The organism is Pseudomonas sp. D(2018) (genome assembly GCF_005502555.1).
Classification (GTDB): Bacteria; Pseudomonadota; Gammaproteobacteria; order Pseudomonadales; family Pseudomonadaceae; genus Metapseudomonas; species Metapseudomonas resinovorans.
On the sequence record NZ_SCOK01000027.1, the window covers coordinates 1 to 56,603 of the forward strand.

Below are 56,603 nucleotides of genomic sequence, written 5' to 3' on the forward strand. Positions count from 1 at the left end.
TCCGCCACTGCTTTTGCCCTGCCCCAGGGTTTCGTTGTCGCTGAAGGGGGTTCCGACCGCACCAGCATCCACCGCGTAGCCGAAGGTGGTGCTGACCGCACCGGCGCTAACCGCATCGCTGAAAACGGTTCCGACCGCTCCCAATCCCTGCGGGTAGCTGAAGGCGGCTCCGATCGCACCAAGGCCTTCGATGTCGCTGAAGGTGGTTCCGACCGCACCAAGACCTTCGATGTCGCCGAAGGCGGTTCTGACCGCACCAAGGCCTTCGATGTCGCCGAAGGTGGTTCCGACCGCACCAAGGCTTTCGATGTCGCTGAAGGCGGCGCTGACCGCACTGGTGCCAACCGCATCAGTTGATCCCGGAGCTGTTCAGAGGCAGGCAATCACGATGTATGCAAATCCTCGAAAGGCAGAAGGCGCCACATGTGGCGCCTTCTTTCTTTATCGGGAGGGCAAAAACTAATGTCTGGATTACGTGTTGCAAGCAGCTGCATGGCCTGTAGGCTCTTGCACCGATGGTCAATGTCTCGCAACAGCTAACGCAGGACGTTCGAGTGGCAGAGCCGAGGTTTGCTTGGCGATGGCAATCGTCACCACAAGTCCGCCCTCAACACGCAATACACGCCTCGAACGCCGACCGCAGTTCAACCGCATCCACCGCCCCGCGCGCTCCGATGACGATCAGTTGAGTATGCGGCGCCCCGCCCTCCCAGCTGTCTTCCGGTTTGATCTCACTGCGGCTGCCAACCAGATGCAGAATGCAGCGCTTACCGGGCGCCTCCGCGATATGGCAAACGCCCTTGGCGCGGTAGATTTCGCTTGGCAATGCGGCCAGGGTCTTGCGCAGCGCCTTGAGAGACAACGGCCGCTCAGTGGAAAAGCTCCAGGTATCGAAGATTGCCGCGTGATCCTGCTCCGTGGTCGCCGCCAGCACCGGAGCCGTCGCGGTTGCGGCGGGCCGGAAACTCCAGCCTTCCTTGAAGCGCCCCACACCCAGTACCAGTTCCAGCGGTACCTCGCCGTACTGACTTTCCAGCACTCGGGCATTAGGGTAAAGCCAGCGGGATTTGAGCGCGTCAATCTGCTCGCGACTGACCCGATCCACCTTGTTCACCACGATGATGTCCGCCACATCCAGCTGCTCCATCGCCAGTTGGGCCATGGCGCCGTCCAGCTGCCCGAACTGCTCGGCATCGACCACCGTCAGGATGCTGTCGATGGCCAGCGCTTCGCGGAACTGCGGGTAACGCAGCGTATTGGCGATCTTGCTCGGATTGGATACCCCGCTCGCCTCGATGACGATGTACTCCGGCCGATTGGCGCGGTCGTCCAGCAGGCGCCCGAGCTGCTCGATCAGATCGCTTTCCACGGTGCAGCAGATACAACCGTTGGCCAGGCTGACCATGGTCTGGGTCTGGCTGACGATCAGTTGGCTATCGATATTGATGGCGCCGAAGTCGTTGACCATCACTGCCATGCGCAGACCGTGATCACTGGTGAGGATGCGGTTCAGCAAGGTGGTCTTTCCGGCGCCGAGAAAGCCGGAAACTATGGTCACGGGGATGGGATTGCGTTTACTCATCGTCCTGCCTCTTGGCCGTCGGCCGGGATGCTCCCGGCCTTGCGCATCAGAAGTTCGGCAACTCGCCACGCCAGGTGGCGGCGTAGCTGGTTTCGTCGAACTCGCCATGTCGGTCCCAGGTCACTTCGCCTTCCAGCAGGGTCAGCTGCACCTGGGTGTTGTGGATGTTCCCCTTGGGCGCCACCTCGAACAGGTTGCGATCGAGCACGATGAGGTCGGCGGACTTGCTCACCTCGATGGAACCGGCCTTGTTTTCGATCCCCATGCACCAGGCACCATTGAGTGTCATCACGCGGATGGCCTGCTCCAGGCTGATGGGGCTGCCATAGAACTGTCCCTCTTCCTCGCCATAGGGATTCTCGCGAGTGACCATGGCCTCGAAACCGATCCAGGGATTGATGCTGGAAACGGGCCAGTCGGTACCCATCACGGCCACCCCGCCGTGCTCCAGCACACCCTTGAAGTTGTAGGCGCGCTGCATACGGTCTTCGCCAAACACGGCACGGGCGTTGGCGAAGGACGACGGGAACCAGCCCACCGGCGAGAACTCCGCCGTTACCTGCAATTCGGCGAAGCGCGGCAGGTTGGCGTCCAGCAGCGTGGTGCTGTGGGCGCACTGGTGGCGCACGCCACTGTCACCGTTACGCCGACGTGCCTCGGCCACGGCATCGAGGAACAGGTCGGAGGCGCCGTCGCCGGTGCAATGGGCGATCACGCGGATGCCCTTGCGATCCATGTCCACCACCATGTCGGTGATGTGCTCCGGCGTCAGGTTGAGGTGACCGCGCCAGCTGCTTTCGCCCGGCCAGGCGCTGGACAGGTAGGACGAGCGCGACTCGTGAGTGCCGTCGAAGTGGAACTTCACCGCATTGGCATTGAGCCGCGCACTCCTATAGAAGTGCCGCTCGCCGGCCAACAGCTCCCAACGGCGCTTCACCGGGAAGATATCGTCCTGCCAACTGATGGCGGCTTCCACGCGGACTGAAAGCTCGCCGACCTGGTCGATGGACTTCAGCGCATTGAGGCGGTGTTCGCAGACGTGCACGTACTTGGTGCCAACCACGCCATGACCGCTCTGGAACCAGACGCCTTCGCGGTACGCACGCTTGAGCGCGTGCTGTGGAGTCGGCGGCATGGCGGCATGAATCAGCGCGTAAGCGCCGTCCACCAGGATGCCGGTGGGCTCACCCGTCACGCTGTCGCGCTCGATGTAGCCATGACGCGGGTCCAGGGTATTGGCGTCGATACCGGCCAGCTCCAATGCCTTGGAGTTGACCATCATGCAGCCCCAGGAACGGTCGAGGATGGCCACCGGACGATCCGGCAGGACGCTGTCCAGCCATTCGCGATCCGGCACCAGGCCGACCTGCTTGAAGGTGTAGCGGACAAAATACTGGCCATAGACCCAGCCATCGCCAGGATGGGCAGCGGCGTAGTCGAGAATGGCCTGTTTGACCTGCTCCGGTGTCGGGTCCTCGACACCCACTTCCAGATATCCCGCGTAGCCAGGCGCCAGCTTCAGGTCCGGATGGGTATGCATGTCGTAGATGCCGGGCATGGCGAAGCGGCCCTTCAGGTCCAGGACCTGGGTATGGGCGCCAATCAGGCCATCCATCTCGGCACTGGAGCCGACCGCGACGAACCGCCCGCCGCGAATGGCCACCGCTTCGGCCCAGGAGTTGGACGCGTCCACGGTGTAGATGCGGCCGTTGAGCAGCACGAGGTCGGCGGCGCCGGAAGGCCCCGGCAGGTTCGACGAGCGGAAGTCGGTGTGTTTTTCCATGGCAGTGAAGTCCGAATCGGGAATCTTGTTATGGGCTTGGGGCCGGGGTACCTGGCGGCACCCCGGCCGCCGGTCAGCCAACGATCAGGTGGCCCAGCAGCGCCAGGATCGGCAGCGAAACCAGAACCCGCAGCACGTAGATCATCAGCAGGTCACGCAGCTTCAGGCCGATGTCGGCACGAATCAGCAGAATGGCCGCTTCGGTGAAGAAGATGATCTGGTTGACCGCCACGCCCACCATCACGAAGCGGGTGACCTCGCTCTGGATGCTGGCACCCAGGATCGACGGCATGATGCTGTCGACCATGCCGGCCAGCAGCGCAGGGGCGGCCTTCTCGGCTTCTGGCAACTGCAGCAGCTCCATGTAGGGCACCAGCGGAATCGCCATGTACTTGAACAGCGGAGTGAACTCCACCAGGGCGAGGCCCAGGCAGCCGATCACCATCATCGCCGGGTAGACGGAGATGGCGATGTCCATGCTCACGTGAACGCCATGGCGCACCTGGGCGAAGATCGACGGCGCGGTGTCGGCACGTTCGATGGCGCGGCGCAGGCCCAGGGCGAACAGGCCTTCGCCTTCGCGACGATCGGTCTTCAGCTGCTTGCCCACGACGGGGTGGTAGGCATTCGGCTTGCCACGCAGCGGCGGCAACTTGGGCACGATCAGGGCACAGAGCAGGCCGGTGATGGCCACTGCGATGTACCAGGGCACGAAGACGTGCTCCATGCCGATCAGTTTCAGCAGCAGGTAGGAATAGGCAATCGACACAATGGAGAAGTTGGTGGCGATCACACAGGCCTCGCGGCTGCTGTAGTAGCCCTGGCGATACTGCTGGGTGGTGAGGATGATGCCCACGCTGGAGGCCGCCAGCCAGGAAGCCATGCAGTCCACCGCGGCGCGGCCGGGCAGGCCGAACAGCTTCTCGAAGCCTCGGCTGACCAGGCTGCCGACGAACTCCATCAGGCCATAGTCGGTGAGCAACGGCAGCAGGATGGCCGAGAGGAAATAGATGGCCAACACGACCGGGCCGACGTCATAGAGCATCACGCCGCCGGTGTTGCGGTGCCAGATCCATTCCGGCCCGATCTTCCAATAGGTCATCACCATCAGCACGGCGCCGATGACGCGCACGGCGGTCCAGCCCAGCCCCGGGTTGAACAGCTGGATGAAGCGGTTGGGGTTCTTCTTCAGTGCGCTGAAGGTGACCAGCAGGGTGAGCAGGCTGGGGATGGTGGCGACGCCGACGGTGACCGGCACCATCATCGGTTTGACCACGTCGTTGATGTAGTCGATCACGTAGGCAATGAGGATGTTGCTCTTGCCGTTGATCTCGAACGGCACCAGGAACAGCATCACGCCGATCAGCGAAGGGATCAGGAAACGCAGCAGCTGTGCGGTGCTGTACTGGCTCAAGGGGCCTCCGGACTGGGGAAGTACCGATCCGGCATCGGGTTGTTCTTGCATGGTCACACCTTCTTGTATTTGTAGTGGATGTTGCACCGGTCGCTGGTGGCCCCGGCTCGCACGGCAGATTCAAGCGTTCGGAACGGGCATCAGGCCCTGAAAGTTGCGTCCAGGCGGTCCAGTCGACGCAACTCGGCCTGCCAGACCAGGTCGACGCTTTCCAGGTGGTAGCGTTCGTTGTCGAACTGGCGGGCCGTGAAATCACAATCCTCATGGGACGGAATGCGCAGCGGGCGGCCGGTCTTCATGGCCTCCAGCTGAATCTCGCAGGCCTTGTTCAGGTAGAACATCAGGAAGTAGGCCTCGGCCACGCTGCGGCCGACGGTCAGCAGTCCATGGTTGCGCAGGATGGCGGCCTTCTTGTCGCCCAAGGCGGCGACGATGCGCTGGCGCACTTCCAGGTCCAGCGGAATACCTTCGTAGTCGTAGTAGGCAACCCGCTCGTAGAAGGCCATGTTGGTCTGGTTCAGCGGCAACAGCCCTTCTTCCAGGGCAGCCACGGCCATACCGGCCAAGGTGTGCGTATGCATCACGCAGACGGCATCGTGGCGGTGCATGTGAATGGCGCTGTGGATGGTGAAACCGGCGGGATTGACTTCCGGGGCGCGGTCGTCGAGCTTGCGGCCGTTGACGTCGATGGCCACCAGGTTGGAGGCGGTGACCTCATCCGGGCGCAGGCCGTACTGGTTGATCAGGAAAGCGGGCTCATCCGTCGGCAGCCTGACCGAGATATGGGTGAAGACCTGGTCGCTCCAACCATTGACCTCCAGCAGCCGGTAAGCGGCAGCGAGGTCGGTACGGAGCATCTGTTCATTGCTGCTTGTTTTCATGGAGCATTCCAGCCGGTCAAGAATCGACATCGCTGGGCAGCTCGGCGCGTCCGTGAGCCTACGCACCGGGGGGATGCGCCTACCCTTCAATGGTCCCTCGGGGCGGAGATTAGAGCGCTTGCCCAGGTGCGAATATCGATATATCTTGCTGACAATCATTCCAAAATGTAATGAACTCCGATGCGCCGCCAGCTCCCAAGCATGATCTCCCTCAGCTGCTTCGCCGCTTTCGCCCGACACATGAGCGTCACCCGCGCAGCGGAGGAGCTGAACCTGACGCAAAGTGCCGTCAGCCGACAGATCAAGAACCTGGAGGACATGCTTGGGTGCACGCTGGTCGAGAAGGTCAGGCAGCGCCTGCTGCTGACCGACCAGGGCCGTGAGTACGTGCAAGAAGTCAGCCTGCTGCTTGACCAGCTGGAAGCCGCCACCATGCGCGTACGCAGCAGCCACTCAGGGCGGCTGCGGGTCGGCGCCGAACCCTCCTTCACCACCCGTTGGTTGCTGCCCAAGCTCAAGGAGTACGCCCGCGAGCATCCCGAAGTCGAACTGGAAATCATGAACGACCTGCGCCGTCTCTATGACCGGCACGAAGGTTATGACGTCGGGATTCTCTACGGCGACGGCGACTGGCCGGAGTTCGATGCGCGCTTCCTGATGGCCGGCGAAATGGTGGCTGTCTGCACGCCGGACCTGCTGGAGCGCTTCGGTCCGATCGTCGAGCGGCGCGACATCCTGCGCTATCCCTTGCTCCACCACAGCTCCCTCACCAGCCTGACCAAGTCCTCGACCCAGCTCTGGCTGCACAGTGCCGGCCTTTCCTCCAAGGAGATCGAGGCCCTGCCCGGCCAACGCCTGGAACACTTCCAGTTCGTCCTCGACGCCGCCCTCCACGGGCTGGGCGTTACCGTGCTGCCGCGTTTCTTTGTGGCGAAGGAAGTGGAAGACGGTCGCCTGGTCATTGCCTGCCAGGAGCCCCTGGTATCCGGGAAGTACTACGTCGTGGTGCCGAAGCAAAGCCGCGATGCCAAGATTGAGCGCTTCGCTGAATGGCTGTTGCAGTGGAGTGAAGAGCCAGCGAACACCGACGGCTGAATGCTGGCCTTGTGGGGTTCGATTTCAATCGCCCCCCACAAGGCGTCGCAGGAGACGGTCTCTAGACCGAATCGCGGCGCAGCGGCTGGCACATGCAATGCACGCCGCCACCGCCTTTGGCGATCATGCTGATGTCCGGGTCATAGACCTTGAGGCCCAGGGCCAGGCACTTCTCCTTCAGCGTCTTGCTGGTGGACGGCAACAGCACCCTGCCCTCGCCCAGCGCCACCACATTGCAGCCCAGCTCCATCGCATCCTTGAAGGGAATATCGACGATCTCGATGCCCTTGGCCTTCAGCCAGTCAACCAGCTCCGGCTCCACGGCATCCACGCACACGGCGGCCAGACGCTCGGCCAGCATCACGCAGAGGGCGTCCATGTGTACGAAGAAGGGGTCCATGCCGTAGAGCTTCACTTCCCAGCCTTCAGCCTCCAGCCAGCCCTTCATCTGCTGCACCGCCGGCTCCTGGGAGCGCTCGCCGGTATAGCCACAGAGAATCACGCCCGGCTGCAGCATCATGAAGTCGCCGCCTTCGAAAGACCCGGCGGTAACCATGTCGTAGATCGGGATGCCGTTGTCCTTGTAGAACTGGATCACCGGCGCGTACTCGCCACGACGCCACCACTGGGCCATCTGGGTGACGATGGGACCGAAGGGCGTCATCACGCTGGAGTCTCGGGCGAACACCTGATACTTCAGGCTCGGGTCCGTCGGCAGCATGTGCACCGTCACGCCCGCCTCTCGATACGCGTCCACCATCTCCGCGTGCTGGGCACGCGCCACGGATGCGTCGAAGCGATAGCCAAGGCGCAGGCTCTTGCGCGAGATGGAGCTGGTTTCCAGCCAGTGGTAGTGATCCACCGGGCCGAGCAGGACGTCACGCAGGACGCCGTACTCGGAATCAGCCCCCCAGTTTTCCAGGCGAGGGGTGTCGCCACCGTCGCGGCGGTGTTTCAGGGTGAATGCGCTCATCAGGTTCTCCAGGTCAGGATTGAGCCATGCGCAGCATGGCGTGCAGCAGGACGTTGGCGCCGGCTTCCAGGTCGGCAGGTGCGGCGTTTTCCGCCTCGTTGTGGCTGATGCCCCCTTCGCAGGGGACGAAGATCATGCTGGTGGGGGCCACTCGCGACAGGTACACCGAATCATGGCCGGCGCCGCTGCACATCCGCAGATGCGAATAGCCGAGCGCATCCACCGCGCCTTGCACGGCCGCCACGCAGTCACCATTGAACGTCACTGCCGGGGAATGCCATTCCTCGCGAATGTCGGCCTGCAAACGATGGCGACTGGCCTCCTCGGCTACGATGCGGCGAAAGTCGGCGTCCAGTTGCTCCAGTACGGCCTGGTCGGGGTGGCGCAGGTCCACCGCCAGCACCAGGCGCTCCGGCACCGTATTGCGCGAGCCGGGCTCGGCGCGGATGTCGCCAAAGGTCACGCGAGCCCAGGGCCCATGTTCCTCGGCCAGTTGGTAAAGGCGCGGCAGGATGGCGCCAAGTCCCATGAATGGATCGCGACGCACCGTCATCGGCGTGGGGCCGGCATGCACCGGCTGCCCCTCCAGGGTCAGGTCGTACCAACGGATACCTTGCACCCCGGTGACCACGCCCACCTGTAGACCCTCGGTTTCGAGGATCGGCCCCTGCTCGATATGCACTTCGAAGGAGGCCGCCAGTGGGCGAGCCCGCGCGGGGTGCTCGCCCAGGTAGCCGATGCGAGCCAGCTCGCTGGCGATACTCGCGCCCTGCTTGTCAGTGCGGCCGTGGCCATAGGCAAGGTCGAAGGCACCCGCCCAGACACCCGAGCCGATCATGGCCGGCGAAAAGCGCGCGCCTTCTTCGTTGGTCCACACCGCCACCTCCAGCGGGGCACGCGTGCGAATGCCGGCGTCGTTCAGGGTCTGGATCACCTCCAGCCCCGCCAGCACGCCATAAACGCCATCGAAGCGGCCACCGGTAGGCTGGGTATCCAGATGCGAGCCGGTGAGCACCGGCGGCAGGCCGTCTTCAAGGCCGGCGCGGCGGGCGAAGACGTTGCCCATCTGGTCCACGCTGATCTCGCAACCTGCTTCGCGGCACCAGCCCACGAAAAGGTCGCGACCGGCCTTGTCCAGGTCGGTCAGGGCCTGGCGGTTGCAACCGCCCTGCTCGGTGGCACCTATCCGCGCCATGTCCATGAGGCGCCCCCAGAGGCGCTCGCCGCTGATGCGCAATGAATGGATGTGTGTGTTGGCCATGCAGCTGTCTCCCGGTTGGCCACCGGCGCGCGGCCGGTGGTGACGATGGGGGACAGCCTAGGTTCGGCCATCGGGCGGAACCATACCCAGATTAGGGTAAGTGCCCGGTCATGCCGCGCCCGGCGTGGCGATGGCAGCCAGCAACAGCGAGAACAGTTCGCCCTGGGAGCTGATGCCGAGCTTGGCATGGATATTCTTGCGATGGACCCGCACCGTATCCGCGCTGATGGCCAGTTCATGCGCCACCGATTTCGACGAGTGCCCCCGCAGGATCAGCCGCGCGACTTCAGCCTCCCGATCAGTCAGGCAGTCACCACCGAAACGGTTGAAGGCGCGTTCCAACTGCGCGTGCAGGGCCTGCCCCGCGCCATCGCCGCTGACCGCTTCCGCAGCCCAGTGCCTGCGGGCAGCAGCGGCCACCAGAGGCTCGATAGAGGCCAACACGGCAAGCTCCTCGGGCGCGAAGGCGCCGTGCGAAGCGATTCGCCCCATCGACAGGGCAATGCCACCTGCGCGCCCCAGGCCGATGAGAATGTTCACTTCATCCGCCAGCCCGTGGGAGGCGTAGAAGTTGCGGTAGTACTCGGACTCCTGGAACTGGTCGGGGGCGATATCCGCCAGCCGCACCAACCCCTGACGACGCCCCTCGACACACGCCAGATGCACCGGGTCCAGCAGGTAAGGGCCGGCCAGATAGCGATGAACCTCCTCGCGCCGCGCGGGCAGCACTCGCCCTTCCTCCAGCATGAGCGGGGGCTGGCCCGGGGCATGGGCGACGATGAAGGCCGTGTCGATGGGCACGGCAGCGAAGAGTGCCTGCAGCAGGCGCGCGGGAAATTCCGGCTGGCCGATGGTATCGATCAGGCTGGCTTCCAGTCGTAGCCACTGGGCAAGGTCGAAGACGGAGGAGCTCAAGGCATCGCGACTCGGGAAAGGAAAACGCTGCATTCTCCACCAGCCCCGGACCGCAGGTCACCCCTGTCCGGTATCGCGTTGACATGGATGTTATCGCTAACATAGAGTCCGCCACACCCAACTTCGACTCAGCCGGTGCCCGATGTCCAACCCGAAACCTCGCGTGGCGCTCTTTCACACCTGCCTGGTGGACCTCTACCGCCCCAGTGTCGGCTTCGCTGCCGTCCGCCTGCTGGAACAGGCCGGCTGCCAGGTGGAAGTGCCCGCGAACCAGACCTGTTGCGGGCAGCCGGCATTCAACAGCGGCGCCACAGGACTCGCACGTGATCTCGCGCGGAAGCTGATCGAGGCGTTCGACGGCTATGACTACGTGGTGGGCCCCTCCGGCTCCTGCGTCAGTCTTCTCAAGCTGCACTACCCGCAGCTGCTCGAGGACGACGCAGCCTGGCATGGACGTGCGCTCGACCTGGCCGGCCGCAGCCATGAGCTGTTGAGCTTCCTAGACGACGTCATGAACTTCCGTCCCACCGCCCGCCTGCCTGGCATTGCCACTTATCACGACAGCTGCTCCGGCCTGCGTGAGCTGGGCATCAAACACCAACCACGGCGCCTGTTGGCCGGGGTCGACGCGCTGGAACAGGTGGAAATGGACGAAGCGGAAACCTGCTGCGGCTTCGGCGGCACCTTTTGTGTGAAGTACCCCGACATTTCCGCGCGCATGGCCAGCCAGAAGGTCGCGAACATCCATGCCAGCGGCGCCGACATCGTGCTCGGCGGCGACCTCGGTTGCCTGCTCAACATCAGCGGCCGCCTGACCCGGCTGGGCAGTTCGGTACGGGTATTCCACGCCGCCGAAGTGCTGGCGGGCATGGCCGACGACCTCGCCATCGGCGAAGGGAGAAGCGACTGATGGAATTGCGTTCCGCGCGCTTCAAGTCTGCGGCCCGTGTCGCGCTATTCGATCCCGAACTGCAAGAGGCGATGGCCGACAACCGCCATTTCGCCGCCCACGTTCGCCGCCAGGTAGGTGCCACCGGCAGCTTCCAGGCCCTGCGCGATGAGGCACGCGCCATCAAGGATCACACCCTGGCGCACCTCGACCATTACCTGGAGCGCTACGAAGCCGCTGCCGCCCGACGCGGCGTCCAGGTCCATTGGGCCGCCACCCCGGAGGAAGCCCAGGCGCAAGTCCTCGCCATCTGCCGCCAGGCCGGAGCGCGCCAGGTCATCAAAGGCAAGACCATGATCGGCGAAGAAATGGGCATCAACGCCGCCCTGGCCCGCGCCGGCATCCAGCGCTTCGAAACCGACCTGGGCGAGTACATCCTTCAGTTGGCCGACGAACCGCCCAGCCACATCAACGGCCCGGCGATCCACAAGACGCTCCGGCAGGTACAGGCGCTGTTCCATGAGCATCACCAGGAGCTGGGCCGCGACGAGTACCTGCTCGACCCGGCAGACCTGCTGGCGGAAGCCCGTCGGCTGCTGCGCCAGCGGTTCATCGATGCGGACGTAGGCATCACCGGCGCCAACTTCCTCGTTGCCGAAGACGGCACGCACGTGCTGGTGACCAATGAGGGCAACGGCGACCTCACCAGCTTGCTGCCACGGGTGCGCATTGTCCTGGCGAGCATCGAGAAGGTGTTGCCGACGCTGGCCGACGCGGGCACCCATCTACAACTACTGGCCCTCAGCGCCACCGGCCAGCCGCTGACCAGCTACACCTCGATCTACGGCGGCCCAGCCGATGACGGTCCCGAGGAATGCCATGTGGTGTTGCTGGACAATGGCCGCAGCGAGATGCTCGCCGGCGCATTCCGCCCCATGCTGCGCTGCATCCGCTGCGCCGCGTGCATGGACAACTGCCCGGTGTACAACTGGGTCGGCGGACATGCCTATGGCTGGATCTATCCCGGCCCCATGGGATCGGTCTGGACGCCGAACCTGGCCGGTCTCGAGGACACCCGCGACCTGCCCAACGCCTGCACCCTGAATGGCCGCTGCAAAGAAGTCTGCCCGATGCAGATTCCTCTGCCCGACATGCTCCGCGAGCTGCGCCATCAGCAGTGGCAACGGCACCTGACGCCAACCGGCAGTCGCTGGGGCCTGCGCCTGTGGGGCGCCCTGGCGCGCCACCCTGCCCTTTACCGGTTCGCCAGCGCGATGCTCGCGCAAATCCTGCGCCGGGTTGCCGGCAGCCGAGGACGCTTGCGTCGCCTGCCCCTTGCCGGTGCCTGGACAGTCGAACGCGACATGCCGGCGCCACAGGGCGCGACCTTCCAGCAACTCTGGGGAAAACAACAGAAGAGGGATGCACCATGAGCAACTCACGCGCAGCGATCCTCGACAAGGTTCGCCTGGCAGTCGGGCGTCAGCCGGGTGATGCGCCGGCGCCCAGGCCATTCTCCAGCGCAATTGCCCTCGCCGCTGCCGGCGACCTGGAGCAACGCCTGCGCGAACGGCTCGCCGCCACCGGCGTGACCTTGGAATGCCTGCCAGGCATGCAGGCGCTGCCCGACGCCCTCGCCGGCTATCTGGCGCGGCGGCGGCTGGAAGGACCGGTCGCCCTCGCCCCATCCCTGGCCAGCCTGGATTGGCGCGACCTGCCGGCGGACGTCGGCAGCGCCCTGCCCCATCACACTGTCGCCGTGGGCAAGGCCTTCGCCGGCATCGCCGCAACGGGCAGCCTGGTGATGCTCGCCGATGCGGACAACCCGCCCCGGCTCAACTTCCTGCCGGAGCATCACCTGGTGGTGCTGTCACGCAGCCGGCTGCTGGCTCGCCTGGAGCAACTCTGGCCGTTGTTGACGGGGCGCGACACCCAGGCAGTGCATCTGGTGACCGGTCCGTCCAGCACGGCGGACATCGGCGGCCAGTTGCTCTACGGCGCCCATGGGCCGCGCGCGGTGCACGTGTTGTTAACGCCTTAGCGCCGTCGACTCCCGCGCCACCAGTTCGCTGCCCACGTCCACCAGTGCGTCCCAGGATTGCTCGCCGCGAATGCGCTGGCAGAGCAACTCCACGGTGGCGTTGGCCACACGCTCGGCGGGGATTCGCACGGTCGTCAGCGAGGGCATCGCCACCCGCGCAATGGGCAGGTCACCGAAGCCACAAATGGCCAGTTCGTCCGGAACCCGGACGCCCAGGCGTTGGCAGGTGAAGAGCGCACCAATGGCTGGCATGTCGTTGGTAAAAAAAGCGCTGTCGCAGTTGATCTCGCCGCGAGCGATGCGCTGGATCACCTCCACGCCGTCATCGATGTGCGGCACAGGCGAAGTATTGAAACGCTGCGGTTCGATGCCCAAACCGTCGAGAACGGCCTGGCGGAAACCGGCGAAGCGCAGGTTTTCGCGCTCATCGTCGTACCCGAAAAAGGCCGGTCTGTGGTAACCGCATTCCACCAGGTGGCGCCCCGCCGCAGCGCCGGCGGCCCAGTTGGAGAAGCCCACCACTTGCCCCACCGGCTGGCGTGGCATTTCGCCCTCGGGCAGGTCCCAAAGTTCGATCACCGGAACATCGGTGGACTGGAGCAGCTCCAGGGTTTCCGGCGCGTGATAGCCATAGGCGAGGATCAGGCCATCCAATTGCCGGCCGAGGAACGCCCGCAGCAGCTTGCCTTCTTCTTCCTGGGAGAATCGGGTTTCACCGATCAACAGGTGATAGCCGGCGCGGGCCAGGCCCTGCTGGAGGATCTCGATGGTGGTGGCGAGGATGGGGTTGGTGATGGTGGTGATCAGCGCCCCGACGATGCCGCTGCGGCGTGTCACCAGCTGGCTGGCGGCGAGGTTGGGCACGTAGCCCAGCTCGCGCACCGCCTGCTCGACCTTCAGCCGGGTCTGCTCAGAGACCACGTCGGGCTTGGAGAGGGCCCGCGACACCGTCATGCCGGAAACCCCGGCGAGCCGGGCTACGTCCTGCAGCGTGGGTTTGCTCTTGGTCGACATCCTGGCCTCTGGCGCCATTTCAGGGGAGGCGCATTATCCCCATTGGCGCCCAGTGGAGCACGCACTTGTAGGGGCGATTTCAATCGCCAAGCGGACCGCAGGTTCGCCCTGCTGCCTCGATGGGGGCAGCTACGCTGCCCTTGGCGAATGAATTCGCCCCCACAGAAAAACGGAAGCCACTCCGTTACCGCAGGAACTCCGCGTGCTCCCACACTTCGATCACCGTCGGGCGGTCGGCTTTGGCGGCGGTCTTCAGCAACTCGGCCAGGTGGTCCAGGCTTTCCGCCTTTTCGGCATTGCAGCCAAAGGCACGGGCCAGGCCCTGGAAGTCCGGGGTGTAGATGTCGACGCCGATGGTGGGGATATCGCGGTTCTTCATGTAGCGCTTGATCTCGCCGTAGCCGCTGTTGTTCCACAGCAGCACGATGATCGGTGCACCGGCTTCCACAGCCGAGGCCAGTTCCGGCAGGGTGAACTGGATACCTCCGTCGCCGATCAGCGCGATCACCGGGCGCTCGGGGGCGGCCAGCTTGGCGCCAACGGCCGCCGGCAGGCCGTAGCCCAAGGTGCCGTAGCCAGTCGCGGAGTTGAACCAGCTACGCGGGCGGGTGGCCTCGAACAGGTGGTTGCCGGAATACACCGGCTGGGTCGAATCGCCCGCCACAATCAGGTCCGGCAGGGTCTGCTGCAGAGTCTCCAGCACCTTGCGCTGACCATTCCAGCTTTCCGGCCACTGGGCGTCCAGTTGCTCGCGTACAGCGGCGGCGCGCTTCGAGCCCGCGCTGTCGGCATTGAAGGCAGCACCCGCGCCGAGGGCGTCGGCCAGGGCAGCAATGGCCTTGCGGGAATCACTGAGGATGGCGATGTCGGCCGGGTAGTTGCGATTCAATTGCTCGGCGTCGATGTCGATGCGAATCAACTGGCTCTCGATACGGAAGTTGCCGTCGAACACCACGTCGTAGTCGGTTTCGCCCAACTCGGTACCGATGGCCAGCACCACGTCCGATTCCAGCACCATCTGGCGCACCGGCACCCAGGCCTGGTTGCAGCCCAGCGCCAGCGGGTGGCCCTTGGGCAGCACGCCCTTGGCATTGATGGTGTACGCGGTAGGTGCATCCAGCGCTTCGACCAGACGCTGGGCTTCAGCGCCCGCATCAGCGCAGCCGCCACCCAGCAGGACCAACGGGCGCTTGGCACCCTTGAGCATTTCGGCCGCGCGGGCGATGGCGTCCAGGCAAGGGCCGGGGCGGCTCGGCAGTGCGCCCAGCTTGCGGCGTACGTGGTCGGCCGGGGCGGTGATCACGTCGATCGGGATTTCGATGTGCACCGGGCGCGGACGGGCGCCATTGAACACGGCGAAGGCGCGGGTCAGTACGTCCGGCAGTTCGTCCGGGCGCATCAGGGTGTGGCTGAAGGCGGCGACACCGGACACCAGGTTGCGCTGCGACGGCAGCTCATGCAGGCGGCCACCGCCCATGCCCAGTTGTTCGGTGTTGTTGACGCTGGAGATCACCAGCATGGGAATGGAGTCCGCATACGCCTGGCCCATGGCGGTGGTGATGTTGGTCATGCCCGGGCCGGTGATGATGAAGCACACACCCGGCTTGCCGGAGACACGGGCATAGCCGTCAGCCATGAAGCCGGCGCCCTGTTCGTGGCGGGGCGTCACATGACGGATAGCGGTATTGGGCAGGCCGCGATACAGCTCCACCGTGTGCACACCAGGGATACCGAACACGGTATCCACACCAAAGCCTTCCAGCAGCTCAACCAGCAGCTCTCCGCAGGTCAACATGGGCAGTCCTCCAAAGGATCGGTCAACGAATGTGGCGCACTCTAACACCAGATTGTTAGCGTTAACATCGCTTTTGTCGGAATTGCCTGACGAGGTCGATCTGAATGCCTGGACACAAGAACTGTGAGGGCGAATTCATTCGCGCGGGGAGCGCAGCTCCCCCTGAAAATTTGAAGGGCGAGCCTGCGGTTCGCTTGGCGATTGAAATCGCCCCCCGCAAAGACAGACGCTATCCCAGGAACAGCTTGCAGGCCGGGTTATCGCTCTCGTCGCGGTAGGGGTAGCCGATTTCGTCCAGTGCTTCGTGGATCAGGTGGGAGTCATCCTCCGGCACTTCCAGCCCGGCCAGCACGCGTCCATTGGCAGCGCCGTGGTTACGGTAGTGGAACAGGGTGATGTTCCAGCGCCCGCCCAGCTTGTCGAGGAAGTTGAACAAAGCACCGGGACGCTCGGGAAACTCGAAACTGAACAGCCGCTCTTCGCCGATGTACGCAGCGCGGCCTCCCACCATATGACGGACGTGCAGCTTGGCCAGCTCGTTATCGGTCAGGTCCAGCACCGGAAAACCCTGCTCCTGCAGGTTCTCCACCAAAGCCTGGCGCGGATCGGTCAGCGGATGGGTTTGCACACCGACGAAGATGTGCGCCTCGTCCCCCGAGTTGTAGCGGTAGTTGAACTCGGTGATCTGCCGACGGCCCAGGGCCTCGCAGAACGCCTTGAACGCACCAGGGCGCTCCGGCAGGGTCACGGCGATGATGGCCTCGCGCTTTTCCCCCAGCTCGGCACGCTCGGCCACATGGCGCAGACGGTCGAAGTTGATATTGGCGCCCGAGTCGATGGCCACCAGGGTGTGGTCGCTCACGCCATCGCGCTCCACGTACTTCTTGATCCCCGCCACCGCCAGTGCACCGGCTGGCTCGGTGACAGAGCGGGTGTCGTCGTAGATGTCCTTGATCGCCGCACAGATCTCGTCGGCGCTCACCGTCAGTACCTCATCGACGAAATGCCGGCAGACCTCGAAGTTATGTGCGCCGATCTGCGCCACCGCCACGCCATCGGCGAACAGCCCCACCTGACTGAGCACCACCCGCTCACCGGCGGCCATGGCAGCTTGCAGGCAGTTGGAATCCTCCGGTTCGACACCGATCACCTTCACCTCGGGGCGCAGGTATTTCACGTAGGCGGCGATGCCCGCGATCAGGCTGCCGCCGCCTACCGGCACGAAGATCGCATCCAGGCGGCCGGCGTGCTGGCGCAGGATTTCCATCGCCACAGTGCCCTGGCCAGCGATCACGTCCGGGTCGTCATAGGGCGGAACGAAGGTCAAGCCGCGCTCCTCCGCCAGTTTCAGTGCATGAGCCAGGGCATCGGGGAAGGCATCACCATGCAGCACCACCTTGCCGCCACGCGAACGCACGCCCTGCACCTTCAGTTCGGGCGTGGTGCGCGGCATCACGATGGTCGCTTGCACGCCCAGCTCACGCGCTGCCAGCGCCAGCCCCTGCGCATGGTTGCCAGCCGAAGCGGCGATCACCCCGCGCGCACGCTCTTCGGCGCTCAGCTGCACCACGCGGTTGTAGGCGCCACGAATCTTGAACGAGTACACCGGCTGCAGGTCTTCGCGCTTGAGCAGCACCTGGTTGCCCAGGCGCTCACTGAGCTGGCGTGCCGGCTGCAGGGGCGTTTCGATGGCCACGTCGTACACGGGCGCGGCGAGGATCTTGCGCACGTAGTGTTTGAGCAGGCCTTCGCGCTCATCCAGTGGGCGCTCGGTGAGCGGGGTGCCGGGTTGGGTGGTGAAGGTGGTCATGCTGGGCTCCTGGTTTCGATTTCAGCGCCCAGGAGACAGAAGGAAAAAACCCGCCTCGAGGGCGGGTTTTTGTTTGGTCGTCGGCTAACCCGCCACTGCTGGAATGGCGGTAATAATCGCGGGGCCTGACAACCAAGGGAATTGAGTCATGGCGGGCAATCTAGAAGCCCGGGTGCCTTCAGGTCAAGCAGCAATTTCAATCAGTCAAAGCAGTAGCATTCCCTTGCAGCAGCTCAGGAGACATTGTCACGCACCACGCGCAGCTCGGCCGCGTCCTGATTCATTCGCTGGATCACATTGAACAGCTGCTCTTTCAGCGCGGCGTCGCCGATTCGGTCGGCTGCGCGCATCACGGCCACGGCGGCGGCCTCGTTGTTCAGGGCCACGGCGTCGAGGGTCTTGCGGAAGTTTCTAACGATACGGGTCACACCAAAGGCCTCTGTAAAAGCTGCGAGCACCCTATTAGATGAATATTTCCTTATGATTTCAGTGGCTTGAATCAATACAACCGTGCGTCGAATTTGACGTTGACCCGGCCATTCACCAAGCTACCGCGCTCGAATCACTCACCAGGAACACCACGACGTGATGACCCCCCTCTTCCGCCGGGGTCGGCTGGCGCTCTGCGTCGCCGCCCTGCTCTCCCTGCTCGCCGGTTGCGACAAGGAGCCCGCCAAGCCCGAACCGCCAAAGGTCGACACCTATTCCAAGGCCCGTTGGGAAGACCTCCCTGCCAGCAGCGATGCCGATGTGATTGCCGGCTTCAACGCCTGGCGCTCGGCCTGCGCGCGACTGGCCAAGGACCCGGTCTGGTCCGCTACGTGCGCCAGCGCCACCCAGGTGCCGGAAGACCCTGCGGCCGTACGCGCCTATCTGCAGTCCCAACTGGACGTCTACAGCCTGCGCAACGCCCGCAACAGCCCCGAAGGCCTGATCACCGGCTACTACGAGCCGGTGTATGCCGGCAGCCTGGAACAGACCGAGCAAACGCCGATTCCGGTCTACGGGATTCCCGAAGACATGATCGTGGTCGCCCTGGACAGCCTCTACCCCGAGCTCAAGGGCAAGCGCCTGCGCGGCCGCCTGGAAGGTCGCGTCCTCAAGCCCTATGACGACGCCGCCACCATCCGCACCCAGGGCGTCAAGGCCCCGGTGCTGGCCTGGCTGACCGACCCGATGGACCTGCAATTCCTGCAGATCCAGGGCTCCGGCCGCATCCAGCTGGAAAGCGGTCGCCAACTGCGTATCGGCTATGCCGACCAGAACGGCCACCCTTATCGCCCGGTGGGGCGCTGGCTGGTGGAGCAAGGGCAACTGAAGAAAGAAGACGTCAGCATGGGCGCAATCCGCGACTGGGCGAAGGCGAACCCGCAACGGGTGCCGGAACTGCTGGCGAGCAACCCCAGCTTCGTTTTCTTCGGCCTCAACCCGGACAGCAACGAAGGCCCGCGCGGTTCCCTCAACGTGCCGCTCACCGCCGGTTACAGCGTCGCCATCGACCGCAAGGTGATCCCCCTGGGCAGCCTGCTCTGGCTCTCCACCACCCGCCCCGACGGCAGCCCGGTGATCCGCCCGGTGGCCGCCCAGGACACCGGCGGCGCCATCGCCGGCGAAGTCCGCGCGGACCTGTTCTGGGGTACCGGCGCCGAAGCGGGCGAACTGGCCGGCAACATGAAGCAGCAGGGCCAGATCTGGCTGCTTTGGCCCAAGGGCGTCGCCCTGCCCAATGCCGCCCCCGCCGCGCAACCGGGCGCCTGAACACGCACCGCCCCGGCACGCCCAGGCTGGGGCATTCTGCGGCGCCTGCGCTCAAACCAACGAGATCGATCTCCTGGCCGCCGAGGCCACTGCCTGAATCCCGGCTGATTCGGTATAAGAAGGCCTTGCGCAAGGGAAGGCGCCAACCGAATCGGCCAGCACGGGGGCAGCCATGAGCGACGACATCGAATCCACCCAGGAGGTCTACAAGGCCCTGCTGGAGTCCACCCGGGCGATCCCCTGGAAGATCGACTGGCAGACCATGACCTTCGCCTACATCGGCCCACAGATCGAAGAACTGCTGGGCTGGAGCCAGTCCAGCTGGGTGACGGTCAATGACTGGGCCGAGCGCATGCACCCGGACGACCGCGACGCGGTCGTCGCCTTCTGCGTTTCCCAGTCCCAGGCCGGTACCGACCACGAGGCGGACTATCGCGCCCTCACCGCCAGCGGCGACTACGTGTGGATTCGCGACGTAGTGCACGTGATGCGCAACAGCAAGGGCGACGTGGAAGCCCTGATCGGCTTCATGTTCGACATCAGCGAACGGAAGAAGGCCGAGCAGCAACTGATCGACCTGCAGAAGCAGCTCGAAGAGTATTCCTACAAGGATGGCCTCACCGGTGTCGCCAACCGCCGTATGTTCGACTCGATGCTCGACATGGAATGGGCCAACGCCCAACGCACGGGTGAGCCGCTGTCGCTGATCCTGCTCGATATCGACTACTTCAAGCAGTACAACGATCACTACGGCCATATCCAGGGCGACGACTGCCTGAGGAGCGTCGGCCGCGCCCTGATGAATGCTGCCATTCGCCCCCGCGACTTCGTCGCCCGTTTCGGCGGCGAGGAATTCGTGCTGATCCTCCCGGCTACCGACGAGCCCGCCGCCCGCCAGGTGGCCGAGCGCTGCCGCAAGCTGATCCGCGAACAGTGCATCCCCCACGAGAAATCCGGCGTTGCTTCCCTGCTCACCATCAGCCTTGGCGTCGGCACGGTGGTTCCCCGTCACGACGACCAGCCCCTTCCCTTCATCCAGGCCGTGGACCGGTTGCTCTACCAGGCCAAGCAACGCGGTCGCAACCGCCTTGAATCGGCCCGGTGGCGTGCTGAGGACGCCACCGCCCAGTCAGCGGAGCAAGCCGAACCAGGTTGACCCTTCCGATGCTCGCCTGAAGCAGTCAGGCCCAGGAGGGGTGGAAGTGCGCTCTACGTGCCGATCCGCCCCAAGCTGTTCCAGAACTGATTCACCTCACCCGACCGACAAGCACGTATGTGAGTTAGCCACGTGCGCCCCATTCGCCTTGTCTTGAATTGGAGACAAGCACCTCTGTAGCCCCGTAACCCGCGAGACAGGGCCTGCGCCACAGAAAAACCTTACCCGCTCCTCCGCTGCGCGTGTCTCAGCGTCGAGACAATCTTCCGCTGCACTGCCTCCTCCCTTTGTGCCAAGCCCTTGTTCTAACGTGCTTTTCTGGATGTGGCACGAACCTCTCATTGCATGGGTAACACCGCACGAAACGGCGGAACGCAAGGGGGAAGCGCCATGAACGAACGATCATCTCCAGGCCACACACTGCTTTCGTGTACCTGCGCGATGGCACTGCTTTCCCTGGTCACGCTGGCCTACGGGGGGGAAGGTGAGATCACCATCAGCCGAGACGTTCAGCCACGCGTTGCAACCCGCGCGCCGCTTATGGTCGACCCGAACCCACGCACCAGCAGTCCCGGCGCCATCACCTACGAAGCCACAGACGAGCTGAGCGACAGCGACTTCGCTGCCATCACCACAGGCACCGCCATGTCCGGCCTCCTGAGTAGTGGCGCACACAGCAGCAACCCGTCCTCGGTCGACCGGTTGCCGCAGCAGCACCTGCCCGGCATGGGCGCGACCCATCGCGCGGGAGGTCAGGGCTCCGTGGGCTCCCAGGTCAACCGCAGCGTCCAGCAAGGCCTGCGTCCCCTGCAGAGCCTGGGAGGTCGCTGATATGCGCAGGTGCATGCTGCTGGCGCTTTTCTGCAGCGGGTCCGTGTTTGCCGCCCCGCCCCAGCCCCTGGTGCAGACGGACGCCCACCTGCAAGACAGCTTCAGCGGGGTCAGCGGCAACGCCAGCGTCAATCAGGCGGCCGGCGCCCAGCATCAGCAGGCAAACGTTCGCATTGTCGGCGTCGGGCAATCCTCCGGTTCCTCAATCCGCGTCGAACAACTCCGCAGTGCCCAGCCAGCCGCAGCGACCGGCGTGGACGCCCATGCCCGCATCGCCGGGAGCGCGTTCGCCGAGTCTTCAGGAATCAGCGGCCTCAACCAGAGTGCCGGCTTCGCCAACCAGAACATCAACGCTCTCCGGGTGACGGTCGGTGCCGCCCCGGAGAGCCTGGACGACACCGTGCTTTCGCAGAGCACGGCGCCAACCGCAGCACTGGCCATTGCGTCTCCGGCCAGTGGTGAGCGCGTCGTCGAAACCAGTGACCAGGCCTTCGCAGGGAGCCGCGGCGTGGTGCAGTTGAACCAGAGTGCCGGCGTTGGCAACCGAACCGCCAACAGCTTGAGCATACGGGTCGTGGACCGACCCTGATGTACCAACACTTCACAGCTATCCGTAAGGAGCACGACCATGAAAGTTTCAATGATCCTGAATCCCCTGGCTTTCGCGATGGCAACGGTGCTGGCGACCGGTGCCTATGCAGCTGGCGGCCCGCCCGGTCCGGGTGCCCAGGCCAGCGGCTCCAACGCGAGCGTTGCTGACACCCAGCTCAACTACAGCAACCAGGTCGAGAACAACGAAACCAAGAACTCCGCGAACATCGATGGCTCCCTTAACGGGGCCACAGGCAACGTGGGCGCCAACGTCGTCGCGGGGGACAACAACCAGCAGGCCAACGCTGCCGCCATCGCGACCGCTGATGCCTCCTTCGTCTTCGGCCACGCGCAAGGGGAAGCCAACGCAAACATCAACGTGACCCAGAAGGCTCACGACAATGATCTGACCAACTATGGCAACCCCAACTCGGCCAGCATCACCGGCTCGGGCAACGGCGCCCAGGGCAACGTCGGCATGAACGTCGCGTCCGGCAACTTCAACCAGCAGAAGAACGACATGGCGATTGCCTCGTCCGAACAGGCCACGACTGCCACTGCATCGGTCACCGTCCTGCAGGAGTCCAACGGCAACACCACGGCCAACAACGTCGGTGATGTCTACGAAGTGGACGCCGGGCTCAACAGCGTGTCCAGCGGGATGGGATGGAACCCCGGCCCGATCAGCAAGCCGCAGACTCCGGTCGTCAATACCGCGTCCATCAGTGGCTCGCTGAACAATGCGTCCGGCAACGTGGGCGTCAACGTGGCCGCGGGAGGCGGCAACCAGCAGAGCAACACCCTGGCGATCGCCGCCGGGTGCAACGCCTGCACCGCGCAGTAAGCAGCGGTTGGAACAGGGCGGGGCCGGCGTAGCCGAGCCCCGTCAACCTGACGAGGTCGCTGCCATGAGAACTGTGCTCTGCCTGCTTGGCTTGACGATGCTGTTGTCCGCGCTCAGCCACGCGAATGCCGCGGATATGGCCGTCGTCGCGCTTCCGGGCGGCAACCTGGCCTTCAAACACGTGGTCAGCATCCGTGAGCGCCGGTTCAAGAACCTGGTCGAGCAGAAAACCGACTTCTCGTGTGGCGCGGCCGCGATGGCCACCATCCTGAACAAGGCCTATGGCTGGAATCTCCAGGAAGAGGAAGTCATCAAGGGCATGCTCGCCACCGCCAACCAGGACGTGGTTCGCACCCAGGGCTTCTCGATGCTGGACATGAAGCACTACGCGGAAACCCTCGGCCTTCGCGCCCGAGGCTATCGCATCGAAGCGCCGAAGCTGGAAAGCCTGAAAGTGCCCAGCATCGTGCTGATCGACGTTCGCGGCTACAAGCATTTCGTTGTGCTGCAACGCACCTTCAAGGGTCACGTCTATCTCGGCGACCCAGTACTCGGCCACAAGAAAATGTCACTGGACGAGTTCGCCAAGGGCTGGAACGGCATCGTATTCGCGCTCATTGGCCCCGGATACGACCGCAACAATGCCCTGCTCTACCCACCCGAGCCGCTGACGGCCAAGCACCGGATCAACTCGTTCAGCCCGGTCAAGGATGCCGAACTGATGGAGTTCGGCTTCATCCAGAGCGACTTCTTCTGACTCCAGCGATCCAGCGCAAGCAGGAAGGCAGTAATGAACACGAAGACATGGTGGATGGCGACCCTCCTGGCGTTAAGCATCCAGGCCGGTGCCAGTGACCTGTTCAAACCCGAGGAACTGAGCGATGCCGAGCTATCACAACTCCGGGGACGCTACGTCCTTCCGGACCGGATCATCAGCTTTGGCGTCGTCATGACCTCCACTTGGGAGAACGCTGCCGGGCAGGTCATAGGTGCCCAGGTGGGCATGTCCCTGTCGAGTGGCCAGGTGCAACCGGCGCTCTATTCGACGCCCATCCAACGTGCCGGCAACGGCTCATCCATCACACCCGGCAGTGGGCAGGTGATCGGCGGCAGTGGGCTCGACAGCGTACGCGGTGTCGTCCAGAGCGTCCGCGCCGCTGGCGATGGCAACAATGGCGAGAACGGCCTCGATATCCGTATTTCCCAGGGCGGGGAGGCGCAATCGGCGCCCGCCACACAATCCTGGGGAGCGGAACAGACCGTGAGCAATGCAGCCGGGATGGTGCGCATCTCCTCCGGCGATGGAGGCCTGGGTATCGCCATTCAGGCCAGCAATGGTCAAGGCACCAGCAGCCAGCGCATCGGGGCGGGAGGCGTTGCCCAACAAAGCGCCATCGGTGGCGACCTGAACCACGTGCGCAACCTCGCCAGCCTGGAGGTTCACCTGCGAGATGTGCCACGGGTAGGCAACCTGCGCCAATCCTTCGACCAGCTCCGGGGCCTGTGCCCCACTCGTTGACCCGTAAACCCGAGGACCAGGCATATGAGTCGTTGCCCAACTTCCGCCCTGCTGCCACTGATCGCTGCGCTTGCCATGCCAGCACTGGGTGCCACCCCCGACCCTCAGGTACAGGCCTTACTGGATGAGCTACGCACCCTCAAGGAACGCTATCAGGTCCAACAAAATGCACTCATGGTGATGGAGCAACGCGTACGACAGATCGAGGAACGGGGCCAGTCCGGCAGCAAGTCGCCCCAGTTGGCCCAAGCGGCAGGCACTGACGGAAGCGGTTATGGCACCCAGCTGAAGGAAGACGCGCAACCACCGGCCAGTGTGGAAAACCTCTACCAGGAAGCCAGCGGCTTCTTCGGTAACGGAACCCTCAGCATCGAGCCGGGCATCACCTACAGCCACTACGACTCCCGCCAATTATTCCTCAATGGCTTCCTGGCGCTGGATGCCATATTCCTGGGCAACCTGGGCGTCGACCAGATAAACGCCGACACCTTCACCTTCGATCTCACCGGACGCTACAACTGGGCCGAGCGCTGGCAGCTCGACCTGAACGTGCCCTGGATTTACCGCGAGACCACCTATCAGTCCGCTGGCGCGGGTGGTTCCACCTCCGAAATCAGCGAGGCAACGGTAACGAGCAACCCGCGTCTCGGGGACGTCAGCGCCGGCCTTTCCTACAAGTTCCTCGACGAAGGTCCCGGTCAGCCGGATGCGGTCGTCAGCCTGCGGGTCAAGGCGCCGACTGGCGTCGAACCTTATGGCATCAAGCTTGATCCGGTACCGGGGAACAACAACCTCAACGTTCCCGAAGACCTGCCCACTGGCAACGGCGTCTGGTCCATCACGCCGGGCATTGCCCTGGTCAAGACACTCGACCCCGCCGTCGTCTTCGGCAACCTGTCCTACACCTACAACAGGGAGGAAAGCTTCAGCGACATCAGCGCGGAGCGCGGCGTGAAAGTGCCCGGCAAGGTTCAACTGGGTAACTGGTTCCAGTTCGGGATGGGCGTCGCATTCGCCCTCAATGAACGCGCCAGCATGTCGATGTCGTTCTCGGAGCTGATCAGCCAGAGCAGCAAGATCAAGGTCGAGGGTGAAGGCTGGCAGACCGTCACCGGCAGCGACGCCAATGCGGCCTACTTCAATATCGGCATGACTTTCGCCGCCAATGACGACCTGACCATAGTGCCCAACCTGTCGATTGGACTGACACCCGATGCGCCGGACTTCTCCTTCAGTGTCAAGTTTCCCTACTACTTCTGATGGGGTCAGGCGCTCTGTGGGTCATCGCCCAGCAGCCGATGCTTGTGCAACAGGCGATAGAAAGTGGGACGCGACACGCCCAGAGCCTGGGCAGTCTTGGTCATGTGCCGCGAGCAGCGCGCGAGGGCAGCGTCGATGGCCAGGCGCTCCGCCTGGAACAGGCATTGGTCGAGCGTCATCGGCGGTTTGATTTCACCTGTGTCTGCAGCCAGCCCCAGATCGGCAGGCTCGATCAGTCGCCCTTCCGCCAGAACCTGACCGCGCCTGACGCGGTTGGCCAACTCACGCACATTGCCCTTCCACGGATAGCGCAGCATCGCCGCGATCGCGTCATCACTGAACGATCGCGGGCGACGGCCAACCTCACTGGCATACACCCGGGAAAAATATTCGGCCAGCAGCGGAACGTCCGACGCGCGCTCGCGCAGCGGAGTCGTCTGCACTTGAAGCACATTCAGCCGGTAGTAGAGATCCTCGCGGAAGCGCCCCTCAGCCACCGCCCGTTCCAGGTCGATGTGAGTGGCCGCCAGCACTCGCACGTCCACCTTGATCGACGTATGGCTGCCCACGCGCTCAAAGGTCATTTCCTGCATGAATCGCAGCAGGTTCGTCTGCATCTCCAGCGGAAGGTCACCGATTTCATCGAGGAACAGGGTGCCTCCATCGGCTGCTTCGATTCGTCCGACCTTGCGTTGATGGGCGCCGGTAAAAGCACCCTTCTCGTGCCCGAACAACTCCGACTGGATGAGATTCGTCGAAATGGCACCGCAGTTGATGGCAATGAATGGGCCTTTGGCGCGCTTGGACAGCCGATGGAGCGTACGCGCCACCAGCTCCTTGCCGGTTCCGCTCTCGCCCTGGATGAGCACCGGAGACGAAGTGGGCGCCAGTTTGGCCAGCAGGCCACGAAGGGATACCAGCTGCGGACTCTGCCCCACCATGAAATCGCTTTCGCAGAGTTCGGACACCGCCGCACCGTGGCGCCGGACCCGGGACATCCCCAACGCGCGCCCCAGCGCGAACTCCAACCGCGCCAGGTCGAACGGCAGGGTATGGAAGTCGAAGAACCATTGGCCGATCAGCTCACTGATCCCCTTGCCATCCATCAACTCCTGGCCGAGAACGGCGATCCATTCACTGCCGCTGCGCTGAATCAAGTCCTTGATGGGTTCGGGACTCGCCACGTCCCGGGGCGTCAGGATGATCAGGCCGACATCACATCGATAGCGACCTGCCCGGTTCAGATCGGCAGAGCGAACTACCCACCCCGTAGCCTCAAGCCTGGGAATCAGTTCGTCACACACCCCGTTCGGATCGATGATCAACAGTGTTCGTGCACCAAGTGCCAGTGAATTCCGCATGGGTAGTCCTTCACGCCGGATCTGGCGTGCTGCTCGTAGCTTGTTGTTCGTATTGGAATCGCAGCATTACCGGAGCCCTCGCGGGCCTAGGGGGCCTCGGGGGCGGTAGAGGATCGACAAAGCCCCGCCCCCACGGGGTCAGGCCAGCCGTTCATCGCGCTTGCGGCTGGATCGCGAGCACACTGCCGCGCAACCGGGCAAGCACCGACTCGGTGGTGCTACCGAGCAACTTGCCCAGCCCTTTGCGGTGTACTCGCCCCATGACGACGACGTCAGCATTCTCCGAGTCGGCAAACTCGACGATGCCCAATATCGGATGCCCCATGACGAAGTGGCGATGCTCTGCGGGTATGCCATGGCGCTCGGCCAGGTCGACGAATGCCTGATGCTGGGCTTTGCGCAGCTCTTCCACCAGTTCGATCCAGTTCGACCCTGCCTCCGCAAAGTTAGGGCCGTACGGCGAAATCGCGTCATACACGAAGAGCGCCTTGAGCTCACTGCCGCATTGCAGGGCCAGACGCGAGGCAGCACCAATGATCCGATCGTTCAACCCTGAGTACTGGGCCTCCGGCTCGGTGGGATCTACAGCCGCGACAACCAGCTTCGGCCTGGGGTGTCCGGCCTCGTTGACCAGGTGCAGCGGCACGGGGCAATCGCGAAGCAGATGCCAGTCCAGCGGCGTGGTGAACACCCGCCTCAGCGCGGACTCGTGATGGATATCCTTGACCAGGATTTCCGGTTTGATCTCTTCCACCTGGCGCAAGATTTCGCTGAGCGGGTCGTCAGTCCAGCTCACCGAGCAGGTGGCCCGGACACCTTTTTCGCGCAAGGTTGCCACTTCCCCTTCCCAACGCTGGTGCTGCCCGTTGACCAGGCTATCGCGTACCCGCTCCCGCAGCTCCTTGTCCATCGACGTAATGGCAAGGGGTTCGACCAGTATCCCGATGTGGAGTGGAATGTCGCCCGCCCTGGCCAGCGCGACGGCCCTGTGGAAGGCAGCGGAATGTGGCTGCACAGTGTGGCCGATCAGCAGAACGCGTCCGGATTCGCTCATGGAGCACCTCCAGTTGGACATCAGTCATCTTCTTGGTTTTCCCCGCTAGCCAGAGGCAAGCCTACAGGGGTCGACGCTAGCCTGATGCCGGACTCAACCACGCGAATTGATGTGCATCAAATTTGTCCGCGCGCCCCGACCAGAGGCTGACGGCGTGATACAGACGGTATGAAGCGGGGCGATAAGAAGTATTAAATATCGATAAATCAAAGACTTAAAATCCCAAGAAAAAACGTCGAAAACAATTCGCCATAAAACAGACGAACAGGCATCCGCAAGGCACTTCAACCACCTAAACTATGTGTTTGAAATATCAAACGGGTGCATTCCATGACACATGACTCGCTGAGCAGCACCCCGAAATCGGACGCGCGGTTGCATATCAACTGCCACGACTGCTCGCTGAGCCGTATTTGCCTGCCCGTCAGCCTGCTCGAGGCAGAAATCTGCGAGCTTGAAGGCATCATCAAGCGAAACCGGCCGATTCATAAGCACGATTACCTGATCCGCGCGGGTGAGCCCGTTCAATACGTCTATGCACTGCGCTCAGGCGCTATCAAGACCTACCTGCTCTCCGCCGACGGCGTGGAACAGATCATTGGATTCCACCTGCCGGGGGAACTGATCGGTTTGGACGCCATAGGCAGCGTCAATTACCCCAGCTATTCGGTCGCGCTGGAAACTTCGGCGGTCTGCACCATTCCCTTGCATCAGCTCGAAGAATTGGCGGGGACGATGCCCGGGCTGCGAAAGCAACTGCTGGGCATCATGAGTCGGGAAATCCATGTAGAGCATGAACGTCACAGCCACTCGAGGGACAGCGCAGAGCGGCGCTTCGCCGCGTTCCTGCTGAACCTCTCCGCTCGCTACAGCCAGCGCGGCCTGTCGGCATCGAACTTCGTCCTGCCGATGAAGCGCTGCGATATCGGCAACTTCCTGGGTATGACGACAGAAACGGTCAGCCGGCTGTTCACCCGCTTTCGCGATCAGAGCCTGATCGGTAACCAGGGTCGGGAAGTGCTGGCGATGCGAGGGCACGCCATGCTGCGACGCGAATTGGCTGAAGGCTTCTTGCAGGTGCCCCGTCAGCGTTTCCTGAAGGGCTTCGGTCCAGCCGACCGGACTCGCGGCGTAGGCCAGAAATGACGGAGATACGTCGTAAGCCGCAATGAGGTGCAGGCGGGCGCCACATTGCGTGGCGAACTGCTCTGCCACCGAGACAATCCGCTCGTTCAACCGGTCGTTTTCCGCATCCTTGCGCGACAGGTCCACCGCCGCCGCCACCTTTTTCGGCAACGGATTGTCCGCCGTGGTGACCAGGTGCAAGGGGATCGGGCAACTGCGCAACAACTGCCAATCCAGCGGCGTAATGAACGCGCGCTTGAATCCGGATTCGTGCCGGGTGGCCTTGATGACCAGGTCCGCAGAGGAGGACGACAGGATTCGCAGAATCTCCTGCTCCGGCTCATCCGCCCAGAAGGCCTCCACTGAAACCTGGATACCCCTGGCGCGCAAATGCTGCTCGAGTTCGCCTAGAAGTTCGCGCTGGCGCTGCAGGTAGCCCTGCCTGACCTGTTCGCGGACCTTCTCGTCCAGCAGCCAGAGACTGCCCGCAGTGCCGCCGCAGACCACTACATCCAGAATGGCCCCGGTCGCCTCTGCCAGTGCGGCCGCACGGGCTACTGCGGGCGTTGCGATACTGGCCGAGTCACTGATCAGTAACAGACGTTGCGGGTTCATGTTCACCTCCGATCTGCGGGCCACGTGGCATTACCACGCGTTCCCGGATTGCCCCTGGTCGCTGCCAGGGTGGGTTGTTTGACGCACGACCCGGCTGCCCAGGCGCCGAAGCAAGGCCGTGACACCCTCAACAGAGCCAGTCGCCTAGCCGTGGCACCTGTGGCTGGCAATGGCGAAGCTGCTGCAAGTAATGGTCGTAGCGGAAAACCGGGCCATGCATGCAGACATAGGTCGTGCCGAAATGGCAGTGCCCGCACAGGCCGACGCCGCATGACATACGCCGCGCGATGGACAACCAGATGCTTTCCGGCGCCACTCCCCTGGCCACGCACAAGCCCGCTGCGGCCTGCATGACCGGTTCGGGGCCGCAACAAAACACGGCATTCGGCCGCTTCTCGGCAAGCAGCCGAGCGATTTGCTGCAACGCCTGACCTTCGGGCCGGACGTCCGCGATGTCAGGTACAACCAGCTCCGCCACGTTGAACGCCTGCTTCCAACGCGCACAGGCCGTATCGAACTCCAACGACGCGCAGCCATTGCTGATACGCAGCAGCCGCAGATTCGCCGGGAGATGCCAGCTGCACGTTTCCTTGATGTAGGAAGCCAGGGAAACCAGCCCATAGCCCACGGCAATGATCAGGATGGAATTACGGCCTATCAGCAAAGGCCAGCCCACGCCGTATGGCCCACGGTAGCCCAGCACCGTTCCTACGGGCTGCGCCACGAGCGCAGCGGTCAGTCGCCCCTTGGAGCGAATGAGCGCACTGAAGCTTCCCAGGCTATCCGGCAGGTCCAGGTAACTGAACGGCCCTTCCCCTACGGCCGGCAGACTCAGCATGAAGAACTGTCCAGGGATGGTTGCGAGGTCCTCATCCTGGGGGTGCTCGATCACGAAGCGCAGGACATACGCCTTGTCGCCATCCTTCTGGCGCCTCGTCAGTTTCAGCCTCCTGGGCGTGAGGCAGATCATGGTCTGGCAACCCGGCGCAACGCCTCCTTCGCTCCGATGCCCTTACGTGGCGCGCGTTCGCAACGACCACAACCGACGCAGCCATAGCTGCCATAACGCTTTCTGAAAGCATTGCCAAACTTATGAAGCCAGAAATGGTGCGTGCGCTGTCCGGCGCTGCTGCTGGGGTTATGGCCCTGGGCCTCCAGTTGGAAGTCTGCGGACAGGCAGGAATCCCAGCTCCGCTCGCCAATCGACGATTGACCATCGCCAACGGACTGCAAATCCACCGTGAAGCATGCACAGGTGGGGCACAGGCTCGCGCAGTCTTCCGTACCCAGAAAGTCCAGTGCAATGGCCTCCCAGGTGTCCGCCGCCACCAACCCGGCGTTGATGGCCGCGATACCGCTGGCGATATCGTCGACGCTGCCCTGTGCTGCGGACACCTGTGCGGTATTGCGTGCCCGCTCGTCTTGCCACGGCATCTCTGCCGGCTCCAGGTCCAGCCCCTCCAGGGCGTTTGCTCCCGCTGTCGAGGTCACCAGCAACAGATAGCCGCGTCGCTCCAACGGCAGCAGCACCAGGTCCGCCATGCTCTGGCGAACGCTCGGACCGCTCGACAAGGTTGAGCAGAAGCCGGCGTTGCAACTGTGGTGGCAGTCGAGTCCTACCAGCAGCAGAGCTCGCCGACGGGCCTGGTAGTGGGGATCATCGGCAAATACCAGGTCCAGATAGGCAATCGCCTGAAGATCGCAACTGTGCACGCCGAACAGGACCTGGGGCGCTGGCTCGGGCAGGGCTGAATAGAAGTTGCCGCCCTCGAATCGGAACAGCAGCTCACGCTCGGCGAAGAGAAAGCGCCGCGGCGTATCGACGGGGGGATCGAGTGGAGCGTTGAAAGGTTGAACGTCGGCTGCATCCACCTGTTGCCAACGCCACGTTTCCCCCTCGTCCGGGCGCACCTCGAAAAGCCTGCGACCGTTCGCCAAGTGTGACCGCAGTTTCTCGGGATGTTCCAACCTGTAGACCCCCATGGTGTTCCTCGCTCGACGCTTGTCGATGATTGTCAAATCCACGCTATGCCCTGCACAGGCTGGCGCGATTGATCAACATCAAGGAATCCCCATCGCTCCGACCGGGTAGAGGAATCACCCGGCGCAGCCTTTGCCCCGTCGCGCAACCGGACCGGGGGTCAAGGGTAGAAATCAACTACTTGACGAAGATCAAAAATCCTCGCGGGCAAGCTCACAGAATCATTGAAGAGCAGTTCCGAGAAACCGAATGAGGAGCAAACCACCATGGCCGACACCGAACGCAGCCGTCCTGAAGAGATCAAGTCCCCGCCTGCCACGACCCCGGCTGTACCGGAGCAATGGCATCCCTTTGAATCCCTTCGCCAGCAGATAGACCACCTGTTCGAGGATTTCGGCCGGTCTCCCCTGCACTTCCCGCTCGGGCGCAGCACGTCGGACGTCGATTCGTTCTGGGGGCGTACCTCCCCCGGACGCGGCATACCGGCAATCGACATTGCCGAGAAGGAAAACTCATTCGAAGTCACCGCCGAGCTGCCAGGGATGGAAGAGAAGGACATCCAGATCCGACTCTCCAATGGCAACCTCGTCATCAGTGGTGAGAAGAAGGCCGAAAAAGAGGAAAAGCAAAAGGACTACCACCTGTCCGAACGGCATTACGGTGCATTCCAGCGCGCGTTCAGTCTGCCCAAGGGCGTCGACATTGAACGCATCGAAGCCAGCTTTACCAAGGGCGTGCTGACGGTTTCACTGCCCAAACGCCCGGATACCATCAAGCCCGAGAAGCTGATCCCGGTGAAGTCCGCCTGAAGTCCCTCACATCAGCGCCGGTGGCTGACCGGCGCCGACGGGTGAAAGGCCTCGTTACCGCCTGTTTGAAGGTGAACCGATGAGTCGAGACAACCCGCTACTGTTCGCACTCCATGAGGCGCGCCCCTTTGCGGAACGGGTCGCCCGGCACCTGGGTATTCCCTTGGGAACAGTGGCGGAGCGGACCTACGAGGATGGCGAATACAAGTGCCATCCCCTGGAACCGGTCGCCGGGAAGCAAGTCGTGGTGTTTGCCGGCCTTTATGCGGAACCCGGCCTCAGCGTGCACGACAAGCTGTGTCGGCTCCTGTTCCTCTGTTCCGCCATCAAGGATGCCGGCGCGAGTCATCTGCTGGTGGTCTCACCCTACCTCTGCTACAGCCGCAAGGAGCGGCGAATCCAGGCGCAGGACCAGGTGATCACCCGCTACATCGCGACGCTGCTGGAAGCCTCGCGGGTCGACAGCCTGATCACCATGGAAGCGCACAATCAGGCCGCCCTGGACAATGCCTTCCGGATTCCCACCGTCAACCTGGACAACGCCCGGCTGTTCGCGGATGGCTTCATCGGCTGGGACGACGGCGGGCCAGTGGTAGTCGCCTCTCCAGACCTCGGCGGAATCAAACGTGCCGAGTTGTTCCGGCAAGCGCTCGAGGTGCGCCTGGGCCGTGCAATCGGCCATGCCTGCGTCGAAAAATATCGGCGCGATGAAACGCTGAGCGGCGGCATGCTCGTGGGCGAAGTCGAGGGCTGCACCGTGATCCTCCTGGACGACCTCATCAGCACCGGCTCCACCCTCCTGCGCGCAGCCCAGGCCTGCCATGCCGGAGGTGCACGCCGAATCTTCGCGATGGCCACCCACGGCCTCTTCACCGAGGGCACGGGGATGCTGGAGTCACCCCTGCTGCAGGGCGTCGCGATCAGCGACAGCGTCCCCCTGCCGGGCGTGGAACGGGCCCTGAAAGCCGGTCGCCTGGTCGTTGTGGAGACCGCCGAGAGCATCGCGGCGACCCTTGTAGCCCGCTACGGCTTGATCCACGACGCCGACTGACGCCAGGGGCTGATCCGTGACCGATCGCATCTGCCTGTATGACGCAGAAGAAATCGACCTCGTGCTGGCAGCCATGGCACGGCAGATCGTCGCCTGCTACTCCGGCACGCCCTTTGCCATGGTCGGCATCCTGCGCCGGGGAGACCCGCTCGCGGGCTTGCTCCAGGCGCACTTCCGCGCCCTGACCGACGCCCCGGAACCACCGCTCTACCCGCTCAAGGTAAAGCGCTATGCCGACGACCTCACACTGCTCCACCCGGAAACCTCGCTCACCGGCAATGACGAGCTTGCGGCCCTGAACCTGGCAGAACTGCCCTTGCTGGTAGTTGACGATGTGCTCTACGAGGGCCACTCACTGCTGCGCACCTGCGCCTATCTGGCGCAACAGGGCGCACGCCGAGTGCATACCGCCGTCCTGGTGGACCGCTGCACCAGCACCCAGCCAGTCCGTGCCGATATCGTGGGCATTCGCCTGCAGGCCGCACCTGGAGACATCGTCGAGTGCCACGTCCCGCCCTATGAAGCGGATTTGCGGATCGAACTCATCCGTCACGGTCAAACCGCCAAACACTAATGCCACACCGAACCTTCGCTGCACCCGGCACATCCGTTCGGGTGGATCACGCTTCACCGCCCCACCATCCGCGCTCGACCCAAACTCCGGACGGTCAAATGCACGACCTTAGCGGCGCACCGCACGATGCGAAAACGATGCATTTTAAGAATGCTCATCGTTCGTGAGTTTGACTGTCACGGTATGACGTGCCGGATTGCGCCTTGGCACCGTGACGGTCCTTTTTGCGCAGAACGCAGCGGCATTCAATATGGGTAAAAGCTGCCCTGTGTTAGCTCCGACGCTATCGCCCTCCCATCCGCCTACAACGCGCTCGGACATTTAGCACAACCCGCGCATACGTCCTCGCCTTGTCCTCATTTCCCGCAACACAGAAAGTGATGCCCCACAAAATCTGGCGTTACTCACGGCCGTTCGCCCTCATGCGTACGCGTGCGGCCATCGATGATCGAGAAATGGATTCAGGACACCCGACCCATGCGCTACATCAGGAAACTCATTCTTCCAACGCTACTGTTGATACTCCTTCACCCCTCCACCAGCTTCGCACTGCTTTGCTCTGGAAACGGTGGAACTTTTGTGTTGCCCAGGGGACTGGCCATCGGCGCCGACCTGGAGGATGGAACCATCGCCTGGGAATCCGAAACGTTCAGCCGATCAGTGACTTGTAAGACGGACGGAACCGATCCTGGGATCATCACAGATCAGATCCCCATTTCCATCTACGTGAATCCGAAGAACCACGTAATCGATGGCGGCATTGAAGTGGGGATGCGTTTCAACGGAAAGATATACACGCGCGCGGGAGAGAAAATCCCTACCGGCATTCAGACAGAAAAGGTGTGCGGAATCGACGGAATTCCGGGCATGTGTGAGCGGCGTGCCAATTTCACCCTCGATTACAGCATTGTCGTGATCAAGCGCGGCGTCTTTCCACCGTCGGGCCAAGCCACCCAAGTGGCGGCATACACTGTATTCACCGTAGACCGTGAAAAATCCCTGTCAGCCAGACAGATGTTCAACCCTACTGTCTACAACTTGCAACTTTTACGCTCTTCCGCCTGTACTCCCACACTCAACATCGTTCCCGATCACATCACCTTCCCCATGGTCCACGCACGGGATGCACAACGGGGCAAGGTCGCCAGCGCCGTCGACTTCAACCTTGAAATATCCAGGACGTGCTCCCGCGACCTGTTTACCTCTGAAGCCAAGTTCACACCGGTCACCGCCACCGATGCTGCCGGCATGCTCGTTCCCGACGACAACCCCTCGGTCGGTATCTCCCTGGTAAGGGCCGATAACAGAACCAAAGCGCCCTTCAACAAGTGGTTCAACCTGCACAGCGCCTCCTATCGCGAAGTCGTCAGGGTTCCCTTCCGGGCCGACCTGATCTGGCGGGAAGACCAACCCAAGGTCGGGCCATTCAATGCTGCCGTTGTCGTCGAGCTGATCCACTACTGACTCGTCGAAACGGCGATCAACGAAAACAACCGGAAGCCAGGGCCTACGCCCTGGCTTCCGCTTTCGGGGCCAGGACACCACTACAGTCGCAGTTGAAAAGCCAGCAGTCGTCCGGCCGAATAGTGGCCATTTCACGGCTATGCTTAGGCCATAGTCGAGCCCCATCGATGCGGCCCAGGCCGCTCCGGTCATATCCAGTCTCGACTATCACCCAGCTGTATCCATTTGCAGATGCAGCGCCTGAGTGGACGTTTGCGCGACGCCGTTACAGGGACTTTGCCTGGAGATCGTGAAATGGATTCTTTCGAAGGAGAAAGCGCTGCCAACCAGGCCCTATCCAGCCATTCCGACAAGCCACGCTCGACCAGGTGGCACCGCATGTACTTCTTCCTCGCGGGTTTCGACGTACTGGTCGTCGTGCTCAGCGTGCTGCTGAACCACCTGATCGTCGACACCTATCACCGCTCCATCAAGGCGAACCAGTCCTGGGTCCAGCAACTGTCGGCCTACTCGACACTGGGCAGCCTGGCATCGGAAGTGAACGCCCCTGGCAACAACGTGTTCGACACCCACGATGTCGAAGCCGAGTCGCGCAATATGACGGCGGCCTTGCTGGCCTTCAACGAACACCTTTCCACCGTCAAGCAGCAACTGCAGGAGCGAATCGCCCATCAGGCAGAGCACAGCGCCGAGATCCAGGTCTTCACCCTGGCATTGAAGGACGAGGTGGCCGAAGTCGACACTGCGATGGGCGAGATGGTTAAGGAGGCCTCGCTGATCTTCTCCTTTTTCCGGGAAGGCCAATCGGACGACGCCGGCAAGCGCATGGCGACGATGGACAGGCGATACGCCAAGCTGCTCGACGCGCTGGCCGCGGTGCGGGAGCGCGTTGGCCTGATCCAGAGCAAGCTGCTGGAAGAGGAACTGGCGTCAGTCGAAGAACTGCGACGGATCGAGTACTCCATCATGCTGTTCGTGCTGCTGATGGTCAGCGCGGCGGTGTTCTATGGCCGCCGGATCAAGCGCGAAATGGAAGCGCACGCAGCTGAGCGCGAGGGCTACCTGGCCAGGTTGCGCGAAAGCGAAAAGCAGTTCCGCCAACAGGCATCGCTGCTGGACAAAGCGCAGGACGCCATCGTCGTGCACGACATGGATCACCGCATCCTGTACTGGAACAAGAGCGCCGAGCGGCTCTACGGGCTGTTCAAGGAAGAGGCGCTGGGCAAGTCGGCACAGGACCTGATCTACCAGGGGCACGCGGCTGTCGATGTGGCCACCCACTGCCTGATAGAGACCGGGGACTGGTCGGGTGAAGTGACGCTGCGACGCCGGGATGGCAGCACGATCACCTTCGAAAGCCACCGAACCCTGGTACGCGACGATAACGGCCGGCCGCAATCCGTTCTATCCATCAACACGGACATCACCCACCGCAAAGCCGCCGAACAGGAGGTCCGACGCCTGGCCTTCTACGATCAACTGACCGGCCTGGCGAACCGCCGGCTACTCCTGGACCGCTTGCAGCATGTATTGGCCGGCGGTGCCCGCAATCTGCACACGAGCGCCGTGATTTTGATCGACCTGGACAATTTCAAGGCGCTGAACGACACCCTGGGGCATGACCGTGGCGATATGTTGCTGCAGGAAGTGGCCCACCGCCTTTGCGGTTGCATCCGCGAAAGTGACACCGTAGCCCGCTTGGGCGGGGATGAGTTCGTCGTCCTGCTCGAAGGGCTCAACGAAAATCCGCCAGATGCCGCTATCCAGGCCAGGGCCGTCTGCGAAAAAATCCTCAACGCGCTCAACATCACCTACCAGATGGATGGCTACGAGCACCACAGCACGCCCAGCTTGGGCATCGCGCTGTTCCAGGGGCAGCTGAATTCGGTTGACGACGTCATGAAGCGCGCCGACCTCGCGATGTATCGCGCCAAGGCGGCGGGGCGCAACACGCTGCGTTTCTTCGACCCCGAGATGCAGGCAGTCGCCACCGCACGCGCCCGGCTGGAAGCGGATTTGCGCCAGGGTCTGCAGGGCAAGGAGCTGCTGCTGCATTTCCAACCGCAGGTGAACATCGAGGGCCGCATCATCGGCGCAGAGGCGCTCATGAGATGGCAACACCCCGAGCGCGGTCTCGTGTTGCCTGCCATGTTCATTCCGCTGGCCGAAGAGACAGGGCTGATCCTGCCGCTGGGCCACTGGGCGCTGCAAACCGCCTGCGCCCAGCTGGTGGCCTGGGCCAGGCATCCGGAAACCGCCCGGCTGGTGGTGGCGGTGAACGTCAGTGCCCGTCAGTTCCACCATCCCGACTTCGTCGAAGAAGTACTGACCGTATTGCGGTACACCGGGGCCGATCCGAAGAAACTGAAGCTGGAGCTGACCGAAGGCCTGCTGGTGGAGGACATGGAAAGTACCGTCGCCAAGATGATCGAACTGAAGGAGATCGGCATCGGCCTTTCGCTGGATGATTTCGGCACCGGCTACTCGTCACTCTCCTACCTGAAGAGCCTGCCGCTGGACCAGCTCAAGATCGACCAGTCATTCATCAGGGATGTGCTGGTCGATCCCAACGATGCGGCCATCGCCTGCGCGATCATCAGCCTGAGCCAGATTCTCGGGCTCTCGGTGATCGCAGAGGGCGTGGAGACCGAAGCGCAACGCGCTTTCCTGGCCACCCATGGCTGCCAGACCTACCAAGGCAACCTGTTCTCCCGCCCGCTGCCGGCTGAACAGTTCAGGCAGTACGTTCACGAACGGATACTGGCCGAGCACTGAATGTCGCTTCGTTGATGGGTATCGCTTCGCTCCACGCCATCCTACAAACCGCGGTTTTTCCCTTGTAGGGGCGAATTCATTCGCCAAGGGCAACGCAGTTGCCCCCCCGGCCACCAGGGCAGCCCTGCGGCCTGCCTGGCGATTGATATCGCCCCTACAACGCCCCCCGAACACTGCAACGACTTGATGCGCATCAACTCGGCCCGCCACGACGCGATCAGACTCGAACAGTGAGCGTTCGCAGGCGCTTGCTTCCGCGATTCCAGCAGGAGGGGCCGTCATGGAGAAGCAGCATCAGTGGAACATCTGGTACTTCATCGTCACCTTCAGCGCGCTGATGTTGCTGCAGAGCTGGTGGACGGAACAGCGTGCCGTCGAAACCCTCCCCTACAGCGAATTCCTGATCCTTTTGCAGCAGAACAAGCTCGCTGAACTGCAGATCACCGATCAACGCATCTCCGGCACGTTGAAAGAACCGATCAATGGTCGAGCCCACTTCGTCACCAATCGGGTGGAACCTGCCCTTGCCGACGAGTTGGCCTATGCCGACGTACGCTTCACGGGCATACGCGAAAACACACTGATCAGCACCCTGCTCGGCTGGTTCCTGCCGCTCGTGCTTATCTTCGCTCTCTGGAGCTTTCTTTTTCGGGGCCTGGCGGAAAAACAGGGGTTGGGCGGCCTGGTCAACGTCGGCCGGTCCCGCGCCAAGGTTTTCGTGCAGCGCGACACAGGCGTCACCTTCAATGATGTGGCCGGTATAGACGAGGCCAAGGCCGAACTGGAGGAAGTCGTGTCCTTCCTCAAGGACCAGCCACAGTACAGCCGGCTGGGCGCGCGGGTACCGAAAGGCATTCTGCTGGTCGGGCCGCCAGGCACCGGCAAGACGCTTGTCGCGAAGGCCGTAGCGGGCGAGGCAGGCGTGCCGTTCTTCTCGATCTCCGGCTCGGAATTCGTCGAGATGTTCGTGGGCGTTGGCGCCGCGCGCGTCCGCGATCTGTTCGAGCAGGCGCGCAAGGCGGCCCCCTGCATCATTTTCATCGACGAACTGGATGCACTGGGCAGGATGCGCGGCATGGGCTCCTGGGGCGGGAATGACGAAAAGGAACAGACCCTCAACCAATTGCTCGCCGAGCTGGATGGGTTCGACCCTCGCGAAGGGGTCGTGCTGCTGGCCGCCACCAACCGACCCGAGATACTGGACCCGGCACTGCTGCGCGCAGGCCGTTTCGACCGGCAGATCCTGATCGACCGGCCCGACCGCCGTGGCCGTGCGGCGATCCTTCGGGTGCACCTCAAGCAAATCCGCGCCGGTAGCGACGTCGATTGCGACCAGGTAGCCGCAATAACCACCGGGTTTACCGGCGCCGAACTGGCCAATCTCGTCAATGAAGCCGCACTGGCGGCAACCCGCCGAGGCGATGACGCGGTGCACATGGGCGACTTCAACATCGCCGTGGAACGTATCGTTGCCGGTATCGAGCGCAAGAGCCGGCTGCTGCAACCCGAGGAACGCCGGCGGGTGGCCTATCACGAAATGGGCCACGCCCTGGTTGCAGTCGCCATTCCGAGCATGGACCCGGTGCACAAGGTGTCCATCATTCCCCGCTCCTTCGGCACCCTGGGCTATACCTTGCAGCGCCCGACCGAAGACCACTTCCTGGTCAGCAAGCAGGAGCTGAAGGATCGCATCGTGGTGCTCCTGGCCGGACGCGCCGCGGAATTCCTGGCGTTGGGAGAAATCTCCACGGGTGCCGCCGACGACCTGGCCAAGGCCACGGACATCGCTCGGCAACTGGTCACGCGGTTCGGCATGAGCGACGAGCTGGGCCAGGCCGTGCTGGAGAAACAGGGCGGAGCCTACCTGGGCGATCATTTCCCGCTGGCGCACGACAAGGACTATTCGGAACAGACGGCGCGGGAAGTCGACCTGTGTGTGCGCCAGCTTCTGGATGAGGGCTATGCACGTGCAAAGGCGCTGCTGACTGAACGCCGCAGCGACCTTGACCGAGGCGCTCGCCTCCTTCAGGAAAAGGAATCCCTGACCCCTGACGAATTTGCCCCCCTGGCGCGTGGTTTGAGCAGCGTACCGGTCAAAGGCGCCAGGGCTGCGTCGTAGGACCAGGCTCGCATGTGTCCCCGCTCACCGAGGTCAGCCCTCAGCGGAGCCGCTGGCCGAGATAGGCCACCAATGCGTCAAGGCTGTCGAGTTGCCGGTAATCCGTTTCCGGAATGCTCACCCCGGTGGCCTGATGCAGCATGCCGAGGAACCGCAGCCAATCCATCGAGTCCAGGTCCACGTCTTCGCGCAGGGGGCGATCAGCGCGCAGTAACTGCGGTTCGATCTCGGGCGCAACCGTCTTCAGCGCGTCCAGCACCTGCCGGCGAATTTCCTCGTCATTCATCATTCGTTCCCCCTAGCAGCTCGGGTGTCTGCAACAGTTGCTCGATCTCAGCGAGGAAGCGGGCACCAGCGTGCCCGTCACTGGCCCGATGGTCAGCCGCCAGACTCGCCACGACGGTGGGTCTGACACAAAGCTTGCCGTCCTCGACCCAGGGCCGCTCCGAAATGCGGCCGAAACCGACCAATGCCACCTGCGGTGGATAGATCACGCCGAACACGGACTCCGCGCCCTGATCACCCATCTGGGTCACCGTCAGGCCCGCCTCCGCCAACTCCGAACTGCGCAAAGAGCCATTGCGCGCCCGCGCCACCAGGTCGCCGAGTTCGAACATCACCTGCGCCAGGCCCTTTTCCGCCACGTTCTGCAGCACCGGAGCGACCAGCCCGCCCTGGCGTAGCGCAATGGCAACGCCCAGGTGGGTACCCGCGGTGGGCTGGAACGCCCCGTTCTTCCAGCAGCCGTTGAACTGCGGGTGCCGGCGCAATGCCAGGGCGACCGCCTTGAGCAGCATGGCAGCCGGCAGCAGGCGCTCCTGGGGCGGTTTCGCGGCGTTGTAGGTACTCAACCACGCCAGGCAGGCTGCGAGGGAAATGGTCTCCGACAGGTAGTAGTGCGGAATCTCACGCTTGGATCGGCTCATCAACTCGGCAATTGCCTGGCGCATGGCTGCGGCACGGTCGACGGGCGTGTTGGCGGTGGCGGCCCGCTCCACGTCCTCCAGCGACACGACGCCGTGAGGTCCGCTCCCCGACAAGCTGTCCGGGTCGATGCCAAGCTCACCGGCGCGCCGACGTGCGGCCGGCGACACCTTGTGCCGGGTCGGTGCCGGGTGCTGGTTGGTCTCAGGAGCGGCGACTTCCGGTTCCGGCCTGCGCGGGGCGGTTTCGGCGGATTCGCCCGCCTCCAGCAGTGTCGCGATCAAGGTGCCGACCGGTACCTTGCCGCCGGGCTCGAGGAGCAGCTGGAATACCTCACCGTCGTGCCAGCACTCCACATCCACCGCCGCCTTGGCCGTGTCGACGACGGCGACCACCTGGCCCCGCCGAACCTTGTCGCCAGGCTTGACCCGCCACTCGAGCAACGTCCCCTGGTCCATGTCCGCGCCCAACGACGGCAGTTTGAACTCGATCATCCACACCTCATTGGCCCGATGCGGGCCGCAAAGCGATCAACCACAGATGCCATGCGCCGCGGCGACGATAGCCGCTACCTGGGGCAGCGCGGCGTCCTCCAGGTGCTTGGCGTAGGGAATGGGTACTTCGGCGCTGCATACCCGCACCGGCGCCGCATCCAGCTCGAAGAAGCCCTGCTCGACGATCCGCGCGATGATCTCGGCAGAGAGGCTCCCGCTACGCCAGCCTTCGTCCACCACCAGCACGCGGCGCGTCTTGCGCACCGAGGCCAGAAGCGTCGCGTCGTCCAGCGGGCGAAGCACACGCAGATCGATCACTTCGGCGTCGATCCCTTCGCCCATCAACTGCTCGGCCGCCGCCAGCGCCTTGTGCAGGGTTCCGCCGTAGCTGATCAGCGTCAGGTCCCGCCCGGCCCGGCGCACCTTTGCCGAACGAATATCCACGGGTTCGTCGGGATTCAATTCACCTTCCAGGTTGTACAACTGGGCATGTTCGAATATCAGGACCGGGTCCGGGTCCTGCAACGCCGGCCAGAGCATGCCGCGAGCATCCTCGAGGGTCGCCGGGGCGAGAATCTTCAGGCCCGGGATGTGCGCGTACCAGCCTTCCAGGCTATGGGAGTGCTGGGCCGCCAACTGGCGACCGGCGCCGGTCGCCATGCGCAGCACCAGCGGCACCGAAAATTGCCCGCCGGACATATGCCGCAGGGTCGCGGCTGTATTCATCAAGGGGTCCAGCGCCAACAGGCTGAAGTTGACGGTCATTACCTCCACGATCGGCCGCATGCCACCCAGCGCTGCGCCGATTCCAGCGCCGACGAAGGTCAGCTCCGACAGGGGCGTATCACGGATTCGCTCCGCGCCGAACTCCTCCAGCAAGCCCTTGGTCACTGCGTAGGTACCGCCGTAGCGACCGACGTCCTCACCCATCAGGAACACCCTGGAGTCGCGCTGCAGGGCATCGCGCAGGGCCTCGCGTATTGCCGCGCGGTAGGTGGTTGGCTGGCTCATGGCGCCGCCTCAGGGGTGTACACATCACGCATCAGCTCGGTGGCAGGCTCAAGGCTTCCCGCCTCTGCAAAGGCCACGGCCGCCTCCACTTCCTGGTCGACCGTGCCGGCAAGCGCGAGAAAACCGGCCTCATCGAGCATGCCCTGCGCTTTCAGCCGGGCGCTGAAGGTATGGATCGGCCCCCGCGCTTTCCACTGCTCCACCTCGGCCTTGTCGCGATAGAGCTCGGGGTCGAACATCGAGTGCGGCCGAAACCGGTACGTCTGGAACTCCAGGAAGTACGGCCCGCCACCCGAGCGAATAGCCGCAACGGCTTCGCAGGTGGCCTGGTGCACGGCGACCACATCCATGCCATCCACGGCCCTGGCCGCAACCTTGAATGCCGCTGCCTTGGCGCAGAGGTCCAGCTGGGATTGCGAGCGCGCCAGCGCTGTGCCCATTGCGTACAGGTTGTTCTCACAGCAGAAAAGCACGGGCAACTGCCAAAGTGCGGCCAGGTTCATCGACTCGGCGAATGCCCCCTCGGCCATGGCGCCCTCACCGAAGAAGCAGGCGCTGACACGGCCGCCGCCCTGCATCCGCTCCGCCAGCGCCAAACCCACCGTCAGCGGCAAGCCCCCGGCGACGATGGCGTTGCCCCCAAAGAAACGCGCGCCCGCATCGAACAGGTGCATGGAACCGCCACGCCCCCGTGAGCAGCCTTCCTGCTTGCCGAACATCTCGGCCATGATCGCCCCCATGGGCACCCCCTTGAGCAAGGCATGGCCATGCTCGCGGTAGGTCGCAACCACCGCGTCGTCGCTGCCCAGGGCATGCAATGCGCCAACCGCTACCGCTTCTTCCCCGATGTACAGGTGCAGGAAACCCCGAATACTGCCCTCCCCGTACAGCTCGGCTGCGCGCTCTTCCAGGCGGCGGATGCGCAGCATGTCGCGCAGCAGGCACAAGGCGAAATCAGCCGGGTAAGGCACCGGGGGCACGTTCATGACGGATTCTCCAAGGTCGAGAGATCGCCTTCCGGCAGGCCGAGTTCACGGGCCTTGAGCAGCCGCCGCATGAGTTTTCCGCTGCGCGTGTGCGGCAGGCTCGCAACGAACTCCAGCTCTTTGGGAGCCACCGCAGCCCCCAGGCGTTTGCGCGCGTGCCCCAGCAGTTCGTCATGCAGGACCGGGCTGGCGATATACCCGCCCTTGAGCGAGACGAAGGCCTTGACCGTCTCCCCCACCAGCGGGTCGGGCTTGCCGATCACCGCGGCCTCCGCCACGGCCGGCAGTTCCATCAGCACACTTTCCACTTCGAAGGGGCCGATCAGGTGCCCGGCGGACTTGATCACATCGTCATTTCGACCCACGAACCAGTAGTAGCCGTCGCGGTCCCGCCGGGCCAGGTCGCCGCTGAGGTACCACTCCCCGGCGAAGCAGCGCCGGTAGCGCTCTTCCTGGCCCAGATAGGCCTGGAACAGAGCCGGCCAGGGCTTCTTCAACGCCAGTTCGCCGACCTGATCATCACCCTGGAGCGTCAGTTGACCGTTCTCAATGGAAACGATCGCCGCCTCTACCCCCGGCAGCGGTTTCCCCATGGAGCCAGGCTTGATGGCCATGCCGGCGGTATTGGCCACCATGATTCCGCCGGTTTCGGTCTGCCACCAGTTGTCATGGATGGGTTGGCCGAGCGCTTCAAGCCCCCACCAGACGGCCTCGGCATTCAAGGGCTCGCCGACGCTGGCAACGAAGCGCAGCGCCGGAAAGCGGTGGGCAGCGGCCAGCGCGGTGCCGGCCTTCATCAACATGCGGATGGCCGTGGGGGCGGTGTACCAGACGCTGACACGCTGCCGTTCGAGTATCTGGTACCAGCGCTCGGCATCGAACTCGGCGCAATCGACGATGCTGGTCACACCGAGCATCAAAGGCGCGAGGATGCCGTAGGAGGTGCCCGTGACCCAGCCGGGGTCGGCGCTGCACCAGTAGATGTCGTCGGGGTGCAGGTCCAGCGCGTACTTGCCGGTGACATAGTGCGTCACAGCGGCGCCGTGAACGTGCAGCGCGCCCTTGGGTGTACCGGTGGTGCCGCTGGTAAAATGCAGCAAGGACGGACTGTCAGCCGTGGTGGCAGCCATGGTGAAGCTGTCGTCGGCCTCGGCCAGCAGGGCGTGAAGGTCCAGCGTGCCTTCGGGCATCGGCTCGCCCTCAGGGACGCCGAACAGCAACACATGCCTGAGCGACGGCAAACCACTGCGAATGCCAGCCACCTTGCGCCGGTATAACGTCTCGCTGGTCACCAGGATGCTGCCGTCGCCCAGGCGCATGCGGGTCGCGATGGGTTCCGGCCCGAACGCTGAGAACAGCGGTGAAACCACACAGCCCTGCTTCAAGCCGCCCAGCACCCCCAGGTACAGTTCGAGGCTGCGCTCGCAGAGCACGAACAGGCGCTCGCCTGCGCTAACGCCAAGGCCCTGCAACAGGTGCGCGAAGCGGTTGGTCTGCAAGCTCAGGTCTCGGTAACTGATGTCGCTTGCCTGGCCTGCCCGGTCCAGCAAGCGCAACGCCACTCGGTCCGGTTGCGGACCGCGGGCATGCCGGTCGACCGCCTCGAACGTCAGGTTGAGTCCGCCATCGGGCAGGCCGGCCAGGGCGCTCGCCTCATTGTTCCAGGAGAACGCCGCCCGCGCCTGCACGCTGTCCTGCCAGTTCGGGGTTACCCGAAGCTCGTTCGTGACCTTTTCGATAATGCCTGGACGCATGGCACCCTGCCCCTTCAAGAATGCTGCCGTTGGAACCTGTCGGAGGTGGGCGCTACCGGTTGGCTAGGCGCTCGCACGCGTTGCTTCGCCCAGATGTGCCTCGAACCAGTCGCCCGCCAGGCGGGCGACTTCCTGCAGCGTGCCAACCTCCTCGAACAGGTGCGAAGCGCCTGCAACCACCTCCAGTTGCTGCTCGCAGGACAGGGCTCGGCACACTTTTCGATTCAGTCCCAACACGTGAAGATCATGGTCCCCTACGATCTGCAGGGTAGGCGCGCGAACACGGCCAAGCGCCTCTTCGGCCAGATCGGTGCGGCCGCCGCGACTGACGATCGCCTGCACATTCGCCGGCCGCTCAACCGCAGCCGACAAGGCTGCAGCCGCGCCGGTACTGGCACCGAACAGGCCGACCGCCAGCCGGCGCAACTCCGGTTGCACCGACAGCCAGTCGAGGACACCCACAAGCCGGCCAGTCAGCAGCGGGATGTCGAACCGCAGCTCACAGGTCACCCGGTCGCGGCGCTGTTCCCGCTCGGTAAGCAGATCGAACAACAGCGTGGCGAAGCCCCGCTCGCTCAAGTACTGGGCAACCTGCTGGTTTCGTGGGCTCAAGCGACTGCTTCCGCTGCCATGCACGAACACCACCAGGCCCGTGGCGGCGGGCGGCAACAACAGGTCACCGGACAACTGCACATCCGCCAATTCAATGTACTGGGGTCGACGCTGAAGCATGGAGCACCTCCGGGCATTCAGCCCTGTCGTTGCTGCTCGAGGCGCCAGGCTCGCTGCAGCAGGTCGATCACCGTCTGGTCCATGACCTGGCAGAAGTCCACATACCAGCGGCCGATCGCCGTGAACCACTCGGGCTGGAAGGGACAGATCACCTCGTCGGCCTCCTCCTGCAACTCGGCTACCGTGTCATCCGGCCCCACCGGTACGGCCACCACTATCCGTGCGGCGCCCTGTTGCCGGGCCGCGCGTACCGCAGCCAGCATGGTGGCGCCGGTCGCCAGGCCGTCATCCACCAGGATCACCACGCGCTCACGCAGGTCAGGCGCGGGGCGCATACCGCGATAGGCCTGCTCACGGCGCTGCAGTTCCAAAGACTCACGCGCCACTTCCGCATCCAGCGTGGCGTCGTCGATGCCGTGCATGCTCACTACGTCGCGATTGACCACCCGCACGCCACCGCTGGCGATAGCGCCCATGGCCAACTCCCGATGCGCCGGAACACCCAGCTTGCGTACGAGCATCAGGTCCAGGGGCAGCTCCAGCGCCGTGGCAACCTCGTAGGCCACGGGGACGCCACCGCGCGGCAAGGCCAGCACAATGGCGTCTGACCTGCATCGGTAATCCGACAGCAGCGGCACGAGCGCCTGGCCCGCAGCCACTCGATCACGGATGGGGATTTGTATCGAACCGGAACACAACATCAGTCAAGCCTCCAACCTGGTTAACGACGCGCCCGGCAGTGCATGGGCGAGCGCCCCTCGCAACACCGTCTGGTTCGGCCAGCCTCACCTTTCGACAGGCGGCCTGATGGCGAAGATGCTGCTGGCGACCTGGTAAAGAGCGTGCTCGGTCGTGCTGCCCAGTACCTTTTCCAGCCCCTTGTGGGTCAGGGTTCCCATCACCACCACATCCATGCCGGCTTGCCGCGTGAAGTCGGCAATGACCCGCAGCGGTGTACCCAGCACCAGGTGCCGGCGGTCGTTCGGAACGCCGAAGCGATCGGCCAGCGCGTCGAAGCTGGCGCGCCGCTGCCTGTTCAACTCGCGCTCACGCGCCGAAGGCCACTCCAGCGTGTCGGTGCCGTATACCGGGTAGCCGGATGAATGCTCGTAGGCATGCAACAGGTGCAACTCGGCATTGCATTGCAGGGCCAGGTCGCGGGCTGCCGCGAGAATTCGTTCATCGAGGGGGTCCATCTCGCCAGCTGGCGTGGAAAGGTCTACCGCGGCAGCCACTTTCCACGGCAGCGGGTGTTCCGCGAACGACACCAGGTGCAACGGCACCGGGCACTCACGCAACAACTGCCAGTCCAGCGGCGTCATGAAGGCCCGCTGGAGCGCTGGCTCGCGAAAGGTGTCCTTGATCACCAGGTCCGCAGGCAGTTCTTCTACATGGCGAAGCAGCTCATCCAGGGGGTCCTCGGTCCAGAGCACTTCCGTGGTGGCCTGGATACCTCGGGCGCGCAACTGCTCGGCGACCTCTCGCAAGCGCGACTCCTGGCTTTTGATGAACTCGACATGCAGGCGTTCCTGAACCGCCCTGTCCATCAGCCATAAAGCGGCATAGGGGCTGCCACAGGTCACGATATGGATCGCGGCACCGCTGGCTTCAGCCAGGGCAGCCGCCCGATTCAGTGCAGAAGATGGACCCGGCCCAGGCGCTAGAATCAGCAGCAAGCGGTGATACACGCTCATGGAATCCTCCAGGGGCTCTGTTGATTGCCGCCCGACGGTTCTTTCGATTCCAGACTCAGCCTGCAAGAACTCGGAGCTGGAGATTGGCACTGCCCTGTATGGGTAAAACATGCTGCCAGCCGAGCGGGCCCGAGTTGATATGCATCAAATTCACCGCGAACTCGCTCGCTGTCGCCGTTGACTGGACGACCGGCAAGGCAAGGGACATCGCGGCGACCAGCACGCTGCCGGCCCCTGGCCGGTAGCCCGGATGCACCTCAGGTCAGACCGAACCGCGAACCTCAAGCGAGCGGAAGATTCTTGGTCACGCAATGGATGCCGCCACCGCCGGCGGCAATCGGATCGATGTTCACCTGCACCACCGCGCGGCCCGGATACAGCTTGGCCAACAGGTCCTTGCAGTACTTGTCGGCGGCGGCATCGCCAAACTCCGGGGCGATCACCGCGCCGTTGATCGACAGGTAGTTGATGTATCCCGGGGCGAAATCCGGGTTGTTGCGGGTGTACTGATTGCTGCGCACGCGCAGCGGCGGCGGCAAGGTGTGGACCACCAGCTTGCGCCCATCGGCGTCGGTGGCGGCGTTGAGAACTTCCAGGTGCTTGCGCGTCAGGGCGTAGTCGTAGGACTTGGGGTCGTTGTCAAGGTTGGCGATCACCACGCCGGGTTTGACGAAGCGCGCATAGAAGTCGACATGGGCGTCGGTGATGTCCTTGTTCCTGATACCCGGCAGCCAGATGACCTTGCGCAAGCCGAGGTTGGCTTTCAGCTCGGCTTCGATCTGAGACTTGCTGAGCCCCGGATTGCGATTGCCGTTGACCCAGCAACTTTCGGTGATGATCGCGGTGCCGTGCCCATCCACCTCGATGCCGCCGCCCTCGCCCACCAGTGCGCTGCGGATGTAGGCGGCCTCCATCTCGTAGCCCAGGGCATCGGCCACCTGGGTGTCGTTGGCCGACGTCTGCTTGTTGCCCCAGCCGTTGAAGTTGAAGTCCACCAGGCCAAGGCCACCCGCCCCGTCGACGACGAAGCAGCCGCCGTAGTCGCGCACCCAGACATCATCCAGCGGCATGGACAGGAACTCGATGTTGGTGGTACCGCATTTGCTCCTGGCCGACGACAGCTGGTTGGCCCGGCACAGCACGGTAACCGGCTGGTACCTGGCAATGGTCCTGGCCAGCAGGGCAATAGTGTTGTTCACCGCGGGCGCCCAGTCCTCCCAGACAGTGGAGGACGCCGCGAAGGCAAGGATCACCCGCTCCTGCGGGGCGTGCTCGTCGGGCATGTACCAGCTGCCGGCCAGGGCGGCGGGCACACGGGCCGCGCCAAGACCAAGGCCGAGCGTGGCAGCGGCGCCGATTCCGCTGGCGGCCATCATCTGCTTGAGGAAGTCACGACGTGTAGGCATGGAAGGTCCTCTGTTGGGTAGGGATGCGGTTTCAGTCGTGGATGGCCGTCTTGAAGGTGGTCCATGCGCGCATTCGCGCACGCATGTCACGCTGCGGGATGTCCTTGCCGGGGATCAGCCGCGTGTAGGTCGCCTCGTCGACATAGATGTCCGGGTTATTGCGCATGTCGGCATCCACCATCGGCCGGGCCAGGGCGCTCGAGGTGGGATAGCCGGTGGCGTTGCTGATCGCCGCCATGTTTTCCGGACGCATGACGAAGTTGATCAGCGCATAGGCGTATTCCGGGTGCTGGGCATCGGCGGGGATGGCCATCGTGTCCATCCACACCGTGGTGCCTTCCTGGGGGATGCGGTACTGGAAACGCGTGGGCTTGCCGGCTTCATCCGCTGCACGCTGGGCCTGGGTCATGTCGCCGCTGTAGCCGAGGGACACGCACAGATCGCCATTGACCAGTTGGGTGACCGGCTGTGACTGGAACTTGCGGATATAGGGCTTGATGCCCTTGAGCAGCGCCACCGCCTCGGCCAGTTCGCCCGGCTTGCTGCTGCGGGGGTCGTGGCCAAGGTAGTTGAGCACCACGGCCAGCACTTCATCAGGCGAGTCGATCATCGAGATGCCGCAGTCCGCGAACTTCGCCGCCTGCTCGGGCTTGAAGATCATGTCCAGGCTGTTGACCGGCGCCTCGGCCAGACGCTGGTCGATCATTGCCTGGTTGTAGGTCAGGCCGATGGTGCCCCAGGTGTAAGGGACCGTGGCATGCCGCGAGTACGGATACTTCGTCTGCAGCGTCCGCAGGCCGGGTTCGACGTCCTCCAGGTGTTCGAGTTTGCTGCGATCGAGCTTCTGCAAAGCGCCGGCGCGCATCAGACGCTCAGCCACGGTGTCGCCGGGGAAGATCAGGTCATAGCCGCTGTGGCCGGACATCATCTTGGCCTCCAGCGTCTCGCTGCTGTCCATCACGTCGTAGATGACCCGGATACCCGTCTCGCGGGTGAAGGCGTTGAGCGTGTCCGGGGCGAAGTAGTCCGCCCAGTTGTACAGGCGCAGGACCTTTTCCTCGGCCTGCGCAGCCAGTTGCAGACCGCTCAGGCCAAGGCCCAGCGAGACGATCAAGAGTTTCTTCATGACATTCATCTTCAGGCTCCCTGGCGCTGCCAGCGCTCGTGGATTTGACGACCATCCAGCCCAAGCAACGCCCCGTACATTTCCGGCCGGCGATCACGGTAGATGCCCCAGTTCAGGCGGTCCTCACCCATGGCGGCGAGGTCCAGCCGCTGCACCAGCACACCCGTGGTATCGCGATCGGCCTCGACCAGCAGCTTGCCCTTGTGATCGGTGATGAAGGACGAGCCGTAGAAACGCATCTGGAGACTAGAGTCGCTGGTAGCCACTTCCCGACCGACGCGGTTGGCGGCGATTACCGGCAGGATGTTGGCGGCAGCATGGCCGCGCTGGGTCAGTTGCCAGTGATCGCGCGAGTCCAGCCCGGTAGCGCCCGGCTCTGAACCAATGGCCGTCGGATAGAGCAGCACTTCGGCCCCCATCAACGCCATGCAACGCGCGGTTTCGGGGAACCACTGATCCCAGCAGATGCCCACGCCGATGCGGCCGAAGGCGGTATCCCAGACGCGGAATCCGGTATCGCCAGGGCTGAAGTACTCCTTCTCCTGGTAGCCAATGGCGTTGGGGATGTGGGTCTTGCGGTACACACCGAGCAGGCGGCCGTCGGCATCGGCCACCGCCAGCGAATTGAAGAACGCATTGCCGGCACGCTCGAACCAGCTCAGCGGCAGCACTACCCCCAGCTCGCGGGCAAGATCGGCAAAGCGTTTGAGCACCGGGCTATCGTCATATTCCTGCGCCAGTGACAGGTGTTTGTGGTCCTGTTCGATGCAGAAGTACGGCGTGGCGAACAACTCTTGCAATAGGATCAGTTGCGCGCCCCTGGCGGCAGCCTCTCGCACCAGTTGTTCGGCTTGATCGAGGTTGCTTTCCAGGTCCCAGCTGCAGGCGAACTGGGTGGTAGCGACGGTCAGTCCAGTCATGACATCACCCCTTCAGTGGCCAGGCCGGCTGTTGCTGGGTGATGCAGTGCACACCGCCGCCGCCGTGGGCCAAGTGATTGATCTGCACCGGCACCACTTCGCGCCCCGGGAAGGCCAGCCGCAGCGTCGCTGCCGCATTGTCATCGGCGGCGATGCCGTAGGCCGGCATGATGATCGCGCCATTGACGATGTAGAAATTGGTGTAGGACGCGCAGAACACCTCGGCGTCCTGATCCACCGCTTCGCTGGCCTCGAAGAGTTCGAGCATTTCAAAGCGACGCCCCAGCGCATCGGTGGAGAGCTCCAGGGCACGGCGGTTCTCGCGTACGACTTCGGCGTACACCGAAGACGCGTCACGCGTGGCATCCACCAGCAGCGCACCGGGCCGGGCAAAGGCGCACACGCCGTCGACGTGGCCGTCAGTCATGTCACCAGTGACGTAGTCGGGATCGCCCGGCAGCCAGATGGTCTTCTTCACACCCAGCAAGCGGGAGAAGATCTCCTCCATCTCGGCCTTGCTCATACCGGGGTTGCGGTTGCCGTTGAGCAACACCGATTCAGTGGTGATCAGCGTGCCCTGCCCGTCCACATGGATGGCGCCGCCCTCATTGACCAGCGCGGTATCGAAGCACTCCAGGCCGAGGCTGTTGAGGATGCGCCGTGCCAGGCTCTCGTCCAGATCAAAGGCGGACTTGCCGCCCCAGGCATTGAAACGCCAGTTCACACCGGCCGTGCCCAGGCGCGGATGGCAGACGAAGCTCGGACCGGAATCGCGGCACCAGCTGTCGTTGATCGCCAGTTCGACCAACTCGATGTTCGGCCCGCAGAGCTCACGCGCCCGTTCCAGCGCGGAGGGGTCGACCACCATCTTCACCGGCTCGAAGCGGGCAATCGCGTTGGCCACTCGAGCGAAATCAACCTGCACATCCGCCAGGGTTACGCCCCAGCCGTTTTCCCACAGTGCCTGGTTATGGGGAAAGGCCATCCAGGTGGCTGCATGGGGTACCCATTCGGCAGGCATGACCCAGTCGTTCTGCGAATCATTGAATTGCATACAAGCGCCTTCAGTTAAGTATTTGTTATCACTGAATAACCGCGATTGCGGTAATGGCTTGCATGCTAGACCTGTAAAAACGGCCAAACAAACGATAGATTTTGCAGATTATTGATTAGCCGAGCTTATCGATCATGCTGAAAAACTGGCCACCCCTGAATGCCCTGCGCGGCTTCGAAGCCGCCGCCCGGCTGGGCAGTTTCCACAAGGCAGCCGAAGAACTGCACCTCACCCAGTCGGCGATCAGCCAGCAGATTCGCAGTCTGGAGAGCTTCCTCGAACAGCCGCTGTTCTTTCGCAACGGACGCAGCGTGGCGCTGACCGACGCCGGCTTCGACCTGCTCAGCACCACCCAATCGCTGCTGCAGCAACTGGCCGTGGGCATCCGCCGCCTGGACCAGTACCGCAAGCCCAATCAACTGGTGGTCAACACCACGCCAGCCTTTGCCCGCCACTGGCTGGTGCCGCGCCTGGCGGATTTTCACCGGCGCCACCCGCAGGTCGACCTCTGGTTGCTGACCACTGACGAGACACCGGACATGGCCACCCAGACCATCGACATCGCCGTGCGCGACGACCTCAGCGCCCAGGCCGAATGCAGTTTTCGCGTGCTACTGGAAGATCGCCTCTACCCCGCCTGCCATCCCGCCCTGCTGGACATGGCAGCGGACTCGCGGACCACCCTGCATGGCGAGCGCGAGATGGACTGGAGCCACTGGCAGGTGCAGGGCGGCGTCGATGTCGGCCAGCAGAGCCAGGGGCTGAATTTTTCCGATCCCGGCCTGCTGCTGGATGCCGCCAGCCAGGGGTTGGGGATCGCCTTGGTCAGCCAGTTGCTGGGCAACCACGCGCGTGATCAGGGGCTGTTGGTGCCGCTTGCGGAACAGACGGTGCGAGGTCCGAACTGGAGCTGGCTGGTGCACCGCGACAGCGAGGGCGACCCGCTCACCGGCAGTTTCTGCGATTGGTTGGTTGAGGCACTGCGAGCGTAGTTGGCGACAACCTGGTGCGGGTCGCTGGTTTGCAGCAAATTGTTCCATTGGTCAAACAAGGTCGAGATTTCTTGCCCGCTGGTTGCCTTGCGACGCGACCGGTCGTTCAACCTATAAAAAAGCCCGCTTCAGCGGGCTTGGTCGTTGCGGGCAGCGTGCCCCGATTCACGCATCGGGCTTCTTCGTCTGCGCCTTGGTCCATTGCGTCTTCTTGCGGTCGGCGTTCCACCCGGTTGCTCCGGTGGGTATTTCCTTGATCTCGCCGCCCTTTGACAGGAATGCTTGCGTCTGCTCGTCCAGCTGCGATCTCGATCGGCTTGTCGGTGTATCGGACATCGGAGTCACCTTTGAGTGATGAGCCGTCATTGCGAGCGACTCACTTGGGACTATACAGGCATACCCATTGCCGCGCCGGGGCAATTGTCCGGCCCTCCAGCGCATTCCGGGAGTCGTCCCCAGTCAGAAAAAACTATTCAATGCCAACAAACCCTGTATTCTCACAGCACTGCCTGCCCAGTCTTGCGGCACCGTCTTGATGTTTTGTCCTTACGATTCTCCATCTCCTCGGCACCCTTCACTTCGCATTCAGTCACGGTCACGCTATTGCCGACCCCGTATTCCTGCACCTTGGAGATTCATCATCATGTCGACCCGCCAAAACGGAACCGTCAAGTGGTTCAACGCCGAAAAGGGCTTTGGCTTCATCAGCCCCGAATCCGGTCCGGACGTGTTCGTACACTTCCGTCAGATTGAAAGCTCTGGCTACAAGAGCCTGGACGAGGGGCAGCGCGTCTCCTTCCTCGTCACCGATGGCCCCAAAGGGCCTCAGGCCGAGCAGGTTCGCCCGCTGTAACGCCGTTTTAAGAAAAAGCCCCGCACATGTTGCGGGGCTTTTTCGTTTGAGCTTGGAAAACCACGTCGTTTGGGCGTGGCCATGAGTCATTGGCGCTGCCTGTGACGATCGAAATGCCTGATTTACAGGATGAAGTCGGATCTTCAGTAGCCCGGATGAAATCCGGGGAAAGTCCAATCGTCTCTCCCGGATTTCATCCGGGCTACGATCTGCCTGATGTACAGGATGAAGTCGGATTGTCTGTAGCCCGGCTGCCGGGCGCGCCATTTTCTGGCAGCCTGTGGGGCGTCCCCTTGCCCTGGAGTCAGCCGTGCCAAGCCCCAGCCACCATACTCAGGACCTCTGGATCAGCAGCCTCCACGGTAGGCTCTTCGTGCGCATCTGGAGCCCCGACCACCTCAGCCCATCCTTTGACGAAGCGCCCATCGTGCTATTCCACGACTCGCTCGGCTGCGTGGAGCTGTGGCGTGAATTTCCCGCCAAACTGGCGAGCATCACCGGCAGGACCGTAGTGGCATACGACCGGCTGGGCTTCGGCCGCTCGAGCGCGCACCCGGGGCAGCTCGCCTACGGCTTCGTTGGTGATGAAGCCGAGCGCGACTTCCCGCTGGTCAAGGACAGCCTCGGTATCCGCGAATTCATCGCCTTCGGCCACAGCGTCGGCGGCGGCATGGCCACTCACTGCGCAAACCGCCACCAGGAGCATTGCCTGGCCTTGATCACCGAGTCGGCGCAGGCCTTTGTCGAAGACCGCACACTGGCGGGCATCCGTGAAGCCAAACAGGGTTTTCAGCAGGATGACCAACTGGATCGTCTGCGCAAGTACCACGGCGACAAGGCCCGCTGGGTGCTGGAGGCCTGGACGGAGACCTGGCTGTCGCCTGCCTTCGCCGACTGGAACCTTGAAGCGGAGGTGGGGCGGCTGGACTGTCCTGTACTCGCTATCCACGGCGACCAGGACGAGTTCGGCTCCGAGTTGCATCCTCAGCAGATCGCGCGCCTGACCGACGGCCCGTCGCGGATGCTGCTCATCGAAGACTGCGGCCATGTCCCACATCGCGAAAAGCCGGAGACAGTGCTCCTGGCGGTGGCTGAACTGCTACGTTGAACCGGCCCTGGGCGCCGTTGGCGTCCGGACACTCGGCTGACTATGATCGGAAGCCATGACACCCACTCTCCCTACCCGCCAACCCTGCCCTCCCGGCGCCTGCAATTGCGGGCGTGAGGAGTTGCTGGAGGTGCCCGGTGCCGACGTCCGCATCCTGCTGCTGACCCGTCAGGAGGAAAAGCGCCTGCTGGAGCGGCTTGAGAACATCCGCAGCCTGGAAGACCTGGAGCATATGCAGCGGCGCATTTACGAACAGCTCGGCGTGCGCCTGCATATCGCCCCCGGCTACAACGAAGTGCGCAGCATGCGCGGCATCGATATCCGCATCGACGAACTGCCCGGTCTTTGCCGCAAGACCCGGCAGTCCATTCCGGCGGCCATCCGCCGCGGTCTTGAGCTGCATCCGGAAATCGCCTGGCGGCTTCTGGACTCCCACGACCTGTTGCGCGACGCCTGACGCCCTCGCCGGTCAGTTGACTGAAGCCGTCGGGCACACCGTCAGCTGCCCTCGGCTGGCCTGGCCGATGATTTCCGCGAGCTTTCGCAAGTTGACCTGATGCGCCGCTACCAGTTCGTCCACCGAGTTGCCAGCAGGGGTTTGCAATGTGGTCCGGCAGGCTGTGATGGCACCCGCCCCCGCCGGTTTCAGGCGCCATCTGGCATCCAGCAGCGAAAACTGACCGGGCACGGAATCGAAGCGCTGCACATCCACCCGCAGGGACGCCTGCGCCGAAGCCGCGGGTGTCGAGCCGAGCTGGTCGACCAGGGCATTCTGCAGCTCATCGGCCAGGCTGGCACCCCACCATTCGGTCTCCAGGATCGCCAGGCCGGTATCACCCTGGCGCACGACGATCTGCGAGCGATCGACCTGCGGCGGCACCGTCACCTGGTCGACGCGGATGTCCATGGCGACGCCGCTCGCCGATTGCTTGGGAACCAGCGTGTGATAGCGGATCGGTGCGCTGCTGCAAGCGCCCAGCATCACCAGCAGCCCGGTCAGAAGTACTTTGTGCAGTATCGTCATTCGACTCGACTCCTTGTTCGCGGCGCTCATGGCTGCAGGTTCTGTGCATCGGTGGCTGCCGGACGCCCGCGGATCAGCGATTCAGGGTGCCTGCCCAGATAGTCCGACAGGTCCCGCAGCGAGCGGGACATCCGCTCCAGCTGTTCGAGGGTATCGGTCATCTGTTCGCGTTGTGGGGAGTCCTC

At 63.6% G+C, this 56,603-nt stretch carries 54 protein-coding genes and 1 pseudogene (1 of these 55 running past the window's edge); 24 read left to right on the top strand and 31 right to left on the bottom strand.

Annotation, left to right across the window (positions count from 1 at the left end; translation table 11 throughout):
- The coding region (locus tag FFS60_RS17425; protein ID WP_137822656.1) for a hypothetical protein at positions 1-357 on the top strand (357 nt) is incomplete at its 5' end.
- A 250-nt stretch (positions 358-607) separates the two neighbouring features.
- Here the strand turns inward: FFS60_RS17425 and FFS60_RS17430 are convergent.
- The 4 genes from FFS60_RS17430 to FFS60_RS17445 form a co-directional block, all read right to left on the bottom strand.
- On the bottom strand, positions 608-1,582 hold the full coding sequence (locus FFS60_RS17430; RefSeq protein ID WP_137822657.1) for a GTP-binding protein: 975 nt from the start codon (positions 1,580-1,582) through the stop codon (positions 608-610).
- 46 nt (positions 1,583-1,628) lie between these two features.
- Positions 1,629-3,365, bottom strand: coding sequence for an amidohydrolase (locus FFS60_RS17435; RefSeq protein WP_137822658.1), 1,737 nt, complete (start codon positions 3,363-3,365; stop codon positions 1,629-1,631).
- Between the two features lie 73 nt (positions 3,366-3,438).
- Positions 3,439-4,830, bottom strand: coding sequence for a YjiH family protein (locus FFS60_RS17440; protein ID WP_028629387.1), 1,392 nt, complete (start codon positions 4,828-4,830; stop codon positions 3,439-3,441).
- Positions 4,831-4,919: 89 nt separating this feature from the next.
- Positions 4,920-5,660, bottom strand: a complete 741-nt coding sequence (locus FFS60_RS17445; protein WP_028629386.1) for a class II aldolase/adducin family protein — start codon at positions 5,658-5,660, stop codon at positions 4,920-4,922.
- Positions 5,661-5,840: 180 nt separating this feature from the next.
- Here FFS60_RS17445 and FFS60_RS17450 point away from each other — a divergent pair, with 180 nt between their 5' ends.
- On the top strand, positions 5,841-6,755 hold the full coding sequence (locus FFS60_RS17450) for a LysR substrate-binding domain-containing protein (RefSeq protein WP_245586514.1): 915 nt from the start codon (positions 5,841-5,843) through the stop codon (positions 6,753-6,755).
- A gap of 61 nt (positions 6,756-6,816) precedes the next feature.
- Here FFS60_RS17450 and FFS60_RS17455 read toward each other — a convergent pair whose 3' ends face one another.
- From FFS60_RS17455 to FFS60_RS17465, 3 genes are all read right to left on the bottom strand, one after another.
- Positions 6,817-7,728, bottom strand: a complete 912-nt coding sequence (locus tag FFS60_RS17455; RefSeq protein WP_028629384.1) for a dimethylarginine dimethylaminohydrolase family protein — start codon at positions 7,726-7,728, stop codon at positions 6,817-6,819.
- Positions 7,729-7,741: 13 nt separating this feature from the next.
- Positions 7,742-8,989: a Zn-dependent hydrolase gene (locus tag FFS60_RS17460; RefSeq protein ID WP_137822659.1), complete on the bottom strand. Its 1,248-nt coding sequence runs from the start codon at positions 8,987-8,989 to the stop codon at positions 7,742-7,744.
- Between the two features lie 108 nt (positions 8,990-9,097).
- A complete protein-coding gene (locus FFS60_RS17465) occupies positions 9,098-9,937 on the bottom strand; it encodes a helix-turn-helix transcriptional regulator (protein WP_137822660.1) in 840 nt (279 codons plus the stop codon).
- Positions 9,938-10,046: 109 nt separating this feature from the next.
- Between FFS60_RS17465 and FFS60_RS17470 the strand changes: the two genes are divergently transcribed.
- From FFS60_RS17470 to FFS60_RS17480, 3 genes are read left to right on the top strand one after another with little or no spacing between them, the layout of a single operon-like run.
- Entirely contained in the window at positions 10,047-10,814 is a 768-nt protein-coding gene (locus FFS60_RS17470; protein ID WP_137822661.1) for a (Fe-S)-binding protein, read from the top strand.
- Positions 10,814-12,226: a lactate utilization protein B gene (locus FFS60_RS17475; protein WP_137822662.1), complete on the top strand. Its 1,413-nt coding sequence runs from the start codon at positions 10,814-10,816 to the stop codon at positions 12,224-12,226. The genes FFS60_RS17470 and FFS60_RS17475 overlap by 1 nt, the downstream gene beginning before the upstream one ends.
- Entirely contained in the window at positions 12,223-12,834 is a 612-nt protein-coding gene (locus tag FFS60_RS17480) for an LUD domain-containing protein (protein ID WP_137822663.1), read from the top strand. The genes FFS60_RS17475 and FFS60_RS17480 overlap by 4 nt, the downstream gene beginning before the upstream one ends.
- On the opposite strand, the gene FFS60_RS17485 is transcribed toward FFS60_RS17480, so the two are convergent.
- From FFS60_RS17485 to FFS60_RS17500, 4 genes are all read right to left on the bottom strand, one after another.
- A complete protein-coding gene (locus tag FFS60_RS17485; protein WP_028629378.1) occupies positions 12,823-13,848 on the bottom strand; it encodes a LacI family DNA-binding transcriptional regulator in 1,026 nt (341 codons plus the stop codon). The genes FFS60_RS17480 and FFS60_RS17485 overlap by 12 nt on opposite strands.
- Before the next feature lie 184 nt (positions 13,849-14,032).
- A complete protein-coding gene (locus tag FFS60_RS17490) occupies positions 14,033-15,643 on the bottom strand; it encodes a 5-guanidino-2-oxopentanoate decarboxylase (RefSeq protein ID WP_137822664.1) in 1,611 nt (536 codons plus the stop codon).
- Positions 15,644-15,872: 229 nt separating this feature from the next.
- Positions 15,873-17,387, bottom strand: a complete 1,515-nt coding sequence (ilvA, locus tag FFS60_RS17495) for a threonine ammonia-lyase, biosynthetic (protein WP_137822700.1) — start codon at positions 17,385-17,387, stop codon at positions 15,873-15,875.
- A 299-nt stretch (positions 17,388-17,686) separates the two neighbouring features.
- A complete protein-coding gene (locus FFS60_RS17500; RefSeq protein WP_137822665.1) occupies positions 17,687-17,881 on the bottom strand; it encodes a hypothetical protein in 195 nt (64 codons plus the stop codon).
- A 160-nt stretch (positions 17,882-18,041) separates the two neighbouring features.
- Between FFS60_RS17500 and FFS60_RS17505 the strand changes: the two genes are divergently transcribed.
- The 8 genes from FFS60_RS17505 (at position 18,042) to FFS60_RS17540 (ending at position 25,412) form a co-directional block, all read left to right on the top strand.
- Positions 18,042-19,211 carry a murein transglycosylase A gene (locus tag FFS60_RS17505; RefSeq protein WP_137822701.1) on the top strand — a complete coding sequence of 390 codons (1,170 nt, stop codon included), beginning with the start codon at positions 18,042-18,044 and terminating at the stop codon, positions 19,209-19,211.
- 172 nt (positions 19,212-19,383) lie between these two features.
- Positions 19,384-20,367: a sensor domain-containing diguanylate cyclase gene (locus FFS60_RS17510; protein ID WP_137822666.1), complete on the top strand. Its 984-nt coding sequence runs from the start codon at positions 19,384-19,386 to the stop codon at positions 20,365-20,367.
- 390 nt (positions 20,368-20,757) lie between these two features.
- Positions 20,758-21,198 (top strand): hypothetical protein, encoded by a 441-nt coding sequence (locus FFS60_RS17515; RefSeq protein WP_137822667.1) that lies wholly within the window; start codon positions 20,758-20,760, stop codon positions 21,196-21,198.
- Positions 21,199-21,241: 43 nt separating this feature from the next.
- The gene (locus FFS60_RS17520) at positions 21,242-21,787 is read left to right on the top strand and encodes an adhesin (RefSeq protein WP_256658101.1); all 546 of its coding nucleotides are present in this window, start codon (positions 21,242-21,244) and stop codon (positions 21,785-21,787) included.
- 39 nt (positions 21,788-21,826) lie between these two features.
- Positions 21,827-22,633, top strand: coding sequence for a hypothetical protein (locus FFS60_RS17525; protein WP_137822669.1), 807 nt, complete (start codon positions 21,827-21,829; stop codon positions 22,631-22,633).
- Between the two features lie 64 nt (positions 22,634-22,697).
- Positions 22,698-23,390, top strand: coding sequence for a C39 family peptidase (locus FFS60_RS17530; RefSeq protein WP_137822670.1), 693 nt, complete (start codon positions 22,698-22,700; stop codon positions 23,388-23,390).
- Positions 23,391-23,423: 33 nt separating this feature from the next.
- Positions 23,424-24,152, top strand: a complete 729-nt coding sequence (locus FFS60_RS17535; RefSeq protein ID WP_137822671.1) for a hypothetical protein — start codon at positions 23,424-23,426, stop codon at positions 24,150-24,152.
- A gap of 24 nt (positions 24,153-24,176) precedes the next feature.
- On the top strand, positions 24,177-25,412 hold the full coding sequence (locus tag FFS60_RS17540) for a transporter (RefSeq protein ID WP_137822672.1): 1,236 nt from the start codon (positions 24,177-24,179) through the stop codon (positions 25,410-25,412).
- Positions 25,413-25,417: 5 nt separating this feature from the next.
- On the opposite strand, the gene FFS60_RS17545 is transcribed toward FFS60_RS17540, so the two are convergent.
- Together FFS60_RS17545 and FFS60_RS17550 are read right to left on the bottom strand one after the other, a co-directional pair.
- Positions 25,418-26,773: a sigma-54 dependent transcriptional regulator gene (locus tag FFS60_RS17545; protein WP_137822673.1), complete on the bottom strand. Its 1,356-nt coding sequence runs from the start codon at positions 26,771-26,773 to the stop codon at positions 25,418-25,420.
- A 151-nt stretch (positions 26,774-26,924) separates the two neighbouring features.
- Positions 26,925-27,827 carry a universal stress protein gene (locus FFS60_RS17550; protein ID WP_137822674.1) on the bottom strand — a complete coding sequence of 301 codons (903 nt, stop codon included), beginning with the start codon at positions 27,825-27,827 and terminating at the stop codon, positions 26,925-26,927.
- A 330-nt stretch (positions 27,828-28,157) separates the two neighbouring features.
- Between FFS60_RS17550 and fnr the strand changes: the two genes are divergently transcribed.
- Positions 28,158-28,973, top strand: coding sequence for a fumarate/nitrate reduction transcriptional regulator Fnr (gene fnr, locus FFS60_RS17555; RefSeq protein ID WP_137822702.1), 816 nt, complete (start codon positions 28,158-28,160; stop codon positions 28,971-28,973).
- A gap of 180 nt (positions 28,974-29,153) precedes the next feature.
- Here fnr and FFS60_RS29080 read toward each other — a convergent pair.
- The 3 genes and pseudogenes from FFS60_RS29080 to FFS60_RS17570 form a co-directional block, all read right to left on the bottom strand.
- Positions 29,154-29,567 (bottom strand): annotated as a pseudogene (locus FFS60_RS29080) (universal stress protein); the annotation flags it as partial.
- A 127-nt stretch (positions 29,568-29,694) separates the two neighbouring features.
- Complete coding sequence (locus FFS60_RS17565) at positions 29,695-30,537, bottom strand: oxidoreductase (protein ID WP_137822676.1); 843 nt, start codon at positions 30,535-30,537, stop codon at positions 29,695-29,697.
- Positions 30,534-31,592 carry a 4Fe-4S dicluster domain-containing protein gene (locus FFS60_RS17570; protein WP_256658102.1) on the bottom strand — a complete coding sequence of 353 codons (1,059 nt, stop codon included), beginning with the start codon at positions 31,590-31,592 and terminating at the stop codon, positions 30,534-30,536. Before FFS60_RS17570 ends, FFS60_RS17565 begins: the two co-directional genes overlap by 4 nt.
- A 222-nt stretch (positions 31,593-31,814) precedes the next feature.
- Between FFS60_RS17570 and FFS60_RS17575 the strand changes: the two genes are divergently transcribed.
- The 6 genes from FFS60_RS17575 (at position 31,815) to ftsH (ending at position 40,340) form a co-directional block, all read left to right on the top strand.
- Complete coding sequence (locus tag FFS60_RS17575) at positions 31,815-32,357, top strand: Hsp20/alpha crystallin family protein (protein ID WP_028629370.1); 543 nt, start codon at positions 31,815-31,817, stop codon at positions 32,355-32,357.
- A gap of 79 nt (positions 32,358-32,436) precedes the next feature.
- Positions 32,437-33,408: a ribose-phosphate pyrophosphokinase gene (locus FFS60_RS17580; RefSeq protein ID WP_137822677.1), complete on the top strand. Its 972-nt coding sequence runs from the start codon at positions 32,437-32,439 to the stop codon at positions 33,406-33,408.
- A 16-nt stretch (positions 33,409-33,424) separates the two neighbouring features.
- Positions 33,425-33,982, top strand: a complete 558-nt coding sequence (locus FFS60_RS17585) for a phosphoribosyltransferase family protein (RefSeq protein WP_256658103.1) — start codon at positions 33,425-33,427, stop codon at positions 33,980-33,982.
- A gap of 477 nt (positions 33,983-34,459) precedes the next feature.
- Positions 34,460-35,446, top strand: coding sequence for a fimbrial protein (locus FFS60_RS17590; RefSeq protein ID WP_171016535.1), 987 nt, complete (start codon positions 34,460-34,462; stop codon positions 35,444-35,446).
- A 294-nt stretch (positions 35,447-35,740) separates the two neighbouring features.
- Positions 35,741-38,221, top strand: a complete 2,481-nt coding sequence (locus tag FFS60_RS17595; protein WP_137822679.1) for a bifunctional diguanylate cyclase/phosphodiesterase — start codon at positions 35,741-35,743, stop codon at positions 38,219-38,221.
- A 280-nt stretch (positions 38,222-38,501) separates the two neighbouring features.
- Positions 38,502-40,340, top strand: a complete 1,839-nt coding sequence (gene ftsH, locus FFS60_RS17600; protein WP_137822680.1) for an ATP-dependent zinc metalloprotease FtsH — start codon at positions 38,502-38,504, stop codon at positions 40,338-40,340.
- A gap of 40 nt (positions 40,341-40,380) precedes the next feature.
- Here the strand turns inward: ftsH and FFS60_RS17605 are convergent, their stop codons facing one another.
- From FFS60_RS17605 to FFS60_RS17660, 12 genes are all read right to left on the bottom strand, one after another.
- Entirely contained in the window at positions 40,381-40,629 is a 249-nt protein-coding gene (locus FFS60_RS17605; RefSeq protein ID WP_256658105.1) for an acyl carrier protein, read from the bottom strand.
- Entirely contained in the window at positions 40,619-41,758 is a 1,140-nt protein-coding gene (locus tag FFS60_RS17610) for a dihydrolipoamide acetyltransferase family protein (RefSeq protein ID WP_028629363.1), read from the bottom strand. The genes FFS60_RS17605 and FFS60_RS17610 overlap by 11 nt, the downstream gene beginning before the upstream one ends.
- 36 nt (positions 41,759-41,794) lie before the next feature.
- A complete protein-coding gene (locus tag FFS60_RS17615) occupies positions 41,795-42,769 on the bottom strand; it encodes an alpha-ketoacid dehydrogenase subunit beta (RefSeq protein ID WP_028629362.1) in 975 nt (324 codons plus the stop codon).
- Positions 42,766-43,755: a pyruvate dehydrogenase (acetyl-transferring) E1 component subunit alpha gene (gene pdhA / locus FFS60_RS17620; RefSeq protein ID WP_028629361.1), complete on the bottom strand. Its 990-nt coding sequence runs from the start codon at positions 43,753-43,755 to the stop codon at positions 42,766-42,768. Before pdhA ends, FFS60_RS17615 begins: the two co-directional genes overlap by 4 nt.
- The gene (gene acsA, locus FFS60_RS17625; protein WP_137822681.1) at positions 43,752-45,509 is read right to left on the bottom strand and encodes an acetate--CoA ligase; all 1,758 of its coding nucleotides are present in this window, start codon (positions 45,507-45,509) and stop codon (positions 43,752-43,754) included. The genes pdhA and acsA overlap by 4 nt, the downstream gene beginning before the upstream one ends.
- Positions 45,510-45,572: 63 nt before the next feature.
- Positions 45,573-46,241 carry a dienelactone hydrolase family protein gene (locus FFS60_RS17630; RefSeq protein WP_137822682.1) on the bottom strand — a complete coding sequence of 223 codons (669 nt, stop codon included), beginning with the start codon at positions 46,239-46,241 and terminating at the stop codon, positions 45,573-45,575.
- Between the two features lie 17 nt (positions 46,242-46,258).
- On the bottom strand, positions 46,259-46,942 hold the full coding sequence (locus FFS60_RS17635; protein ID WP_028629358.1) for a phosphoribosyltransferase: 684 nt from the start codon (positions 46,940-46,942) through the stop codon (positions 46,259-46,261).
- A gap of 84 nt (positions 46,943-47,026) precedes the next feature.
- The gene (locus FFS60_RS17640; RefSeq protein ID WP_171016536.1) at positions 47,027-47,935 is read right to left on the bottom strand and encodes a universal stress protein; all 909 of its coding nucleotides are present in this window, start codon (positions 47,933-47,935) and stop codon (positions 47,027-47,029) included.
- Between the two features lie 281 nt (positions 47,936-48,216).
- Entirely contained in the window at positions 48,217-49,341 is a 1,125-nt protein-coding gene (locus FFS60_RS17645; protein ID WP_137822684.1) for an agmatine/peptidylarginine deiminase, read from the bottom strand.
- 31 nt (positions 49,342-49,372) lie between these two features.
- Positions 49,373-50,476, bottom strand: coding sequence for an extracellular solute-binding protein (locus FFS60_RS17650; RefSeq protein WP_137822685.1), 1,104 nt, complete (start codon positions 50,474-50,476; stop codon positions 49,373-49,375).
- 2 nt (positions 50,477-50,478) lie between these two features.
- Entirely contained in the window at positions 50,479-51,387 is a 909-nt protein-coding gene (gene aguB / locus FFS60_RS17655) for an N-carbamoylputrescine amidase (protein ID WP_137822686.1), read from the bottom strand.
- A gap of 4 nt (positions 51,388-51,391) precedes the next feature.
- A complete protein-coding gene (locus FFS60_RS17660) occupies positions 51,392-52,441 on the bottom strand; it encodes an agmatine/peptidylarginine deiminase (protein WP_137822687.1) in 1,050 nt (349 codons plus the stop codon).
- A gap of 134 nt (positions 52,442-52,575) precedes the next feature.
- On the opposite strand from FFS60_RS17660, the gene FFS60_RS17665 reads away from it, so the two are divergent.
- A complete protein-coding gene (locus tag FFS60_RS17665; protein ID WP_137822688.1) occupies positions 52,576-53,433 on the top strand; it encodes a LysR substrate-binding domain-containing protein in 858 nt (285 codons plus the stop codon).
- A gap of 165 nt (positions 53,434-53,598) precedes the next feature.
- On the opposite strand, the gene FFS60_RS28720 is transcribed toward FFS60_RS17665, so the two are convergent.
- Positions 53,599-53,769, bottom strand: coding sequence for a hypothetical protein (locus FFS60_RS28720; RefSeq protein ID WP_169338775.1), 171 nt, complete (start codon positions 53,767-53,769; stop codon positions 53,599-53,601).
- Between the two features lie 307 nt (positions 53,770-54,076).
- Here FFS60_RS28720 and FFS60_RS17675 point away from each other — a divergent pair, with 307 nt between their 5' ends.
- The 3 genes from FFS60_RS17675 to FFS60_RS17685 all read left to right on the top strand — a co-directional run bounded on the left by FFS60_RS17675 (position 54,077) and on the right by FFS60_RS17685 (position 55,851).
- Positions 54,077-54,286 (top strand): cold-shock protein, encoded by a 210-nt coding sequence (locus FFS60_RS17675; protein ID WP_028629355.1) that lies wholly within the window; start codon positions 54,077-54,079, stop codon positions 54,284-54,286.
- 310 nt (positions 54,287-54,596) lie between these two features.
- Positions 54,597-55,394, top strand: coding sequence for an alpha/beta fold hydrolase (locus FFS60_RS17680; protein WP_137822689.1), 798 nt, complete (start codon positions 54,597-54,599; stop codon positions 55,392-55,394).
- Positions 55,395-55,449: 55 nt separating this feature from the next.
- Positions 55,450-55,851: a hypothetical protein gene (locus tag FFS60_RS17685; protein ID WP_137822690.1), complete on the top strand. Its 402-nt coding sequence runs from the start codon at positions 55,450-55,452 to the stop codon at positions 55,849-55,851.
- A 12-nt stretch (positions 55,852-55,863) separates the two neighbouring features.
- Here the strand turns inward: FFS60_RS17685 and FFS60_RS17690 are convergent, their stop codons facing one another.
- Entirely contained in the window at positions 55,864-56,418 is a 555-nt protein-coding gene (locus FFS60_RS17690; protein WP_028629352.1) for a membrane integrity-associated transporter subunit PqiC, read from the bottom strand.
- A gap of 26 nt (positions 56,419-56,444) precedes the next feature.
- Positions 56,445-56,603, bottom strand: partial view of an intermembrane transport protein PqiB gene (locus FFS60_RS17695; RefSeq protein ID WP_028629351.1) — the end only. It continues 1,482 nt past the right edge of the window; 159 of the gene's 1,641 nt are visible here — the last part of the coding sequence; its start codon lies off the right edge, out of view — the gene reads right to left on this strand; the stop codon is at positions 56,445-56,447.

Excerpts from the sequence above, each read along its gene's own strand:
- FFS60_RS17430 (WP_137822657.1), bottom strand. The coding sequence starts at position 1,582 with ATGAGTAAACGCAATCCCATCCCCGTGACCATAGTTTCCGGCTTTCTC.
- FFS60_RS17435 (WP_137822658.1), bottom strand. The coding sequence starts at position 3,365 with ATGGAAAAACACACCGACTTCCGCTCGTCGAACCTGCCGGGGCCTTCC.
- FFS60_RS17440 (WP_028629387.1), bottom strand. The coding sequence starts at position 4,830 with ATGCAAGAACAACCCGATGCCGGATCGGTACTTCCCCAGTCCGGAGGC.
- FFS60_RS17445 (WP_028629386.1), bottom strand. The coding sequence starts at position 5,660 with ATGAAAACAAGCAGCAATGAACAGATGCTCCGTACCGACCTCGCTGCC.
- FFS60_RS17450 (WP_245586514.1), top strand. The coding sequence starts at position 5,841 with ATGCGCCGCCAGCTCCCAAGCATGATCTCCCTCAGCTGCTTCGCCGCT.
- FFS60_RS17455 (WP_028629384.1), bottom strand. The coding sequence starts at position 7,728 with ATGAGCGCATTCACCCTGAAACACCGCCGCGACGGTGGCGACACCCCT.
- FFS60_RS17460 (WP_137822659.1), bottom strand. The coding sequence starts at position 8,989 with ATGGCCAACACACACATCCATTCATTGCGCATCAGCGGCGAGCGCCTC.
- FFS60_RS17465 (WP_137822660.1), bottom strand. The coding sequence starts at position 9,937 with ATGCAGCGTTTTCCTTTCCCGAGTCGCGATGCCTTGAGCTCCTCCGTC.
- FFS60_RS17470 (WP_137822661.1), top strand. The coding sequence starts at position 10,047 with ATGTCCAACCCGAAACCTCGCGTGGCGCTCTTTCACACCTGCCTGGTG.
- FFS60_RS17475 (WP_137822662.1), top strand. The coding sequence starts at position 10,814 with ATGGAATTGCGTTCCGCGCGCTTCAAGTCTGCGGCCCGTGTCGCGCTA.
- FFS60_RS17480 (WP_137822663.1), top strand. The coding sequence starts at position 12,223 with ATGAGCAACTCACGCGCAGCGATCCTCGACAAGGTTCGCCTGGCAGTC.
- FFS60_RS17485 (WP_028629378.1), bottom strand. The coding sequence starts at position 13,848 with ATGTCGACCAAGAGCAAACCCACGCTGCAGGACGTAGCCCGGCTCGCC.
- FFS60_RS17490 (WP_137822664.1), bottom strand. The coding sequence starts at position 15,643 with ATGTTGACCTGCGGAGAGCTGCTGGTTGAGCTGCTGGAAGGCTTTGGT.
- FFS60_RS17505 (WP_137822701.1), top strand. The coding sequence starts at position 18,042 with ATGACCCCCCTCTTCCGCCGGGGTCGGCTGGCGCTCTGCGTCGCCGCC.
- FFS60_RS17510 (WP_137822666.1), top strand. The coding sequence starts at position 19,384 with ATGAGCGACGACATCGAATCCACCCAGGAGGTCTACAAGGCCCTGCTG.
- FFS60_RS17515 (WP_137822667.1), top strand. The coding sequence starts at position 20,758 with ATGAACGAACGATCATCTCCAGGCCACACACTGCTTTCGTGTACCTGC.
- FFS60_RS17525 (WP_137822669.1), top strand. The coding sequence starts at position 21,827 with ATGAAAGTTTCAATGATCCTGAATCCCCTGGCTTTCGCGATGGCAACG.
- FFS60_RS17530 (WP_137822670.1), top strand. The coding sequence starts at position 22,698 with ATGAGAACTGTGCTCTGCCTGCTTGGCTTGACGATGCTGTTGTCCGCG.
- FFS60_RS17535 (WP_137822671.1), top strand. The coding sequence starts at position 23,424 with ATGAACACGAAGACATGGTGGATGGCGACCCTCCTGGCGTTAAGCATC.
- FFS60_RS17540 (WP_137822672.1), top strand. The coding sequence starts at position 24,177 with ATGAGTCGTTGCCCAACTTCCGCCCTGCTGCCACTGATCGCTGCGCTT.
- FFS60_RS17545 (WP_137822673.1), bottom strand. The coding sequence starts at position 26,773 with ATGCGGAATTCACTGGCACTTGGTGCACGAACACTGTTGATCATCGAT.
- FFS60_RS17550 (WP_137822674.1), bottom strand. The coding sequence starts at position 27,827 with ATGAGCGAATCCGGACGCGTTCTGCTGATCGGCCACACTGTGCAGCCA.
- fnr (WP_137822702.1), top strand. The coding sequence starts at position 28,158 with ATGACACATGACTCGCTGAGCAGCACCCCGAAATCGGACGCGCGGTTG.
- FFS60_RS17565 (WP_137822676.1), bottom strand. The coding sequence starts at position 30,537 with ATGATCTGCCTCACGCCCAGGAGGCTGAAACTGACGAGGCGCCAGAAG.
- FFS60_RS17575 (WP_028629370.1), top strand. The coding sequence starts at position 31,815 with ATGGCCGACACCGAACGCAGCCGTCCTGAAGAGATCAAGTCCCCGCCT.
- FFS60_RS17580 (WP_137822677.1), top strand. The coding sequence starts at position 32,437 with ATGAGTCGAGACAACCCGCTACTGTTCGCACTCCATGAGGCGCGCCCC.
- FFS60_RS17590 (WP_171016535.1), top strand. The coding sequence starts at position 34,460 with ATGCGCTACATCAGGAAACTCATTCTTCCAACGCTACTGTTGATACTC.
- FFS60_RS17595 (WP_137822679.1), top strand. The coding sequence starts at position 35,741 with ATGGATTCTTTCGAAGGAGAAAGCGCTGCCAACCAGGCCCTATCCAGC.
- ftsH (WP_137822680.1), top strand. The coding sequence starts at position 38,502 with ATGGAGAAGCAGCATCAGTGGAACATCTGGTACTTCATCGTCACCTTC.
- FFS60_RS17605 (WP_256658105.1), bottom strand. The coding sequence starts at position 40,629 with ATGATGAATGACGAGGAAATTCGCCGGCAGGTGCTGGACGCGCTGAAG.
- FFS60_RS17610 (WP_028629363.1), bottom strand. The coding sequence starts at position 41,758 with ATGATCGAGTTCAAACTGCCGTCGTTGGGCGCGGACATGGACCAGGGG.
- FFS60_RS17615 (WP_028629362.1), bottom strand. The coding sequence starts at position 42,769 with ATGAGCCAGCCAACCACCTACCGCGCGGCAATACGCGAGGCCCTGCGC.
- pdhA (WP_028629361.1), bottom strand. The coding sequence starts at position 43,755 with ATGAACGTGCCCCCGGTGCCTTACCCGGCTGATTTCGCCTTGTGCCTG.
- acsA (WP_137822681.1), bottom strand. The coding sequence starts at position 45,509 with ATGCGTCCAGGCATTATCGAAAAGGTCACGAACGAGCTTCGGGTAACC.
- FFS60_RS17630 (WP_137822682.1), bottom strand. The coding sequence starts at position 46,241 with ATGCTTCAGCGTCGACCCCAGTACATTGAATTGGCGGATGTGCAGTTG.
- FFS60_RS17635 (WP_028629358.1), bottom strand. The coding sequence starts at position 46,942 with ATGTTGTGTTCCGGTTCGATACAAATCCCCATCCGTGATCGAGTGGCT.
- FFS60_RS17640 (WP_171016536.1), bottom strand. The coding sequence starts at position 47,935 with ATGAGCGTGTATCACCGCTTGCTGCTGATTCTAGCGCCTGGGCCGGGT.
- FFS60_RS17645 (WP_137822684.1), bottom strand. The coding sequence starts at position 49,341 with ATGCCTACACGTCGTGACTTCCTCAAGCAGATGATGGCCGCCAGCGGA.
- FFS60_RS17650 (WP_137822685.1), bottom strand. The coding sequence starts at position 50,476 with ATGAATGTCATGAAGAAACTCTTGATCGTCTCGCTGGGCCTTGGCCTG.
- aguB (WP_137822686.1), bottom strand. The coding sequence starts at position 51,387 with ATGACTGGACTGACCGTCGCTACCACCCAGTTCGCCTGCAGCTGGGAC.
- FFS60_RS17660 (WP_137822687.1), bottom strand. The coding sequence starts at position 52,441 with ATGCAATTCAATGATTCGCAGAACGACTGGGTCATGCCTGCCGAATGG.
- FFS60_RS17665 (WP_137822688.1), top strand. The coding sequence starts at position 52,576 with ATGCTGAAAAACTGGCCACCCCTGAATGCCCTGCGCGGCTTCGAAGCC.
- FFS60_RS28720 (WP_169338775.1), bottom strand. The coding sequence starts at position 53,769 with ATGTCCGATACACCGACAAGCCGATCGAGATCGCAGCTGGACGAGCAG.
- FFS60_RS17675 (WP_028629355.1), top strand. The coding sequence starts at position 54,077 with ATGTCGACCCGCCAAAACGGAACCGTCAAGTGGTTCAACGCCGAAAAG.
- FFS60_RS17685 (WP_137822690.1), top strand. The coding sequence starts at position 55,450 with ATGACACCCACTCTCCCTACCCGCCAACCCTGCCCTCCCGGCGCCTGC.
- FFS60_RS17690 (WP_028629352.1), bottom strand. The coding sequence starts at position 56,418 with ATGACGATACTGCACAAAGTACTTCTGACCGGGCTGCTGGTGATGCTG.